At 73.2% G+C, this 56,033-nt stretch carries 51 protein-coding genes; 26 read left to right on the forward strand and 25 right to left on the reverse strand.

The window, feature by feature from the left end; all coding sequences use genetic code 11:
• The first annotated feature begins 261 nt into the window (after positions 1-261).
• Positions 262-1,431, forward strand: coding sequence for an alpha/beta hydrolase (locus tag ABT299_RS07590; protein ID WP_500250125.1), 1,170 nt, complete (start codon positions 262-264; stop codon positions 1,429-1,431).
• 28 nt (positions 1,432-1,459) lie between these two features.
• Here ABT299_RS07590 and ABT299_RS07595 read toward each other — a convergent pair whose 3' ends face one another.
• From ABT299_RS07595 to ABT299_RS07605, 3 genes are read right to left on the reverse strand one after another with little or no spacing between them, the layout of a single operon-like run.
• Entirely contained in the window at positions 1,460-2,014 is a 555-nt protein-coding gene (locus tag ABT299_RS07595) for a DUF2269 family protein (RefSeq protein WP_190861631.1), read from the reverse strand.
• Between the two features lie 26 nt (positions 2,015-2,040).
• A complete protein-coding gene (locus ABT299_RS07600) occupies positions 2,041-4,122 on the reverse strand; it encodes a vWA domain-containing protein (RefSeq protein ID WP_500250126.1) in 2,082 nt (693 codons plus the stop codon).
• Positions 4,123-4,159: 37 nt separating this feature from the next.
• Positions 4,160-5,581: a sigma 54-interacting transcriptional regulator gene (locus tag ABT299_RS07605; RefSeq protein ID WP_190861635.1), complete on the reverse strand. Its 1,422-nt coding sequence runs from the start codon at positions 5,579-5,581 to the stop codon at positions 4,160-4,162.
• 179 nt (positions 5,582-5,760) lie between these two features.
• Here ABT299_RS07605 and ABT299_RS07610 point away from each other — a divergent pair, with 179 nt between their 5' ends.
• Genes ABT299_RS07610 through ilvA form a run of 3 tightly spaced genes read left to right on the forward strand, consistent with a single transcriptional unit; the run spans position 5,761 to position 9,166 of the window.
• On the forward strand, positions 5,761-6,921 hold the full coding sequence (locus tag ABT299_RS07610; protein ID WP_190861637.1) for an FIST signal transduction protein: 1,161 nt from the start codon (positions 5,761-5,763) through the stop codon (positions 6,919-6,921).
• The gene (locus tag ABT299_RS07615; RefSeq protein ID WP_500250127.1) at positions 6,921-7,904 is read left to right on the forward strand and encodes an ROK family protein; all 984 of its coding nucleotides are present in this window, start codon (positions 6,921-6,923) and stop codon (positions 7,902-7,904) included. The genes ABT299_RS07610 and ABT299_RS07615 overlap by 1 nt, the downstream gene beginning before the upstream one ends.
• Before the next feature lie 35 nt (positions 7,905-7,939).
• A complete protein-coding gene (ilvA, locus tag ABT299_RS07620; protein ID WP_500191533.1) occupies positions 7,940-9,166 on the forward strand; it encodes a threonine ammonia-lyase in 1,227 nt (408 codons plus the stop codon).
• Between the two features lie 230 nt (positions 9,167-9,396).
• Here the strand turns inward: ilvA and ABT299_RS07625 are convergent, their stop codons facing one another.
• The 5 genes from ABT299_RS07625 to hppD all read right to left on the reverse strand — a co-directional run bounded on the left by ABT299_RS07625 (position 9,397) and on the right by hppD (position 15,907).
• A complete protein-coding gene (locus ABT299_RS07625; RefSeq protein ID WP_190861643.1) occupies positions 9,397-10,824 on the reverse strand; it encodes a M1 family metallopeptidase in 1,428 nt (475 codons plus the stop codon).
• A 305-nt stretch (positions 10,825-11,129) separates the two neighbouring features.
• Positions 11,130-12,815 (reverse strand): M1 family metallopeptidase, encoded by a 1,686-nt coding sequence (locus ABT299_RS07630; RefSeq protein ID WP_190861723.1) that lies wholly within the window; start codon positions 12,813-12,815, stop codon positions 11,130-11,132.
• Positions 12,816-12,870: 55 nt separating this feature from the next.
• Entirely contained in the window at positions 12,871-13,647 is a 777-nt protein-coding gene (locus ABT299_RS07635) for an RDD family protein (RefSeq protein WP_500250128.1), read from the reverse strand.
• A 103-nt stretch (positions 13,648-13,750) separates the two neighbouring features.
• Positions 13,751-14,677: an RDD family protein gene (locus ABT299_RS07640; RefSeq protein ID WP_500250129.1), complete on the reverse strand. Its 927-nt coding sequence runs from the start codon at positions 14,675-14,677 to the stop codon at positions 13,751-13,753.
• Between the two features lie 102 nt (positions 14,678-14,779).
• Positions 14,780-15,907, reverse strand: coding sequence for a 4-hydroxyphenylpyruvate dioxygenase (gene hppD / locus ABT299_RS07645; protein WP_500250130.1), 1,128 nt, complete (start codon positions 15,905-15,907; stop codon positions 14,780-14,782).
• A gap of 133 nt (positions 15,908-16,040) precedes the next feature.
• Here hppD and ABT299_RS07650 point away from each other — a divergent pair, with 133 nt between their 5' ends.
• Positions 16,041-16,550: an Lrp/AsnC family transcriptional regulator gene (locus tag ABT299_RS07650; RefSeq protein WP_347256897.1), complete on the forward strand. Its 510-nt coding sequence runs from the start codon at positions 16,041-16,043 to the stop codon at positions 16,548-16,550.
• Between the two features lie 71 nt (positions 16,551-16,621).
• Here the strand turns inward: ABT299_RS07650 and greA are convergent, their stop codons facing one another.
• Together greA and ABT299_RS07660 are read right to left on the reverse strand one after the other, a co-directional pair.
• The gene (gene greA / locus ABT299_RS07655; protein WP_151598654.1) at positions 16,622-17,119 is read right to left on the reverse strand and encodes a transcription elongation factor GreA; all 498 of its coding nucleotides are present in this window, start codon (positions 17,117-17,119) and stop codon (positions 16,622-16,624) included.
• A gap of 200 nt (positions 17,120-17,319) precedes the next feature.
• Positions 17,320-17,703, reverse strand: a complete 384-nt coding sequence (locus ABT299_RS07660; protein ID WP_190861653.1) for a DUF4307 domain-containing protein — start codon at positions 17,701-17,703, stop codon at positions 17,320-17,322.
• A gap of 189 nt (positions 17,704-17,892) precedes the next feature.
• Here ABT299_RS07660 and mca point away from each other — a divergent pair, with 189 nt between their 5' ends.
• From mca to ABT299_RS07680, 4 genes are all read left to right on the forward strand, one after another.
• Complete coding sequence (gene mca, locus ABT299_RS07665) at positions 17,893-18,756, forward strand: mycothiol conjugate amidase Mca (protein WP_190861725.1); 864 nt, start codon at positions 17,893-17,895, stop codon at positions 18,754-18,756.
• Positions 18,747-19,007: a hypothetical protein gene (locus tag ABT299_RS07670; RefSeq protein WP_194737249.1), complete on the forward strand. Its 261-nt coding sequence runs from the start codon at positions 18,747-18,749 to the stop codon at positions 19,005-19,007. The genes mca and ABT299_RS07670 overlap by 10 nt, the downstream gene beginning before the upstream one ends.
• A 25-nt stretch (positions 19,008-19,032) precedes the next feature.
• Complete coding sequence (locus ABT299_RS07675; RefSeq protein ID WP_500250131.1) at positions 19,033-20,361, forward strand: low temperature requirement protein A; 1,329 nt, start codon at positions 19,033-19,035, stop codon at positions 20,359-20,361.
• A 94-nt stretch (positions 20,362-20,455) separates the two neighbouring features.
• On the forward strand, positions 20,456-21,313 hold the full coding sequence (locus ABT299_RS07680) for a tetratricopeptide repeat protein (RefSeq protein ID WP_500250132.1): 858 nt from the start codon (positions 20,456-20,458) through the stop codon (positions 21,311-21,313).
• On the opposite strand, the gene ABT299_RS07685 is transcribed toward ABT299_RS07680, so the two are convergent.
• The gene (locus tag ABT299_RS07685) at positions 21,288-21,764 is read right to left on the reverse strand and encodes a pyridoxamine 5'-phosphate oxidase family protein (protein WP_190861656.1); all 477 of its coding nucleotides are present in this window, start codon (positions 21,762-21,764) and stop codon (positions 21,288-21,290) included. The two genes, ABT299_RS07680 and ABT299_RS07685, sit on opposite strands and share 26 nt — an antisense overlap.
• 85 nt (positions 21,765-21,849) lie before the next feature.
• On the opposite strand from ABT299_RS07685, the gene ABT299_RS07690 reads away from it, so the two are divergent.
• The gene (locus ABT299_RS07690) at positions 21,850-22,803 is read left to right on the forward strand and encodes a ribonuclease Z (protein WP_190861657.1); all 954 of its coding nucleotides are present in this window, start codon (positions 21,850-21,852) and stop codon (positions 22,801-22,803) included.
• Positions 22,804-22,834: 31 nt separating this feature from the next.
• Positions 22,835-24,193, forward strand: a complete 1,359-nt coding sequence (locus ABT299_RS07695) for a dihydrolipoyl dehydrogenase family protein (RefSeq protein WP_500250133.1) — start codon at positions 22,835-22,837, stop codon at positions 24,191-24,193.
• 12 nt (positions 24,194-24,205) lie between these two features.
• Here ABT299_RS07695 and ABT299_RS07700 read toward each other — a convergent pair whose 3' ends face one another.
• Complete coding sequence (locus ABT299_RS07700; RefSeq protein WP_500250134.1) at positions 24,206-25,108, reverse strand: class I SAM-dependent methyltransferase; 903 nt, start codon at positions 25,106-25,108, stop codon at positions 24,206-24,208.
• A gap of 207 nt (positions 25,109-25,315) precedes the next feature.
• Here ABT299_RS07700 and ABT299_RS07705 point away from each other — a divergent pair, with 207 nt between their 5' ends.
• Together ABT299_RS07705 and ABT299_RS07710 are read left to right on the forward strand one after the other, a co-directional pair.
• Positions 25,316-27,301: a thioredoxin domain-containing protein gene (locus ABT299_RS07705; RefSeq protein WP_500250135.1), complete on the forward strand. Its 1,986-nt coding sequence runs from the start codon at positions 25,316-25,318 to the stop codon at positions 27,299-27,301.
• Between the two features lie 193 nt (positions 27,302-27,494).
• The gene (locus tag ABT299_RS07710) at positions 27,495-28,676 is read left to right on the forward strand and encodes a C40 family peptidase (RefSeq protein ID WP_500250136.1); all 1,182 of its coding nucleotides are present in this window, start codon (positions 27,495-27,497) and stop codon (positions 28,674-28,676) included.
• A 374-nt stretch (positions 28,677-29,050) separates the two neighbouring features.
• Here the strand turns inward: ABT299_RS07710 and ABT299_RS07715 are convergent, their stop codons facing one another.
• Both ABT299_RS07715 and ABT299_RS07720 read right to left on the reverse strand, forming a co-directional pair.
• Positions 29,051-29,692 (reverse strand): acyl-CoA-like ligand-binding transcription factor, encoded by a 642-nt coding sequence (locus tag ABT299_RS07715; protein WP_500250137.1) that lies wholly within the window; start codon positions 29,690-29,692, stop codon positions 29,051-29,053.
• On the reverse strand, positions 29,673-31,205 hold the full coding sequence (locus ABT299_RS07720) for an MFS transporter (protein ID WP_500250138.1): 1,533 nt from the start codon (positions 31,203-31,205) through the stop codon (positions 29,673-29,675). The genes ABT299_RS07715 and ABT299_RS07720 overlap by 20 nt, the downstream gene beginning before the upstream one ends.
• A gap of 115 nt (positions 31,206-31,320) precedes the next feature.
• Between ABT299_RS07720 and abmR the strand changes: the two genes are divergently transcribed.
• The 5 genes from abmR to ABT299_RS07745 all read left to right on the forward strand — a co-directional run bounded on the left by abmR (position 31,321) and on the right by ABT299_RS07745 (position 36,634).
• Positions 31,321-31,842, forward strand: coding sequence for an ATP-binding transcription factor AbmR (abmR, locus tag ABT299_RS07725; RefSeq protein WP_190861664.1), 522 nt, complete (start codon positions 31,321-31,323; stop codon positions 31,840-31,842).
• A gap of 128 nt (positions 31,843-31,970) precedes the next feature.
• Positions 31,971-32,591 (forward strand): hypothetical protein, encoded by a 621-nt coding sequence (locus ABT299_RS07730; RefSeq protein ID WP_500250139.1) that lies wholly within the window; start codon positions 31,971-31,973, stop codon positions 32,589-32,591.
• Between the two features lie 94 nt (positions 32,592-32,685).
• Complete coding sequence (locus tag ABT299_RS07735) at positions 32,686-33,594, forward strand: isoprenyl transferase (protein WP_190861665.1); 909 nt, start codon at positions 32,686-32,688, stop codon at positions 33,592-33,594.
• Positions 33,595-33,756: 162 nt separating this feature from the next.
• Complete coding sequence (gene phoH2, locus ABT299_RS07740; protein WP_190861731.1) at positions 33,757-35,085, forward strand: RNA 5'-3' helicase PhoH2; 1,329 nt, start codon at positions 33,757-33,759, stop codon at positions 35,083-35,085.
• 460 nt (positions 35,086-35,545) lie between these two features.
• Entirely contained in the window at positions 35,546-36,634 is a 1,089-nt protein-coding gene (locus tag ABT299_RS07745; RefSeq protein ID WP_500250140.1) for an aggregation-promoting factor C-terminal-like domain-containing protein, read from the forward strand.
• Between the two features lie 157 nt (positions 36,635-36,791).
• Here ABT299_RS07745 and ABT299_RS07750 read toward each other — a convergent pair whose 3' ends face one another.
• From ABT299_RS07750 to ABT299_RS07765, 4 genes are all read right to left on the reverse strand, one after another.
• Positions 36,792-38,192, reverse strand: a complete 1,401-nt coding sequence (locus ABT299_RS07750; protein WP_387022987.1) for a class II fumarate hydratase — start codon at positions 38,190-38,192, stop codon at positions 36,792-36,794.
• 112 nt (positions 38,193-38,304) lie between these two features.
• Positions 38,305-39,579: a serine/threonine-protein kinase gene (locus tag ABT299_RS07755; RefSeq protein ID WP_387022985.1), complete on the reverse strand. Its 1,275-nt coding sequence runs from the start codon at positions 39,577-39,579 to the stop codon at positions 38,305-38,307.
• Between the two features lie 159 nt (positions 39,580-39,738).
• Complete coding sequence (locus ABT299_RS07760) at positions 39,739-41,379, reverse strand: fumarate hydratase (RefSeq protein ID WP_387022983.1); 1,641 nt, start codon at positions 41,377-41,379, stop codon at positions 39,739-39,741.
• A 1-nt stretch (position 41,380) separates the two neighbouring features.
• On the reverse strand, positions 41,381-42,298 hold the full coding sequence (locus ABT299_RS07765; protein WP_500250141.1) for a DMT family transporter: 918 nt from the start codon (positions 42,296-42,298) through the stop codon (positions 41,381-41,383).
• A gap of 113 nt (positions 42,299-42,411) precedes the next feature.
• On the opposite strand from ABT299_RS07765, the gene pdxR reads away from it, so the two are divergent.
• Both pdxR and ABT299_RS07775 read left to right on the forward strand, forming a co-directional pair.
• Positions 42,412-43,845, forward strand: a complete 1,434-nt coding sequence (gene pdxR / locus ABT299_RS07770; protein WP_433148317.1) for a MocR-like pyridoxine biosynthesis transcription factor PdxR — start codon at positions 42,412-42,414, stop codon at positions 43,843-43,845.
• A 29-nt stretch (positions 43,846-43,874) separates the two neighbouring features.
• Complete coding sequence (locus tag ABT299_RS07775; RefSeq protein WP_190861675.1) at positions 43,875-44,108, forward strand: hypothetical protein; 234 nt, start codon at positions 43,875-43,877, stop codon at positions 44,106-44,108.
• A 262-nt stretch (positions 44,109-44,370) separates the two neighbouring features.
• On the opposite strand, the gene ABT299_RS07780 is transcribed toward ABT299_RS07775, so the two are convergent.
• From ABT299_RS07780 to ABT299_RS07790, 3 genes are all read right to left on the reverse strand, one after another.
• Positions 44,371-45,600 carry an MFS transporter gene (locus ABT299_RS07780; RefSeq protein ID WP_500250142.1) on the reverse strand — a complete coding sequence of 410 codons (1,230 nt, stop codon included), beginning with the start codon at positions 45,598-45,600 and terminating at the stop codon, positions 44,371-44,373.
• 97 nt (positions 45,601-45,697) lie between these two features.
• On the reverse strand, positions 45,698-46,495 hold the full coding sequence (locus tag ABT299_RS07785; RefSeq protein WP_190861679.1) for an ABC transporter permease: 798 nt from the start codon (positions 46,493-46,495) through the stop codon (positions 45,698-45,700).
• The gene (locus ABT299_RS07790; protein WP_433245814.1) at positions 46,492-47,445 is read right to left on the reverse strand and encodes an ABC transporter ATP-binding protein; all 954 of its coding nucleotides are present in this window, start codon (positions 47,443-47,445) and stop codon (positions 46,492-46,494) included. The genes ABT299_RS07785 and ABT299_RS07790 overlap by 4 nt, the downstream gene beginning before the upstream one ends.
• Positions 47,446-47,527: 82 nt before the next feature.
• Between ABT299_RS07790 and ABT299_RS07795 the strand changes: the two genes are divergently transcribed.
• Positions 47,528-48,127 (forward strand): DUF1707 SHOCT-like domain-containing protein, encoded by a 600-nt coding sequence (locus ABT299_RS07795; protein WP_500250143.1) that lies wholly within the window; start codon positions 47,528-47,530, stop codon positions 48,125-48,127.
• A gap of 4 nt (positions 48,128-48,131) precedes the next feature.
• A complete protein-coding gene (locus tag ABT299_RS07800) occupies positions 48,132-48,539 on the forward strand; it encodes an ASCH domain-containing protein (RefSeq protein ID WP_190861685.1) in 408 nt (135 codons plus the stop codon).
• A 10-nt stretch (positions 48,540-48,549) separates the two neighbouring features.
• On the opposite strand, the gene glpX is transcribed toward ABT299_RS07800, so the two are convergent.
• Positions 48,550-49,584, reverse strand: coding sequence for a class II fructose-bisphosphatase (gene glpX, locus ABT299_RS07805; protein ID WP_190861687.1), 1,035 nt, complete (start codon positions 49,582-49,584; stop codon positions 48,550-48,552).
• Positions 49,585-49,764: 180 nt separating this feature from the next.
• Here glpX and ABT299_RS07810 point away from each other — a divergent pair, with 180 nt between their 5' ends.
• Both ABT299_RS07810 and ABT299_RS07815 read left to right on the forward strand, forming a co-directional pair.
• Positions 49,765-50,430: a TetR/AcrR family transcriptional regulator gene (locus tag ABT299_RS07810; protein WP_190861690.1), complete on the forward strand. Its 666-nt coding sequence runs from the start codon at positions 49,765-49,767 to the stop codon at positions 50,428-50,430.
• Positions 50,431-50,450: 20 nt separating this feature from the next.
• Positions 50,451-51,362, forward strand: coding sequence for a DUF4245 domain-containing protein (locus tag ABT299_RS07815; RefSeq protein WP_500250144.1), 912 nt, complete (start codon positions 50,451-50,453; stop codon positions 51,360-51,362).
• 42 nt (positions 51,363-51,404) lie between these two features.
• Here the strand turns inward: ABT299_RS07815 and ABT299_RS07820 are convergent, their stop codons facing one another.
• Positions 51,405-51,641, reverse strand: a complete 237-nt coding sequence (locus ABT299_RS07820; RefSeq protein WP_173096270.1) for an exodeoxyribonuclease VII small subunit — start codon at positions 51,639-51,641, stop codon at positions 51,405-51,407.
• A 10-nt stretch (positions 51,642-51,651) separates the two neighbouring features.
• The gene (xseA, locus tag ABT299_RS07825; RefSeq protein ID WP_500250145.1) at positions 51,652-52,866 is read right to left on the reverse strand and encodes an exodeoxyribonuclease VII large subunit; all 1,215 of its coding nucleotides are present in this window, start codon (positions 52,864-52,866) and stop codon (positions 51,652-51,654) included.
• A gap of 119 nt (positions 52,867-52,985) precedes the next feature.
• Here xseA and ABT299_RS07830 point away from each other — a divergent pair, with 119 nt between their 5' ends.
• Both ABT299_RS07830 and ABT299_RS07835 read left to right on the forward strand, forming a co-directional pair.
• Positions 52,986-53,411 (forward strand): MarR family winged helix-turn-helix transcriptional regulator, encoded by a 426-nt coding sequence (locus ABT299_RS07830; RefSeq protein ID WP_347256900.1) that lies wholly within the window; start codon positions 52,986-52,988, stop codon positions 53,409-53,411.
• A gap of 20 nt (positions 53,412-53,431) precedes the next feature.
• Positions 53,432-54,655, forward strand: coding sequence for an MFS transporter (locus tag ABT299_RS07835; RefSeq protein WP_387022964.1), 1,224 nt, complete (start codon positions 53,432-53,434; stop codon positions 54,653-54,655).
• 69 nt (positions 54,656-54,724) lie between these two features.
• Here ABT299_RS07835 and ABT299_RS07840 read toward each other — a convergent pair whose 3' ends face one another.
• Positions 54,725-55,999 (reverse strand): MFS transporter, encoded by a 1,275-nt coding sequence (locus ABT299_RS07840; RefSeq protein WP_500250146.1) that lies wholly within the window; start codon positions 55,997-55,999, stop codon positions 54,725-54,727.
• Positions 56,000-56,033: the final 34 nt, after the last annotated feature.

Genomic DNA, 56,033 nt, shown 5'->3' on the forward strand with positions numbered 1-56,033 from the left:
GCGCGCCCCTGTTCTAACCCCCCCGCCCGTCGCCGGGCATGCCCGCTGCGCTCGCTGGCGCTCGCTCCGCGTGCCTGCCCGTGGTCTGTGGCTGAGGCTCAGACCGCCGGGTCGCTGCGCTCGCTCCGCGTGCCTGCCCGTGACCTGCGCTGGGGTCGGCGGCAGTGGGGCGGAAAGTGGTGAACCCGGCATGCTTCCCGCAAGTAACGTGATCAAACATCTATACTCAGCCCGCCAGGTTCGTTCACGAAGGGGCCCGGGGTGCGCAAAGTACTGGTCAGTGGGGCGGCGTTCGCCGCGACGTGTGTCTCCGCCGTAGCCGTACCGATGGCCGCCCAGGCCACCACTCCCGGGCCGAGCCCGACGCCTTCGGTGTCGGCCCCGTCGGACGTCCCCACGGGCGCTCCGGGGTCCGACGCGCCCACCGGTGCTCCCGGAAGCGGCGCGCCGGGAAGCGAGTCGCCGTCCGGGACGCCGTCGACGCAGTCCCCGGACGGGGAGCCGGAGGCCGCCGGCGGCGGCACCGACGGCGTCGTCCGCGCCAAGGCCGTCATGGTCACCCCCAAGCTCCCGCGGTCCGCGACGTACAACTACGGGCCGTCCGCGAGCCAGCGCGTCGACGCCTACTGGCAGCCGACCCCGGCGCAGCGGGCCAAGACCCGCGGCGACGCCAGGCGCAACGCCGCGGGCGGCGCCCGGAGCGCTACCCGGCCCGGCGTGCTGATCATCCACGGCGGCTACTGGATGGGCGGCAGCAAGGACAGCTGGAAGTACTTCGCGCGGAGGCTGAGCGACGCCGGCTACGTCGTCCTGTCGGCGAACTACCGGCTCGCGCCGAAGGCGCAGTGGCCCGCGCAGCGCGACGACGCCCTCGGCGCCCTCCGGTTCATGAAGAAGCACGCCCGCACCTGGAACCTCGACCCCGACCGCATCGTGGTGCTCGGCTCGTCGTCCGGCGGGCAGCTCGCGACGCAGATCGGCACCCACGGGACCGGCACGGACCTCGTCCGCGGCGTCGTGGCGCTGTCGCCGCCGAACAACCCGTTCCTGGCCTACAAGGACGGCGCGGCGACCGAGGCCTCGTCCCGCCAGCGCAAGCTGCGCCAGGCCGTCGTGGACCTCGTCCACTGCGCGCCCGGCTCGCCGGAGGCCACCCTGGAGGCCGCGGACTGCTGGAAGCGCGTCGAGGACGCCGACAGCACCACGCACGCCTCCGCCGGCGACGCGCCGATGCTGCTGCTGCACGCCACCGGCGACTTCGTGCCGGTGACGCAGAGCCAGGGCCTGGCGAGCGCGCTGCGCGCCGCGGGCGTGCAGGTGAAGGTGCAGACGGTCGACGGCGTCATGCACGCCTCGGACATGCTGAACGTGGACGGCATCACGCCGGAGATCCTGCGCTGGATCAAGGCGCACACGCAGGCGCGCCCCTGACCCCGAAGGGGCGCGCCCCGGCGGGACGTCAGGCGTTCCAGACCATCAGGACGAGGATCACCAGCCAGATCAGCGCGATGACGCCGGAGATGGCGGCGATCCGGCCGCGCTCCACCTGGGCGACCTCGCCGGCCGCGGGCTTCGCCGCCACCGGCGTCTCCCCGGTGGTCTTCGCGGCGCCGTCCTCGGCCTCGGCGGCGGCCTCCGCCTCGGCCTGGGGCGCGGCCGCCGCGGCGGCCGGAGCCGAGGCGGCCGCCGGGCCCGCCTCGTCCAGCAGCTTCGCGGCCTTCCGCTGGTCCCGCTCCACGATCAGCAGCAGCACCAGCGCGACGATGAACAGCGTCATCGACACCGACAGCCACGCCTGCGCGAAGTGGCCCTCGGCCAGCCACAGCCCGAACAGGAAGATCAGCAGCGTGCCGACGCCGTAGATCTGGGTGGTGCGGTTCAGGTACCGCACCACGGTGGCGTTCCGGTTGCGGATGTAGCGCGGCGTGGACATCGTCGCGGCGGTCAGCGGGCCCAGCGTGAAGATCGCGAACCCGATGTGCAGGATGAGCAGGATGCGGTCGGAGGTCGACATGTGCCGACCCTAGCGCCGACCGCGCCCTAGCGGCGGCCCCTGCGGACCCTCAGGTAGTCGCTGACGACGTACTCGCCGAGCCGGTCGGCGTCCGGCGCGAACACCCGGCCGCCGTTGCGGCGCGCGACCTCCTCCACGAACGACACCAGCCGCCGGTCGTCGGCCAGCATGAAGAAGTTCATGGTGGCGCCGCGCCGGGTCATCTTGTCGACCTCGGCCAGGGTGAGCACCAGCGTGTCCGTGGACGGCGGGTAGTCGAACAGCGAGCGGCCGTCCGGGCGCAGGTGCGCGGTCGGCTCCCCGTCGGTGACGACGAGGACGATCGGCTCGAAGTCGGGATGCCGGTCCAGGTGCCGGCCCGCGATCATCAGCGCGTGGTGCAGGTTCGTGCCCTGCACCATGTCCCAGTCGAGCCCGGCCATCTCCTCGGGGTGCAGCGTCCGCGCGTAGTTGGAGAACCCGATGATCTGGATCGCGTCCTGCGGGAACTTGCTGGTGACGAGGGTGTGCAGGGCGAGCGTCGTCTGCTTGGCCGCCGCCCACGTCCCGCGCAGCACCATCGAGTACGACAGGTCCACCAGCAGGCAGACCGCCGCGCCCGTGCGCCGCTCGGTCTCGTGCACCTCGAAGTCGTCGACGCCGAGCCGCACCCGCGCCGGACGCGCCGGACCGCGCCGGTCCACCGCGTCGGCGCCCACCGGCTCCAGCACCTCGGCCGCGGCGAGGGACTCCAGGGACGCCGCCGGGGCCGCGACGAGTCCGGCCGCCACGTCGGGCACCGGGCCCTCCATCGCGCTGCGGCGGATCGCGTTGCTCACCGTCCGGACGACGTCGAGGGGCTGCTCGTCTCCGAACCGCCACTCCCGGCTGGACCCGGTCAGCTCGCCCGCCTGGCCGGCGTCGCGCTGGTCGTGGTCGCCCTGCCGGCCCGACGTCAGCTGCGAGAACACCCGGCGCAGCGCCGTCTCGCCGAGCCGCCGCACCGCCTTCGGCGTCAGCTCCAGCTTCCCGCGGTTGCGCCGCAGGTAGCCCTGCTTCTCCAGCTCCTTCTCCAGGCGGCGCAGCGCGTCGAGGTCGTCGACGGCCTGCCGGCCGAGCGCCCGCCGGACGGCGTCCTCGTCGATGTCGTCGAGCCGCGCGCCGGGGTAGTCCTGGCCGAGCGCCGCCTCCAGCTCCGACAGGTCCGCGAGCTCCGCCAGCGCGGTCGTCGCGTCGCCCATCCCGAGCGGGTTCTCGCCGTCCATCTGCTCCGGCTGGCCCCAGCCGAGGTCGGGCCTGCGCGCGCGCAGCGCGTCACCGAGCCGGGTCATCTCCATCGCGAGGCCCGCGTCCTGCATGGCCTGCTCCATCAGCCCCGCCAGCTCGGCGCGCTGCTCCGGGCTGAGCGAGGCGAGCAGCCGGTCCATCGCGGCGGCGCGGCGGGCGAGCTGGTCGACCAGCTCCTCCAGGTTCTCCGGACGCTCGGGGAACATGTCCCCGTACTCGTCCATGAACCGGTCGAAGTCGGCCTGGGTGTGCTCGCCCCGCGCGTCCTTCTCCAGCATCCCGTTCAGCGACGCCATCATGTCCTTGACGCGCTGCATCGCCGCCGGGTCCTGGTTCTCCAGGGCCTGCTTCATGCCCTGGAACTGCGCGTCCAGCACCTCCCGCCGCAGCAGGTCCTTCAGCTGCTCGAACGTTTGCCGCGCCGCGTCGGACCGCCACTGGTAGTCCGACAGCCGCCGGATCGCCTGCGACGTGTCGGACGGCAGCGTGTCCAGCTCCGCCTCCCGCAGCCGCGCGTCGTCGGACGGGTCGGGGAACAGCTCGGCCCGCTCCTGCCCGATCGCGGTGTCGAGCAGCGCCCGCGCCTCCTCCAGCGTGCCGTCGAGACGGCCCCGCTCGCGCAGCGCGCGCCGCCGCTCCCGCACCTCGCGGAGCAGGTCGTCGAGGCCGCGGCGGCCCTGCGCGTTCGGCAGCCCGCGGCGCAGCAGCTCCCGCAGCGCGTCGTCGGGACGGGTGCCGTCCAGCACCGAGTCGCCCATCGCGTCCAGCGCGTCGCGGACGTCGTAGGGCGGCGCCAGCGGGTCGGGCCCGTCCTCGTACGCGCCGTACCTGTACCGGCTCATCGAACCTCCTCGGACATGGCGCCTCCAGGACCCGCGATCAGGTCCGGTACGTCGCCGTCCCGTCGGCCCGGCCGCCCTGAACGTCCTTGGACAGCCGCCGGGTCAGGAACAGCCCTTCCAGGGCGAACTCCAGCGCGGCCGCGGCCTGCTCGGGGGAGTCCCCCGACATGCCGAGCCGTTCCATGATCTTGGCGAGGCCGGGCACCTGCCCGATCCTGCGCAGCAGCTCGGTGGAGGACACCAGCTCGCCCGACTCGACGGTGTCGCCGGAGTCGAACTTGTCCAGCAGCCCGGACAGGTCGGCGGGGCCGAGCGTCCGCCGGTAGGTCTCGGCGATCGCGCGGCGCAGCAGGTGCTCGAGCACCTCCTGCTCGCGGCCCTCCTCGCTGACCTCGAACTCCACCTTGCCCATCAGCGACGGCACCACCGCCGGCAGGTCGCACACGCGCGCGACGGCGCGCTCCTCGCCGGCCAGCGCCGCGCGCCGCACCGCGCCCGCCGCGACGGTCTCCGCGCCCGCCAGCGCGAACCGCGCCGACACGCCCGACCGCGCGTCCACCGCCGTCGACTCCCGGACGAGCCGGGTGAACCGGGCGATGACCTCGATCAGGTGGTCGGGCACCTCGGCGGGCAGCCCCGCCAGGTCCGCGAAGTCGGACTCCTGCCGGATCAGCGCCAGCTCGGCGTCCAGCTCGAGGGGGTAGTGGGTGCGGATCTCCGCGCCGAAGCGGTCCTTCAGCGGGGTGATGATCCGGCCGCGGTTGGTGTAGTCCTCCGGGTTGGCGGACGCGACGAGCAGCACGTCCAGCGGCAGCCGCAGCGCGTAGCCGCGGATCTGCACGTCCCGCTCCTCCAGCACGTTCAGCAGCGCCACCTGGATCCGCTCGGCCAGGTCGGGCAGCTCGTTGATGGAGAAGATCCCGCGGTTGGTGCGCGGGACGAGGCCGAAGTGCACGGTCTCCGGGTCGCCGAGGGTGCGGCCCTCGGCCACCTTGATGGGGTCGACGTCGCCGATGAGGTCGCCGACGCTGGTGTCGGGGGTGGCGAGCTTCTCGCCGTAGCGGTCGTCGCGGTGCCGCCACTCGACCGGCAGCTCGTCGCCGAGCTCGGCGGCGAGCCGGCGGCAGCGCACGCACACCGGGTCGTAGGGATGGTCGTTGATCTCGCAGCCGGCCACCACCGGGGTCCACTCGTCCAGCAGCCCGCCCAGGGTGCGGATCAGCCGCGTCTTGCCCTGCCCGCGCTCGCCGAGCAGCACGAGGTCGTGGCCGGCGAGCAGGGCGCGCTCGAGATGGGGGAGGACGGTGTCGTCGAAGCCGAGGATGCCGGGGAAGCGCGGCTCGCCGGATCTCAGCCGGGCGAGCAGGTTGTGGCGGATCTCGGCCTTCACCGTTCGCTGGACGTGGCCGCTGGTGCGCAGCTCGCCCAGTGTGGTCTCGCGTGGTGTGGATGAACGCACGCGATCGACACTACGTCGCCGACGCGCGCGATCGCACCTGTGCGCCGCGGATTCCTCGTCCCCCGCGTCCGGGCGCGCCGCGGCCTTGGCGGGACCGGGATGTTGGGTCAGATGCGTCCGGCGGGGGAGACTGGGAGATGTGATGCGACCCGGTGAACGGAGTGAGGGAGGCGGCGCCGATGGCGCGATTCGGTGACGGCCTGGCCCTCGGCCCCGATCTGTCCAGTGCCGCCGTGTCCGCGGTCGAGCAGGCGCTCGCGCCGCTGTCCGCGGCGCCCGACCTGGTCTGCGTCTTCATCTCCGGGGACGACCCGGAGGAGATCGCGGCCGCGGCGCGGCGCGCGGCGCTGTCCGCGTCGCCCGCGCTGGTGATCGGCTGCAGCGCGTCCGGAGTGATCGGCGGGGGCCGGGGCGTGGAGGACGCGGGCGCGGTCAGCGCGTGGGCGGCGGTGCTGCCCGGCGCGCGGCTGGAGGCGTTCCGGCTGGAGACGCTGAAGGCGGAGGACAAGCTGATCGTGGTCGGCATGCCGGAGGGGCAGGACGACGACGTGGTGGGGCTGCTGCTGGCCGACCCCTACAGCTTCCCGGTGGACGCGTTCGTCGAGCGGTCCGACGACGCGCTGCCCGGCCTCGCGCTCGTCGGCGGCCTCGCGGAGGCGGGCGAGCACGGCGAGGCGCGGCTGTTCGTGGACGGCGACGTGTACGAGGACGGCGCGGTCGGCGTGGTCATCGGCGGCGCCGTCACCGCCGCGACCGTCGTCAGCCAGGGCGCCCGGCCGATCGGCCCGGACATGGTGGTGACGAAGGCCGACGAGAACGTGCTGTACGAGCTGGCGGGCGTGCCGGCGCTGGAGAAGCTGGAGCAGATCGTCCTGGAGCTGCCCGAGGACGAGCAGGAGCTGGCCGGCCGCGGCCTGCTGATCGGCGTCGCGATGGACGAGTACGCCGACGAGCACGAGCGCGGCGACTTCCTCGTCCGCGGGGTGGTCGGCGCCGACACCGACAGCGGCGCGATCGCGATCGGCGACGTGGTGGACGTGGGGCGGACCGTCCGGTTCCAGGTCCGCGACGCGGGCGCGGCGGAGGAGGAGCTGACCGCGCTGCTGGAGCGGTTCGACCTCGCGCCGGTCGAGGGCGCGCTGCTGATCTCCTGCAACGGCCGGGGGCAGGCGATGTTCCCCGACTCCGACCACGACGCCAAGGTGCTCGACCGGGCGTTCGGGCCGGCCGGGGTCGGCGGGTTCTTCGCCGCCGGCGAGATCGGCCCGGTCGCCGGGCGCAACCACGTGCACGGGTTCACCGCGTCGATCCTGGCGTTCGGCCGGGCGGGGGACCGGTGATGGCGGCTGCGGATCCGGCCTCGGGTTCGGGTCCGGCCGCACCGGTCCTGGCGGTGGACATCGGCGGGACGAAGCTGGCCGCGGCGGTCGTCGAGCAGGGCGGGCGCGTCGTCGCCTACGACCGTGTCGCCACCCCCAACGGGGAGGGGCTGGACGCCGAGGGCCTGTGGCGGACGCTCCAGGGCCTGCTCGACAAGGTGCACGCCGACGCGGGCTCCCCGGTGCTCGCGGGCGTCGGCTGCGGCTGCGGCGGCCCGATGACGTGGCCGGCCGCCGAGGTGTCGCCGCTGAACATCCCCGCCTGGCGGGGGTTCCCGCTGCGCGCGCGGCTCCGCGGCCGGTATCCGGGGCTGCCCGTCCGCGTCCACAACGACGCCGTCTGCGTCGCGATCGGCGAGCACTGGCGCGGCGCGGGGCGCGGCCGCAGCAACCTGCTCGGGATGGTGGTGTCCACCGGCGTCGGCGGCGGCCTGATCCTCGGCGGGCGGCTCGTGGACGGCGCGAGCGGCAACGCCGGGCATATCGGGCACGTGGTCGTCGAGCCGTCCGGCCCGCCGTGCGAGTGCGGCGGCCACGGCTGCCTGGAGGCGATCGCCCGCGGCCCCGGGCTGGTCGCGTGGGCGCGCGGCGAGGGCTGGCGGCCCGGCGGGCAGGACGTCACGGGCGTCGAGCTGGCGTCCGACGCGCGCCGCGGCCATCCGGTCGCGGTCGCCGCGATGCGCCGCGCGGGCCACGCCATCGGCGTCGCGCTCGCGTCGGCGACCCACCTGTGCGACCTGGACGTCGTCGCGATCGGCGGCGGTGTGTCGCAGGCGGGCGCTCTGCTGTTCGACCCGGTGGAGGAGGCGTTCCGGGCGCACGCCCGGATGGAGTTCGCGCGCAAGACGCAGATCGTCCCGGCGGCGCTCGGGCAGACCGCCGGGCTGATCGGCGCCGCCGCGCTGATCTTCGCGCAGGACCGCTACTGGAACGCGGCCGACTGACCGGCGCCCCGTGCGGCCCGTGGGAGGATCGGGGGATGAGTGCCGTCTTCATCGACGAAGTACGCGCCGCGCGGGACCTCCTCCGCGACGTGGCGGTGCCCACCCCGCTGATCTCCTCCCGGGTGCTGTCGGAGCTCATCGGCGGTCCGGTGCTGCTGAAGTGCGAGAACCTGCAGCGCACCGGCTCCTTCAAGATCCGCGGCGCGTACGTGCGGATCGCCCGGCTGACCGAGGACGAGCGGGCCCGCGGGGTCGTCGCCGCCAGCGCCGGGAACCACGCGCAGGGCGTCGCGCTCGCCGCGTCCATGCTGGGCTGCCGGTCGACGGTGTTCATGCCGGTCGGCGCGCCGCTGCCGAAGATCGCGGCGACCAAGGGGTACGGCGCGCAGGTGCGGTTCCCCGGCCCGACCGTCGACGACTGCCTCGTCGCGGCGGAGAAGTACGCCGAGGAGACCGGCGCGGTCTTCATCCACCCGTTCGACCACCTGGACGTGGTCGCCGGGCAGGCGACGATCGGGCTGGAGATCCTCGAGCAGTGCCCGGACGTCGCGACCGTCGTCGGCGCGGTCGGCGGAGGCGGGCTGATGTCCGGCGTCGCGGCGGCGGTGAAGGGCGCAGCGAAGGAGCTCGGCCGCGACTCCGGCGTCAAGGTGATCGGGGCGCAGGCCAAGCGCGCCGCCGCGTTCCCGCCGTCGCTCGCGGCGGGCCTGCCCGTCCGCGTCGAGCTGCAGCCGACCATGGCGGACGGTATCGCCGTCGGGCGGCCGGGCGACATCACCTACGGGCTGGTCAGCGAGCTCGTCGACGCCGTCGTCACGGTGACCGAGGAGTCGATCTCGCAGGCGCTGCTGCTCTGCCTCGAACGCGCCAAGCAGGTCGTCGAGCCCGCGGGCGCGGCCGGGGTCGCGGCGCTGCTGGAGCACTCGTACGCGGTGAAGCCGCCGGTCGTCGTGCTGCTGTCGGGCGGCAACATCGACCCGCTGCTGCTGTCGAAGGTGCTGCGGCACGGCCTGGCGGGCGCGGGCCGGTACCTGGTCGTCCGGTGCCGCCTGAAGGACCGCCCGGGCGCGCTCGTCACGCTGCTGAGCGAGCTGGCCGAGATGGGCGTCAACGTGCTGGACGTGATGCACGAGCGGGTCGCGGCGCGGCTGCACGTCGAGGAGGCGGAGGTGCTGATGCACCTGGAGACCCGCGGCGCCGACCACTCCGAGGACGTCATCGGCCGCCTCCGCGCCAAGGGCTACACCCTCACGCTGAGTTGATTCGCATTGCCCTTGGCGGTCGGGCCCTGGGGGCCCCTCCCTTCGGCGGGCAATGCGTGCGATCGCTGCATCGCTCCGACTCGCCCTGGGGGCTCGCTGCGCGATCGGATTCTCGCTTCGCTCGAATCCGGCTTCGCTCGCGATCGCGACGGCCGGGGTCGTCGGCGGCTGGGGAGGAGAACCTGCTCGCTGCGGAGGGGGCGGGCGGGCCGCGCCCTCCGCAGCGTCGGTCAGAGGGCGGGCTTGCCCTCGGAGTAGAGCCACTTGGCGGCCCAGCCGCCGAGGTCCTTGTGCGCGACCTGCTGGGCGAACGCGACGAAGTCCTTCGTCGAGGCGTTGCCGTAGCGGTAGCGGGCCGGCCACGCCTTCAGCAGCTTGAAGAACGCCTTGTCGCCGATGGTCTGGCGCAGCACGTGGATCGCCATCGCGCCGCGGTCGTACACCAGGCCGTCGAAGATGTGGTCGCGGCCCGGGTCGGCGACCTTGCCCTTCCAGAGGTCGTCGGTCGCCGGGGTCGCGTAGTCGGCGTCGAAGGCCTGCTGGACGGTCTTGCCGCCGTGCGCCGCGTTGTACAGCCACTCCGAGTACGTGGCGAAGCCCTCGTTCAGCCAGATGTCGGCCCAGCGCCGCGGCGACACCGCGTCACCGAACCACTGGTGGCCGAGCTCGTGCGCGAGGAGGTCGCCGGACGGGATCGCGCCCGGGTGGCGGCCCAGGTCGTACACTGGGCGGCCCTGGGTCTCCAGCGCGTAGCCGACCCCGGCCTTCACCGTGATGCCGCCGGTGGAGCTGTAGGGGTAGCGGCCGTACAGCCCGGACTCGAAGTCCACGACCTCGGCCGTCTGCTGGTTGAACTTCTTCGCGTCCGCCGCCGAGATCGCCATCGCGCGGTCCGTCGCGGTCAGGTTCGGGACGCCGCCCTTCGTGCGCCCGTTGACCACGTCGTACTTGCCGAACGCGACCATGGCCAGCTCGCTGGCCATCGGGCTGCGCATCTCCCAGCGGGTGGTGGTGAGCCCCCCGGCGGTGCGCGTGCCGGTCAGGTCGCCGTTGGCCAGCGTGGTGAGGTCCTTCGGCGCGGTGAGCGCGAACGAGTACGTCGCCTTGTCGGTCGGGTGGTCGTTCACCGGGTAGACGGTGGCGGCGCCGATCGGCTGGTTCAGCATGATCCCGCCGTCGGCCGTCGGGACCCACCCGGACACGCCCAGCGCCGGGTCGTTGATCGTCTGCGGGACGCCGGAGTAGACGGCGCGGACCTGGAACCGGCGGTGCTCGCGCAGCCCCTTGCGCGGCGTGATCACCAGTTCCTGGGCGCCGGACCGGGTGTAGGACGCCGGGCGGCCGTCCACGGTCAGCGACGAGATCTTCAGCGGGCCCTGGAAGTCCAGGTCGAACCGGGACAGGTCCTGCGTGGCGCGCGCGGTGACGGTGGTGACGGCCTGGATCGCCTTGGTCTTCGGGTCGTAGCGCAGGGCGATGTCGTAGTGGGAGACGTCGAAGCCGCCGTTGCCCATGTCCGGGAAGTAGGGGTCGCCGGCCCCGGGCGCGCCCGGGGTGAACCGCACGGCGTCGGCGTCGGCGGGGGCCGCCGCCGACACCATGAGGCCCGCCGCGGCGCCGAGCGCCACGGCGGCAAGAGCTCTGGGGGTTCTGCTCATCGATCTCGTCCTCAGGTGAGACGACACAAGTGGATCAAGGATTTCCGTTGCCACCGCGGTGTTCAAGCGCGTTTCCATCTCGAATTCGTTGATCCGGGACGGATTTCGCTGCGGAACCGGAACGGGGCGGCGGTACGGGCTGTGGACAAGGCGCCGCCGCCCACCGCTCCGGCGAGCCGACCCGGGGGCCGTCCGCGCGGACGGCGGACGGTCCGGAAGGTCCGTTCACTGCTGGATGGTGCCGTACGGGCGGCCCGCCCGGTGCGGGAAACGGCCGCGCTTTCCGAGACCGTTGCCGTCCCTTGTCACTTCGCGGGGCGGCCCTTGCGGTACAGCCAGGCGTCGAAGAAGGCGTCCAGGCTCTTGCCGGACACCTTGTTCGCCAGCGCGATGAACTCCTTCGTCGTCCCGGTCGAGTACTTGTGCTCCTTGGTCCACGTCTGGAGCAGCCTGTAGAAGGCCGGCTCGCCGATCCGGCCGCGCAGCGCGACCAGCGTCATGCCGCCCCGGTCGTACACCGAGCGGCCGAACATCTGGCGGCGGCCCGGGTTGCCCGGCGGCACGTCCCACAGCTCGCCGGCCGAGCCCTCCCGGTACCGCTGGTCGAACTGGTCCTGGACGCTCGGCCCGCCGGACTTCTCGCCCCACAGCCACTCCGCGTACGTCGCGAAGCCCTCGTTCAGCCAGATGTCCTGCCAGCGGCCGACGCTGACGCTGTCGCCGAACCACTGGTGCGACAGCTCGTGCGCGACGACCGTCGGCTGGAGGCCGAACGCCCCGTACACGGGGCGCGTCTGGGTCTCCAGCGCGAAGTCGACCTGCGCGTTGTCGATCAGGCCGCCGGTGGAGTCGAACGGGTACGGGCCGAACAGCTTCGACCACTGGTCGATGACCTCGGCGTTCAGCTTGGCGAACGCGTCCACGTTCACGCCGGGGACGCTCGGGTCCACCGCGGTGATGACCGGGATGCCGCCGGAGGTCTTGCTCGTCCGGACCGAGAAGCGGCCGACGTCCACGGTCGCCAGGTACGTCGCCATCGGCTGCTTGACGTGCCAGGTCGTGGTGGTCGTGGCGCGGCGGTCGGCGGCCGGGACGACCGACGGGCCGCCGTTCGGCGACCCGCCGCCGGGCGACTCCCCGCCGCCCGAGCCGCCGCCGGGCGCACCGGGGAGGCCGGGCGTGCCGCCGCCGTCCGACCCGGTCACCGGCGTCGTGGGCTCGCCGTTGGCGATCGCCGTGAGCCCCTGCGGCACCGTGACCTCGAAGTCGAACGTGGCCTTGTCGCTCGGATGGTCGTTGGCGGGGAACCAGGTGTGCGCGCCGCTCGGCTCGCAGGCGATGAAGACCCCGTCGGACGTGCGGACCCACCCGTAGGTGCCGAGGATCGGGTCGGAGATGGTGCGCGGCGTCCCCGCGTACTTCACCACGGTGGTGAACTTCGCGCCCTTCGCCAGCTCCTTGGCCGGCGTCACCTCCAGCTCGCTGCCCGCCCGCTGCTGCCGCGCGGGCCTGCCGTCCACGGTGATGGAGGAGATGGTGAGGCCGGTCAGGTCCAGGTTGAAGCGGCCGAGCGTCTCCTTGGCCGTCGCGGTGATCGTCGCCGTCGCGTTCAGCTCGGTGGACGCGTCCGGCGTGATGTTCAGCTTCAGGCTGTAGTTCTGGACGTCGTAGCCGCCGTTCCCGTCGCCCGGGACGTACGGGTCGCCGGCGGTCGTCGGCCCGGCCGGGCCCGCGGCGGCGGCCGAGGACGGCCCGGACCCCGACCCGCGGTCGCCGATGGAGACCTCGCAGGCGGCGGTCAGCGAGCCCGCGACGGCGAGCGCGGCCAGCCCGGCGGTCCCGCGGAACGCGCCGCCGCGCAGCACGGTGCCCCGAAGCGCGGTGCCGCGAAGTACGGTGCCGCCGAGCACGGTGCCGCGGAGCAGGGCGCCGCGCGGGGCGGCGCCGCGGCCGCGGCGGCGAGGGCGGGGGCTGGGGGAGTATCCGGCCATATGCACGCCGCCCAGCCTGCCCGTGCCGGGGCGTGCCCGGCAACTCCGAAAGCCGTCAGCGGCGCACGTACGGGTCGGGGAGGTGCGCGCCGGCCTTGATGACGACGGTCCGCGCGACCTTGTCGTGCAGCGCCTGCTTGCGCGGGTCCCACAGGATCCACAGCACGTCGATGAGCCCGATGCAGCCGCAGATGCCGCCGAGGACGGTGTAGAAGGCGGACCGGCCCGCCGCCTGCCCGGTCGTGACCGCCAGCCCGTCGTCCTGCCGGACGACCCGGATCTTCAGCAGCATCTTGCCGAGCGTCTGGCCCCACCTGGCCGTCATCAGCCAGAAGTAGAGGAAGCCCAGCACGACGCTGACCGCGTTGGTGCCGACCCGGGCGCCGTCGTACATGGTGCCGTTGTTGTGGATCACGTGGTCCCAGTCCACGAACGGCAGCGAGATCAGCCCGACGACGATCCCGACGATGATGCCGTCGATGATGGCCGCGCCGAGGCGGGCCCACCGGCTCGCCAGCCCGGCGGACGGGTCGGCGTACTCGCCCGGGCCGCCCTGGTAGCGGGGGAGCCCGCCGTAGGGGTCGCCCTGACCCGGGTAGGGCTGCTCCTGCCCGTACCCCGGCTGCCCGTATCCGGGTTGCCCGCCGTAGGGCTGCTGCTCGCCGTAGCCGGGCTGGCCGTAGCCCGGCTGCTGCTGGCCGTAGCCGGGCTGGCCGCCGTACGGCGGACCGGTGTACGGGCCCGGCTGTTCCGGTTGCCCCTGCGGTTGCTGCCCGTGCGGCCGGTCCTCCGGCTGGTCCCCGGACCGAGGGTCATTGGGCGGTTGCGTCATGCCTGAGAGGTTCGCCGCGCCGCGTCCGTCCAAACCTCGCCGACGTCGGCGGACACCGGAACGTTACCGCCGTGATGATCAAGGGTTGCCGCCGGGCCGGGGATCATGTACGGGCGTACGGGTCCGGCGCCCACGCCGGCGCTCGCACCACCACCGTCCCCGCCACCTTGTCGTGGACGGCCCGCCGGTCGCGGTCCCACAGGATCCACGCGTTGTCGAGCAGCGCGACGAACCCGAACAGGCCCCCGAACGGGACCAGGAGGGTCAGCGCCGTGGTGATGGCGTCGGTCAGGAAGACGAACCCCTGCCGCGCGATGATCTGCCCCCAGCCCGCGGCCGTGCGGTCGTCCGCCCGCACGACGCGGATCCCGACCGCGCGCTTCCCGATCGTCTTTCCCCATACGGCGTGCTGGACCGTGTAGTAGGCGACGCCCAGGAGCATCGCGACGGCATAGCCGACCGCCAGGCGCGGGAGGTCGTAGGCGTCCAGCGGGTTGTCGAGGCTCTGCCCGGTGTCGGCGACCTCCCGCAACCGGTCCCAGCGGATGGCGAACAGCACGACCGGCACGTTGAAGAGGCCGACGATGAACCTGTCGATGAGCCCCGCGGCGAACCGCAGCCCGCGGCTCGCGGGCGCGTTCGGGTCGACGGGCGCGAGGGACGGCGGGCCGTAGCCGGGGCCCGGCCCGTACGGGGCTTGCGGGTGGGGAGCCTGGCCGTAGGGCGGCTGACCGGGCCCGTACGGCGCCTGCGGAGCGCCCGGCCCCTGGCCATATCCGGCCTGGCCGGATTCGGGCGCCGGGTACCCGGCCGGGGGCGTGAAGGCCGGCTGCGGGCGCCCGGGAGGCGCGCCGTACATGCCCTGGTACGGCGGCGGCCGGTCGTCGGCCGGTTCCGCCGGGGCGGGGACGTCCGGCCGCTCCTGCGCGGACGGCGCGCCCGGGGAGGCCCAGCCCGGCTCGGGCGCCTCCGGGCGCGGTGCCGCTCCGGAAGGCTCGGGCGGCTCGGCGTTCTGCGGCGGTTCGGTCATAGCGCCACAGTGTGCCGGTCCGCGCCCTCGTCCGCCCGCCGGGCTCCTGACCGGCCCCGGACACCCTCGTTCCGGGCCGGCCAGGGCCGCACGGCGGCGGTGTCACAGGTTGCCGCGGCGCTCCTGCTCGCGCTCGATCGCCTCGAACAGCGCCTTGAAGTTGCCCTTGCCGAAGCCGAGCGACCCGTGCCGCTCGATCAGCTCGAAGAACACCGTCGGACGGTCCTGCACCGGCTTGGTGAAGATCTGCAGCAGGTAGCCGTCCTCGTCCCGGTCGACCAGGATGCGGCGCTTCTGCAGCTCCTCGATCGGCACCCGCACCTGGCCGATGCGCTCGCGCAGCTCCGCGTCCTCGTAGTAGGAGTCGGGGCTGTCGAGGAACTCCACGCCGGCCGCGCGCATCCGGTCCACCGACGCCAGGATGTCGTTGGTGGCCAGCGCGATGTGCTGCACGCCCGGCCCGCCGTAGAACTCCAGGTACTCGTCGATCTGCGACTTGCGCCTGCTCTCCGCCGGCTCGTTCAGCGGGAACTTCACCTTCCGGGTGCCGTCCGCGACGACCTTCGACATCAGCGCCGAGTACTCGGTCGCGATGTCGTCGCCGACGAACTCGGCCATGTCGGTGAAGCCCATGACGCGGTGGTAGAACTCGGCCCACTCGTCCATGCGCTCGACGTTGCCGACGCAGTGGTCGATCGCCTGGAAGTATCGCCCGGGGGAGCGACCCCCCGCACCCCCCGAGGACCGCTTCTCCGGCGGCTCGACGATCGGGGCGGCGGCCTCGAAGCCCGGCAGGTACGGGCCGCTGTAGTTGGAGCGGTCGACCAGCGAGTGCCGCGTCTCGCCGTAGGTGGCGATCGCCGCGATCGTCACCTTGCCGTGCTCGTCCTCCAGGACGTGCGGCTCCTCCAGGCCCGTGGCGCCCTTGGCGAGCGCGTGCCGGTAGGCGTGCTCGACGTCCGGCACCTCGATCGCCAGGTCGACGACCCCGTCCCCGTGCTCGGCGATGTGCCGGCCGATCGCGGTGCCCGCCTTCACCGGGCCGCGGAACACGAACCGGGCGCCGCCCGACTCCAGCACGTGCACCGCCTCGTCCGGGCTGCCGTTCTCCGGGCCGCGGTAGGCGACCCGGCGCATCCCGAAGGCGGTCGAGTAGTAGTGGGCCGCCTGCTTGGCGTTGCCCACGGCGAACACGACGGCGTCCATGCCCTTGACCGGAAACTCATCCATGCCCACCAATCTCGGCGTACGCCTACAAGGTGCGCAAGAGTCGCCGAAATCACTGCACAATCTGTACAGTAATCAGCGGAAACGACCGGTCGCTCTGTACAGCGTGACCAGGACCACAGCAGGGGAGGGCGCCGTGCCCATCGACGAGCTGGACGGACGGCTGATCGAGATGTTCGCCGCCGAGCCCCGCGTCGGCGTGCTGGAGGCGTCCCGCCGCCTCGGTGTCGCCCGCGGGACCGTCCAGGCCCGGCTGGACCGGCTGTCGCGCGACGGCGTCATCGCCGGGTTCGGCCCCGAGATCGACCCGGCGGCGCTCGGCTACGGCGTCACCGCGTTCGTGACGCTGCAGCTGCGGCAGGCCGGCGGCCACGACCCCGTCGCGCGCCGCCTCGCCCAGGTCCCGGAGGTGATCGAGGCGCACACGATCACCGGCCCCGGCGACATGCTCTGCCGCATCGTCGCGCGCAGCAACACCGACCTGCAGCGCGTCATCGACGTGCTCGTGGACGTCGCGGGCGTCGAGCGCGCGTCCTCGGTGATCTCCCTCGCCACCCAGATCCCCTACCGCACGCTGCCCCTCGTCCGGGAGGCGTCGGGCCGGACGGGCGGGTCCGGGCAAAACGACGGTCCGCCGCCCCGCTGAGCGGGACGGCGGACCGTGAAGCGCACTCCCGGCCGGTGACGCCGCTCGGGGAGCGGCGATCGCGGCGGGGGTCAGCCGCCGTAGGGGGTCGCGTCGAGGATCTCGACGGTCATGCTGCGGCCGTTCGGCAGCGCGTAGGTGGCCTTGTCGCCGACCTTCTTGCCGTTGATCGCCGCGCCGAGCGGCGACTTCGGGGAGTAGACGTCGATGGGCGCGCCGACCTCCTCGCGGGAGGCCAGCAGGAACGTGACCTCCTCGTCGTCGCCCTCGAAGGTGACCGTGACGGTCATGCCGGGGCCGACGACGCCCTCGGTGCGCGGCGCCTCGCCCACGCGCGCGTTCTCCAGGATGCCCTGGAGCTGGAGGATCCGGCCCTCGATCTTGCCCTGCTCCTCCTTGGCCGCGTGGTAGCCGCCGTTCTCGCGCAGGTCGCCTTCCTCCCGCGCCGCCTCGATCTTCTGAGCGATCTCGATGCGGCCCGGGCCCGACAGGTGGTCCAGCTCAGCCTTGAGCCGGTCGTACGCCTCCTGGGTCAGCCAGGTGACGTTGTCAGCGCGGGTCTCGGTCACGGGTACTCCTCATCCACATGTTGCGATCCTCGCCGGCCCTTCCGGGCGGGCGCCACATCGACATGAAGTGCGGCCGGGTGAAACCTCTAGCCTATCCGGTGTGTGCGGGTAAAGGTTCCCTGAACTCGGCGTGTGCAACCGGCCAATCGGGTTTCACCCGCCGACCGGACGATCCGGGCGTTCGCCGCCCGGACCCGGCGTCACGCCTTGCGGCAGCCCTGCACCTGGGCGCTGGTCGCCTTGCCCGGCGTCGGCAGCGTCTCCGACATGCCCGCCTTCGACGTCCCGGCCGGGATCGTGACGTCCCTCTTGGCGATCACGGCCATGTTCTCGTCGAAGGCCTGCAGCGTGCAGTGCACCACGTCCCCCTTCGGCTTGGCGACGGAGAAGTTCACCTCGATGGAGGCCGGGCCCGCGTCGTAGGTGATCAGCTGCGCGTCGATGCCGGGAGTCTGCCCCACGTGCGCGGCGATGAACCCGAAGCCGCCCGCCGCGACCGCGCACACGATCCCGATGATCACCAGGCCGAGCCGGCCGCGCTTGGGCTCGGCGGGCGCCTCGGGCGCCGGCACGCTCGTCGTCATCGCGGGGAATCTCCGTGCGGGGTGCGGACGTTGTCAGGGACAATTCTCGTCTGTAGGCGCGGGTGCTCCGAACCGGGGTCCGCCTTCACGGTCAGAACCGCTCGCTGAGAGGGAGATCCCCAGGTGTCCGAGGTCATCGACGATACGACGTGCGCCGGGCCGGACGGGGGCGCCGAACCGCTGCGCCTGATGGCGGTGCACGCCCACCCCGACGACGAGTCCAGCAAGGGCGCGGCCACGATGGCCCGGTACGTCGCCGAGGGCGTGGAGGTCATGGTCGTCACCTGCACCGGCGGTGAGCGCGGCGACATCCTGAACCCGGCGATGGACCGTCCGGAGGTCAAGGCCGACATCGGCAAGGTGCGCGAGGCCGAGATGGCGCGGGCCCGCGAGATCCTCGGCGTCCGGCAGCGCTGGCTCGGCTTCGTCGACTCCGGCTTCCCCGAGGGGGACCCGCTGCCGCCGCTGCCCGAGGGCTGCTTCGCGCTGGAGCCGCTCGAGACCGCCAGCGAGCCGCTGGTGCGCGCCGTCCGGGAGTTCCGCCCGCACGTCATGCTGACGTACGACGAGAAGGGCGGCTACCCGCACCCCGACCACGTGAAGTGCCACGAGGTGTCGGTGGAGGCGTTCGAGGCGGCCGGCGACCCGGAGCGCTACCCCGGCGCGGGCGACCCGTGGCAGCCGCTGAAGCTCTACTACCACATGACCTTCAGCAAGGACCGCATCCTCGCGCTGCACACCGCGATGGAGAAGGCGGGCCTGGAGTCGCCGTACCACGAGTGGATCGAGCGCTTCGAGGAGGAGAAGGAGAAGCGCGCGATGTGGGACGTCACGACCCGGGTCCCGTGCGCCGACCACTTCGAGACCCGTGACCGCGCGCTGCTGGCGCACGCGACCCAGATCGACCCCAACGGGTTCTGGTTCCGCGTCCCGCTGGACGTCCAGCGCGAGGCATGGCCGACCGAGGACTACCATTTGGCCAGGTCCCTGGTCGACACCGAGTTGCCGGAGGGCGACCTGTTCGCCGGCATCCGGGAGAAGGTGTGTCTGTAGTGCTTCCGCTCGCCCACGCCATTCCGCTCAACAACGACACGGTCAGCCCCGGCTTCCTCGGCTTCGGGGTGTTCCTGGCGCTGCTGATCGCGCTGGTGTTCCTCGTCCGCTCGATGAACAAGCAGATGAGGAAGATCCAGGCGCCCCGGGAGGCCGATCTCAAGCAGCAGGAATGGGAGCGGGCGCAGGCCGCCAAGGCCGCCGCGGCCGCCGACCGCGCGGCGGGCGACGAGTCCGCCGGCACCGCCTAGCCGGCGCGCCGGCAGGGCATCCCCCATGAGCGACGCGCGCACCGGGCACGCCGCGCCGTCCGGCATGCCCGCAGGGCGTCCGTCCAGGGTGGACGCCCTGCTGCGGCCCCGCGGCGACGGCGCGGCGCGGGTCACCTTCTTCGAGCTCTTCTTCGACCTGGTCTTCGTCTTCGCGGTGACCCAGCTGTCGCACCGGCTGCTGGAGCACCTGACCGCCCGCGGCGCCGCCGAGACGCTTCTGCTCCTGCTCGCGGTCTGGTGGGCGTGGATGTACACCTGCTGGACCACCAACTGGTTCGACCCGGACCATCCGGCGGTCCGGCTGGTGCTGGTCGGCGTGATGGTCGCCGGGCTGTTCATGGCGGCGATGCTGCCCGGCGCGTTCGGCTCCGGCGGGGTGTGGTTCGCGGCCGCCTACGTGATCATCCAGGTCGGCAGGACCGTCTTCGTCGTCGCCGCCACCTGGGCCCACGAGCTCGGCCGCAACTTCCAGCGGGTGCTGTTCTGGCAGGCGGTGTCGGCCGTGCTGTGGATCGGCGGCGCCCTCGTGGACGCGGCGGACGTCCGCGCCGGGCTGTGGCTGCTCGCCGTCGCCCTGGAGTACCTGGCGCCATGGCACGGGTACACGACGCCGCTGCTCGGCCGGTCCAGCACGGCCGACTGGACGATCGACGGCGGCCACATGGCCGAGCGCTGCCAGCTGTTCGTCATCATCGCCCTCGGCGAGTCGGTGCTGGTCACCGGCACGACGCTGGGCGGGCACACGCCGGGCGCCGGGGTCGCGGCGGGGTTCGTGTCGGCGTTCGCCGGCGCCGTCGCGCTCTGGTGGATCTACTTCGACCACACGGCGGAGAAGGCGGCCGAGCGGATCGCCGAGTCCGCCGATCCGGGACGGCTGGGCCGGTCCGCCTACACGTTCATCCACATCGTGATGGTCGCGGGCATCATCGTCGGGGCGGTCTCGGACGAGATGGTCATGGCGCATCCCGGCGGGCACATGACCACCGGTTTCGCCGCCGTCGCGGCGGGCGGCCCGACCCTGTTCGTGTTCGGGCACGCCCTCTTCAAGCGGGCCGTCTTCGGAGACTTCACCCGGGCCCGCCTCACCGCGCTGGTCGCGCTCGCGGGGCTCGCGGCGATCTCGTTCGCGATGGACCGGCTGACGCTGCACATCTGCACGACGGTCGTGGTGGCCGTGCTGGCGCTGTGGGACGTGCGCGCCTACCGGCTGCACAGCCGCGGCCTGGGCGTGCCGGGGATGCCGGGCGTGCCGGGGATGCGGCCCGCCCCGCTCGAGGAGACGGCCGCCGAGTCAGCCGGTGCCGGGCCCGCCGAGCCGCCCGCAGGACGCTGAGTCGCCCGCAGGACGCTGAGTCGCCCGCCGGCCGGACGCCGTGCCGGCCCGGCCGCCCGGTTGGCCCCCGCCGCGCCGGGGGAAGGACCCCGACGTGCGCGCGAAATTCGAGGACTCCTACCGGGCGCTCCCTCCGGACGCCGCCCGGCTGCTCCGGCTGCTGGGCCTCCAGCCCGGCGACGACTTCGGCGTCGCCGCGGCCGCCGCGCTGGCCGGGGTCCCGGAGGCGGAGGCCCGCGACCTGCTCCGGACGCTCGCCGACCGCGGCCTCGTCGCCGACGCGGGCGGCGACCGCCACCGGCTGCCCGGGCCCGTCCGCGACTACGCGCGGGAATGGGCCGCCCGCGAGGACACCGAGGAGGAGCGCGACACGGCGCTCCGCCGCGTCCTGGACCACTACCTCGCCGGTACGGCATCAGGGGAGGCGGAGCTGGAGGCGGAGGGCCTGGCGCTGCTGCACCGGGAGCGCTGGGCGGAGGCCGCCGAGGCGCTGGAGGAGGGCCTGCGGCTGGCCGAGCGCGACGGCGACCGCCGCACGGTCCTGCTGGCCCGGCACAACCTCGGCCGCGCGCTGATGGAGACGGGCGACCTCGACCGCGCCATCCGGCTGCTCGGCTCCCTGCCGGACGAGTTCGCCGCGCTCTCCGACGACCACGACCGGGCCCGCGCCCTCACCACCCTCGGCGAGGCGTACCTGCGCGCGGGACGGCCCGTCGCGGCGACCAACTTCTTCGGCCAGGCGCTGGAGATCGTGCGCGCGGAGGAGGCCCCGGAGCGGGAGGGCGACGCGTTCGTGCACCTCGCGGACGCGGCCCGGCAGCGCGGCGACGCCGCGGCCGAGGGCGCCGCCCTCGACCGCGCGATCGCCCTCTACGGCTCGGTCCCGACCCCGAAGGCGGAGGACGCGGCGCGCCGCCGGGAGGGGCTCACGCCTTCCGATGGTCCCAGCTGACGATGGTGTCGGGGTCCATGACGACGAGGACGCGCTTGGACATGGCCTGCTCGATGCCGGCGGCCATGGCGGGGTCGATGGGCTCGCCGATCTCGGGGACGGGCAGGCCCGCCATCCGGGAGCCGACGACGTAGCCGACCTTGTGCAGCTCGTCGCGGTCCTCGATGACCAGGCCGCGGCCGTACAGCGCGACGCCGCGCAGCTCGTTGTACTCGACGCCGTCCTCGACGAGGCACGTCATCGTCGGGTTGCGGCGCAGGTTCACGACCTTCTGCGACGAGTGGTACGTGGTGAACGCGATCTTGCCGTCGAGCAGGGCGTAGAACATCGTGACGAGGTGCGGCTCGCCGTCCTTGCCGACCGTGGCGACCTGGACCTTGAAGTTGCCGGCGAGGTAGGCGGCGACCTCGTCGGGGGTCATCTTGATCTTGTCGCGCTTGCTTCCGGCCACGCGGCTCTCCCTTGCTCGCATCGGTCCAGGACGCGGTCAGGATAACCAAGCGCTTGCAACGCCCCTCGCGCGGCACCATGGGGGGATGTCCGTTCGCGATCTGATCGTCCTCGGCTCCGCCAGCGCGGTGCCGACCAAGGCCCGCAACCACAACGGCTACCTGCTGCGCTGGGACGGGCAGGGGCTGCTGTTCGACCCGGGCGAGGGGACGCAGCGGCAGATGGCGCACGCCGGGGTCGCCGCGAACGACGTGACGTGGATCTGCGTGACGCACTTCCACGGCGACCACTGCCTCGGCGTGCCCGGCATCGTCCAGCGGATCGCCCGCGACGGCGTCGAGCACCCGGTGAACGCGGTGTTCCCGGCGAGCGGCGCGGAGTACTGGCAGCGGCTGCGGTACGCGTCGGCGTTCCACGACACCGAGGTGGTCCGCGAGTGGCCGGTGTCGGGGGAGCGGACCGCACTCGACCTGGAGGACGCGCCGTTCTCGCTGGTCGCGCGGCGGCTGTCGCACCCGGTGGAGGCGTACGGGTACCGGGTCGAGGAGCCGGACGGCGTCACGATGCTGCCCGAGCGGCTCGCCGCGAAGGGCGTGCGGGGACCGCTCGTCCGCGAGCTCCAGGAGCGCGGCCGGGTGACCGCGCCGGACGGCACGACGGTCGCGCTGGAGGAGTGCAGCACGCGGCGTCCCGGGCAGAAGGTCGCGTTCGTCATGGACACCCGCCGCTGCGACGGCGTGCGGGACCTCGCGGCCGGCGTCGACATGCTGGTGATCGAGTCGACCTTCCTGGACGAGGACTCCCCGCTCGCGGCCAGGTTCGGGCACCTCACCGCGGGGCAGGCAGGCCGGGTCGCGGCGGACGCCGGCGTCCGGCACCTGGTCCTCACGCACTTCTCCGAGCGCTACCGCGCCGAGGACGAGCACCGCTTCGAGGACGAGGCCGCCGCCGGGTTCGGCGGCGCGATCTCGCTCGTCCACGACCTGGACCGGATCCCCCTGCCGCCCCGCCGGGCCGCAAAACCTCGCCCGCCACAGTGAGACCCCGCCCAACATGGGCAGGACCCGGTGCATGGCTGAAGAAGTCGATGTCGTCGTCATCGGTCTCGGGCCCGGCGGGGAGGACGCGGCGGGCCGGCTGGCCGAGGCGGGCCTGTCCGTCGCGGCCGTGGAGTCCCGGCTGGTCGGCGGGGAGTGCCCGTACTACGCGTGCGTCCCGACGAAGATGATGGTGCGCGCCGCGGGGCTGATCGCGGACGGCACCCGCATCCCGGGGATGGCGGGCGACTCGATCATCCGGCCGGACTGGGCGCCGGTGGCCGCCCGGATCTGCGACGAGGCGACCGGCTCGTGGACCGACACGGCCGCCGCGGACCGGCTCACCGGCAAGGGCGCGCGGCTGGTGCGCGGGGAGGGCCGCATCACCGGGCCCCGCGAGGTGACGGTCGGCGACCGGGTGTTCCGGGCCCGCCGCGGCATCCTGCTCAACACCGGCACGGCGCCGTCGGCGCCGCCGGTCGACGGCCTCGCCGACGTCCCGTTCTGGACGAACCGGGAGGCCGTGCAGGCCACCGAGGTGCCGGAGTCGCTGCTGGTGCTGGGCGGCGGGGTCGTCGGGGTGGAGATGGCGCAGGTCTTCTCGCGCTTCGACAGCCGCGTGACGGTCGTCGAGGCCGCCGACCGCCTGCTGCTGAACGAGGAACCGGAGTCGAGCGAGCTGCTCCGGCAGGTGTTCGAGCGCGAGGGCGTCGGCGTGCGGACGGGCGCGAAGGTCACCGGCGCCTCGTACGCGAACGGCGAGTTCCGCCTGCACCTCGGGGACGAGACCCTGACCGCCGACCGGCTGCTCGTCGCGACGGGGCGCCGCCCGAACCTGAAGGGCCTCGGCCTGGGCGCCGTGGGCCTCGACGAGGGCGCCCGGCAGATCGACGTGGACGGGCACATGCGCGCCGCCGACGGCGTCTGGGCGATCGGCGACATCACCGGCAAGGGCGCGTTCACGCACGTGTCCATGTACCAGGCGTCCGTCGCGGTCCGCGACATCCTCGGCGAGGAGGGGCCGCAGGCCGCCTACCGGGCCGTCCCCCGGGTGACGTTCACCGATCCCGAGATCGCGGCGGTCGGGCTCACCGAGGCGCAGGCCCGCGACCAGAACCTGCCGGTCCGCACCGGGCTCGCGCCGATCCCGGAGTCGACGCGCGGCTGGATCCAGAAGGTCGGCAACGACGGGTTCGTCAAGCTCGTCGAGAGCACCGAGTGGGGCGTGCTGGTCGGCGCGACCGCGGCCGGGCCGGCCGGCGGGGAGGTCCTCGGCGCGCTGGCCGTCGCCGTGCACACCGAGGCCCCCACCGCGGCCCTCCGCGAGATGATCTACGCCTATCCGACGTTCCACCGCACCATCGAGACCGCCCTCGCGGCCCTCGACGGCTAGCGCGGCCCGCCGCTAGCGCGGGCGCCCGTTGCGGCGGCGCATCGCCCGGGGCAGCGCGGTGGCGGCCCGGCCGACCTTGAAGCTGAGCGAGTTGCGGACGGAGTCCAACTCGTGCTGCGCGCGCGCCCGCTGCTCCTCCGCGCGGGCGAGGCGTTCCTTGAGCTCGCGCGTCCGGTCCTTCTTCGGGGTCTTCGGGGCCTGCTTCGTCTTGACGCGCAGGAGCGGCCGCCCGGCCACCTGCTGCACCTCGTGCCAGAGGTCGTCCTGCTCGCCCAGCCAGGCCAGCAGGTCGTCCTGGACGTCCTTCACGTCGCCCCACGTCCCGTAGAACTTCTGCGGGGTGACGCAGACCGGGTGCAGGCCCTCGGAGGCCACCGCCTCCCAGACGGCGGCGGAGACGCCCGGGGTGTGCTCGGAGCGGTAGTCGTCGCAGACGATCACGCCCTCCACCGGCAGCATCACGTGCGCGGCCTGGATGTCGCCCCGCACGTGCTCGTACAGGTGGGACGCGTCCACGTGCACGAACCGGCAGCTCTCGGGCCGGACGTGATCGAGGATCACCGAGGTCGGCGCCTGGACGATCCGCGGCAGGCCGTCGTGGAACGTGCGGTAGTTCGCCTCGAAGGCCGTGCGGGTCAGGCTGGCGTACGACCCGTCCATCTCGGCCTGGTTCGAGTCGTCGGGGGCCTCGGAGTCGAACAGGTCGCAGACGGTGAAGGTCTCGCCGTCGCGCAGGTGGCGGCCCATGAGGATGGCGCTCTTGCCGAGATAGGAGCCGAGTTCGACGAGGTCGCCGTGCTGGCCGAGGCGTTCCTGGCGGTCCAGGAACCAGGTGAACAGCCGCTGGTCGACCTTGGGGAACCAGCCGTCGACGTCGTCGAGGGAGGCGGGGACGGGGGGCCGGGTTTCGGTCATGGGTGAAGCTCCAACTTCAGCGGGTGCAGGAGCGGTGGGGGGAGGGGGGAGCTCGATGTAGTTTGCGCTTGCGCCGGTCACGGTCCGTCCGCGGACGGGCCAGGTCATCGGCGACGTCATCATAGGGGCGGCGAGCTCGGGGGCAACCCACCGAAACGGGACGGTCCCGGCCCGTGAACCGGGCGCCGGATCGGGCAGGATCGGGGCATGAACCGGCTCAAGGACGCCACCAGCCCGTACCTGCTGCAGCACGCCGGGAACCCGGTCGACTGGTGGGAGTGGAGCGCCGAGGCGTTCGCCGAGGCGCGCCGGCGAGATGTCCCGGTGCTCCTTTCTGTTGGATATGCAGCCTGCCACTGGTGCCACGTGATGGCCCACCAGTCCTTCGAGGACGGTGAGACCGCGCGGCTCATGAACGAGATGTTCGTGAACATCAAGGTGGACCGGGAGGAACGCCCCGACATCGACGCGGTCTACATGGAGGCCACGCAGGCGATGACCGGCCAGGGCGGTTGGCCGATGACCGTGTTCATGACGCCGGACGGGCATCCCTTCTACTGCGGAACGTACTTCCCGAGGCAGCAGTTCCAGGCGCTGCTGGAGGCCGTCCACAAGGCGTGGACGGAGCAGCGCGACGAGGTCGTCGGGCAGGGGCAGCAGGTCGTCGCGGCCCTGACCTCGCGCGGGACGGGGCTCGCGAGCGGCGAGGTGCCCGGCGCTGAGCGGCTCGCGCACGCCGTGAAGGTGCTGGCGCAGTCCTACGACGCGGCGCGGGGCGGGTTCGGCGGCGCGCCGAAGTTCCCGCCGTCGATGGCCCTGGAGTTCCTGCTGCGCCACCACGCCCGCACCGGCGACGCGGAGGCCCTCGCGATGGCCGGGCACACGCTGGAGGCGATGGCCCGCGGCGGGATGTACGACCAGCTCGGCGGCGGGTTCGCGCGGTACTCGGTGGACGCGCAGTGGGTCGTCCCGCACTTCGAGAAGATGCTCTACGACAACGCGCTGCTGGCCCGCGTGTACGCGCACTGGTGGCGGCTGACCGGTTCGCCGTTCGCGCGGCGTGTCGCCCTGGAGACCTGCGACTGGATGCTGCGCGACCTGTGGACGCCCGAAGGCGGGCTGGCGTCGGCGCTGGACGCCGACAGCGAGGGCGTCGAGGGCAAGTACTACGTCTGGACGCCGGAGCAGCTGAGGGAGGTCCTCGGCGAGGACGACGGCGCCTACGCCGAGCGCCTGTTCGAGGTGACGGGCACGTTCGAGCACGGCACCTCCGTGCTCCAACTCCTCCGCGACCCCGACGACGCCGAGCGCTACGAGCGCGTCCGGACGCTCCTGCTGGAGGCCCGCGCGCACCGGGTGCCGCCGGCGCGGGACGACAAGGTCGTCGCCGCCTGGAACGGCCTCGCCGTCGCGGCGCTCGCCGAGTGCGGGGCGCTGTTCGACCGGCCCGACCTCGTCAGCGCGGCCGAGGACGTGGCGCGGCTTCTCATCGGCGTGCACGAGAGCGGCGGACGGCTCGTCCGGACGTCGCGCGGCGGCGCCGCCGGAGAGAACGCGGGCGTCCTGGAGGACTACGCGGACGTGGCGGAGGGCCTGCTCGCGCTGCACGGCGTGACCGGCGACCCCGCGCACATGCGGCTGGCGGGGGAACTGCTGAACACCGTCCTCGAACGGTTCGGGGACGGGGCGGGCGGCTTCTACGACACCGCCGACGACGCCGAGCGGCTGTTCCGGCGCCCGCAGGACCCGACCGACAACGCCACCCCGTCCGGCCAGTTCGCGGCGGCGGGCGCGCTGCTGTCGTTCGCCGCGCTGACCGGGTCGGACTGGCACCGGCAGGCGGCGGAGGCGGCGCTCGGCCCGGTCGCGCCGCTGGCGGAGAAGCACGCGCGGTTCGCCGGCTGGGGGCTGGCGGTTGCGGAGGCGCACGCGGCCGGGCCGGTGGAGATCGCGATCATCGGAGGCCGGGACGACGAGCGGACCTGGGCGCTGCACCACACCGCGCTGATGTCGCCCGCGCCGGGCGCGGTGGTGAGCGTCGGCGAGCCCGGGGCCGAGGGCGTCCCGCTGCTGGAGGGCCGCGAGCCGGTGGACGGCGCGCCCGCCGCGTACGTCTGCCGGATGTTCACCTGCCGGCTGCCCGTGACGACCCCGGCCGAGCTGACCCGCGAACTACGTGGGCAATTGGATTAGCCGTCCATTTTGTGGCAACGTGACCTTGCTCTCGTTCCCGCATGGTGTTACCAATGGGTAGCGGGGACGGGGCTGACCCGATGGGGCACGACGGGCACGGGTGTCCGCTGGTGCGCCGGGTATCTGGACGGTTGCCGCTCCTCTGGGTCATAGTCGTGGGAGCCGGGAAGGCCGACCTAAAAGGAGCGTGGCAGTGCGGAAGCCGAACCGCCGGATCCTACCGACGATCATCGGCGTTTCGGTCCTGACCACGCTCGCCGCCAACACCGCGGTGCTCATCGCCCGCGGCCACGACGGCGACCCTCCGCCCTCCCCGCAGGAGAAGCGGGCCCGCTACGTCGCCGCGTCCGGCAGCACCAGCCTCTCACCCAGCGCGGTCGCGCCGCTCGGCAAGCGCCTCACCCCGCACGTCCTCGTCGCGGCGCCGTCCGCACTGCCCGCCGCGACCATCGCGAAGATCCGCGGCGCCAAGGGCGTGAAGGGCGTCGAGGTCGTCGACGCCGTGCAGGGCATGGTCGCGGGCAAGCGCGTCGGCCTGATGGGCGTCGACCCGTCGACGTTCCGCAACTACACGCCGAAGCCGACCGCGCAGTCCGACGCGCTCTGGCGCAACGTCGCGTCCGGCGACGTCGCGATCTCCTTCACGATGGGCAGCGACGGCGGCGTCAAGCTCGGCAGCCAGGTGCCCGTCGGCGGCAAGCAGCACCAGTCGAACCTGCGCGTCGGCGCCTACGCGACGATGGGCATCAGCGACGTCGACGCGGTCGTCTCGCACGCCACCGCGCAGGCCCTCGGCATGCCCACCGGCAACGCGATGCTGGTCAGCGTGCCGAAGACGAAGCCGGCCGCCTTCATCAAGAAGCTGAAGAAGGTGCTGCCGAAGCACGCCAAGGCCGTCGCGGTCAACCCGCAGATCGACTTCCCGAAGGCCGGCTCGGACCACGCGCCGACCTCGCACGGCCAGGTGATGACCGCCGGCCAGGTGCAGACCGTGATCAAGGCGGCCTACTCGCGGATCGGCTGGCCGTACGTGTGGGGCGGCGAGTCGGAGGCCGAGGGCGGCTACGACTGCTCCGGGCTGATGCAGTACGCGTTCGCGCGGGCCGGCATCCGCCTCCCGCGCGTCGCCGCCGACCAGGCCCGCGTCGGCTGGGTCATCCCCTACAGCAAGGCCGTCCCCGGCGACATGCTGATCTGGGCCAACGACCCCACCGCGCCCGGCTACATCTCCCACATCGCCCTGTACATCGGCAACGGCAAGATGGTCGTCGCGCCCCGCACCGGCCTCGACGTGATGATCCAGAACGTCTACACCCGCAACCTCAAGGGCGCCGTCCGGGTGAGCCCCAAACTGGCCGCCCAACTATCCAGCTGACCCCCGCCCCCGCCTCCGGCAGCTCGAACCCGGCCACGGCAGGTTGAATCTCAGCTACCGGCGGGCTAAGCCCCCGGCCCCGGCAGGCTGGACCTCAGCCACGGCGGGTTGAGCCCCAGGCCCCGGCATGTTGAACCTCGGCTCCGGCAGCTTGAAGCTCAGCTACCGGCGGGCTGAGCCCCAGGCCCCGGCAGCTCGAACCCCGGCCACGGCAGGTTGAAGCTCAGCCACCTCACGGGCAGGCACGCGGAGCGAGCGCCAGCGAGCGCAGCGGGCATGCCCGACGGTCGGCGGCCTGTTTCGCGCGGAGCTCTAGCGGAGCGGGAAACAGGTTGCCGACCGTGACGGGGGTTCCAGGGGGTCGCCCCCCTGGGTCAAAGAGGGCAGCCGCGGCTGAGGAACTCCAGGTTGTGGTCGATGACGTCGGGGATGTCCTCGATCGTGGTGCCGCCGTCCAGCCACTGGTACATGGCGGCCTGCATGACGCCGATCACGGCCCAGGTGAACGCCTGGACGTCGCCGTCCGTGGTGGGACGGCCCACCCGCGCGGAGATCACCTCGCTCAGCATGGCCGCGGTGCCCTCGCGCATCGACTCGAAGGTGCGGCTGCGCAGCGCGGGGACCTGGGCGGTGAGCTGGAGCCTGGTGCGGACGATCTCCAGGTCCTCGTCGATCATCTGCGGGAGGATCTCGCGGAGCGTCGCGCGGAGCGCCTCGATCGTGGACAGCTCGGGCGGCTGGTCGCGGAAGATCTCCGCCATGATCGGGTCGTACTCGTCGGTGACCACGACGTCTTCCTTGGTGGGGAAGTAGCGGAAGAACGTGCTCGGGGAGATCTCCGCGGCGGCGGCGATCTGCTCGACGGTGGTCTGGTCGTAGCCCTGCTCGGTGAAGAGCCGGAGGGCGTGGTCCTGGATCGCCCTCCGGGTCCTCAGCTTCTTGCGCTCCCTCAGCGGCAGCCTGGCGAGCCGGTCCTCCAGGCGGTCGAGGGCGTGCTCAGGGTGCGACGTGCTCATGCGTCGATTCTGGTTCATCGGCGGTGGCGTCCGCACCCCGGCGGCCCGGCTGGAAGGCCAGGAGGAGGACGGCGACGGCCAGCGCCCCGGCGGCGCAGGCGGCGAGCACCGCGTCCATCCCGTGGACGTAGGCGTCGCGGGCGGAGGCCAGCAGGGCGCCGTCGTGGAGCCTGCCGGCGACCGCGACGGCGCCGCCGACCGAGTCGTGGGCGGTGTCCGCGGCCGCGCGGGGCAGTCCGTCGGTCGCGATGCGGTCCCGGTAGACGGCGGACAGCAGGCTGCCGAGGCCCGCGACGCCGAGGGTGCCGCCGGTCTGGCGGAGCGTCTGGACGAGCCCGGACCCGCGTCCGGCCTGGTCGGCGGGGAGCGCCGCCATCAGCGCGTCCATCGCGGGGATGAGGGACAGGCCGCAGCCGAGGCCGATCAGCAGGAGCCACGGGACGATGGAGCCGTAGGAGTCGCCGGCGTCGGTGAACGCGCCCCAGCCGAGGCCCGCCGCGAGGACGGCCAGCCCCGTCACGATGATCGGCTTGTGGCCGGTGCGGGGGACGATCCGGTCGGTGGTGAGGCCGCCGGCGAGGAGGCCGAGCAGCATGGGGATGAGCCGCAGCCCGGTGCCGAAGGCGTCGTTGCCGAGGACGGCCTGCAGGTACTGCGGGAAGACGAACAGCAGCCCGCCCATCAGCAGGTTGGCGGCGATGGCGGCGACCATCGCCCAGCTGAACCGGCGGTCGTGGAACAGCCGGACGTCCATCATCGGCTGCGTCGCGCGCCGCTCCCACAGCACGAACGCGGCGAGCAGGACGGCGGATAGGGCGAGCACGCCGAGCACGACGGGGTCGCCCCAGCCGCGCACGGGGGCCTCGATGACCCCGTACACCAGGGCGACGAGGCCGCCCATCGACAGCAGCGAGCCGGGGCCGTCCGCCTTGGGGGCGGCCGGGTCCCGGGTCTCGGGCATGGTGAAGGCCAGCGCGATGCCGCCGACCGCCACGATCGGGACGTTGACCAGGAAGATCGAGCTCCACGAGAAGTGCTCCAGCAGCCAGCCGCCGAGCAGCGGGCCGATCGGCAGCCCGAGGGCGGACGCGGACGACCAGACCGCGATGGCGCGGGTCCGCTCGTGCGGCGGGAAGACGGCGGGGAGCATGGACATCGACAGCGGCATCATGATCGCCGCGCCCAGGCCCATGAAGGCGCGGGCGGCGATGACGCCGCCGGTGCCGCCCGCCAGCGCCCCGGCGAGCGAGGCGGCGCCGAAGACCGCCATGCCGGCCAGCAGCGTCCGCCGGCGGCCGAGGCGGTCGCCGAGGAGCCCGGCCGGGAGGAGCAGCGCGGCGAAGACCAGTAGGTAGGAGTCGACGATCCACTGGAGTTCGCTGGTGCTCGCGTGCAGCTTCTCGGAGATCGTGGTCAGCGCCACGTTGAGGATCGTCATGTCGAAGCCGAGCGCCAGCATGCTCAGTGCCAGCGCGCCGAGCCCCCACCAGCGCCTCTCGTTGCCCACCCTCATGACATTCGCCTCCAAGTAAGAGTCCATCGTTTTTGAGAGTAACTCTCAAAAGATGGCGAATGTCAATCACGGTGGAGGCTGGTGCCGCTGCTCCGCAGGCTGTAATTTTGATTACATGACTACAAGCGAAGCGGCGGACCGGCTGCGCGGCTGGTTCGCCGGGCGCCTGCCCGACGGCTGGTTCGAAGGCGCGCCCGAGGTCGTCGTCGACCGCGAGGAGGTCAGCGTGGTCGGCCGGCTCCCGGAGCCGGACGCCGCGAAGGACGTCTCGGAGACCGAGCGGTCCGCGCTGCTCGCCGGGCACGTCCAGCGCTTCCGCGCCGACACCCGCGACCAGCGCATCGCCATCGCGCGCGAGGCCGAGCACGCCTTCGGCCACAAGGTCTCCTGGGGCGCCGAATGCGGCGGCCACCGGGAGATGTTCACCACCCTGTCCGTGCCGGTCATGACCCGGCTCCGCCAGCCCGAGCGCCGCGTCCTGGACACCCTCGTCGAGGCCGGGGTCGCGCGCAGCCGCAGCGACGCGCTCGCCTGGTGCGTCCGGCTCGTCGGCAAGAACACCGACGAGTGGCTCGGCGAGTTGCGCAGCGCCCTGGAGCACGTCGAGCGCGCCCGCGCCGCCGGCCCGAAGCCCTGACCCCCGGCTCCGCGGATCATTACGCGATCACGACGTCCGCTGGGTGTGATCATGGTGCCGACCTGGCCTAATGTGCGTTGAAGCGCGGATGGGCCGCGCCGGGACGCCGCCGGGGAGGGGGACGGAGCGTGAGGGCGCTGCGCTGCCTGGACGGCTCGGTGCTGGACGTCGTGCCGGTCGCCTCGCTGGACCGCGGCGGCACCCCGTTCGAGGTCACCCTGGAGCTGCGCCGCGACGGCGACCGCTTCGGCGCGGTGGGGGAGCGGTGCGGCTACTTCCTGGCCGACCTCGCCCGCCGGGTCGACGCCGCCCGCGCCGACGGCTCCCCGCAGGCGGCCCGCTGGCCCGACCCCGACGACCGCTTCCCCGACCCGCCCGCGGCCGGCGCCGCCCGGGAGCCCGAGCTGTTCGCCTTCCGCTACCGCGACCGCGGCGACGTGATCAGCACCGGCGAGCTGCGCTGCGCGGTGCGGACCTCCTCGATGTGGGTGGGGCGCCAGCAGTCCGCCGCCGGGCGCTGGCGGGTGGCGCGCCGGGCGGTGATCGAGGCGTGGGGCGCGGGCGGGCGCGGCATCCGCGCCGTGCTCACCTCCGCCGAGCTCGCGCGCTTCCTGAACGCGCTGCTGGCCGAGGTCGATCACGCCGGAATGGTTGGAACATCCGGAACATCCAGGGTGTCCGATGCCTCCGCGCCGCACTGGCCGGCCGGGGCGGCTCGGCGCGGCAGAGCCCCCCGACCTGCGCGCTAGCCTGACATCACCGGAACGGCGGGAAAAGTATCGCCGTCGGGCCATAATTGAGCGTCCGATCCCATCAGGGAGGATCGCTCGAAGGGATGCCCACATGGGGGTTCGGCGTACGGGGATGTCAGGGCGCGACAAGGCCGCCAAGGGCGGCGCCGAGGCCGGCGCGGCCCGGGACGGCCGTGCGCGCCGCTTTCCGTCCGCCGGTGCCCGGCTGACCGCCGCGATCCGCCACAGCGGGCCGTACGCGGCCGTCCGGGACGCCGTCTACCGCATGTACGAGCACCGCGTCGAGGCGTCGCTGCCCACCGACATCACCCCCCGGCACGTCGGCGTCATCCTCGACGGGAACCGGCGTTGGGCCAGGTCGATGGGGTTGGCCGACGTCAACCACGGGCACCAGCGCGGCGCCGACAAGATCTCCGAGCTGCTGCAGTGGAGCACCGAGGCCGGGGTGGAGCACGTCACGCTCTGGCTGCTGTCCACCGACAACCTGAACCGTCCCGCGAACGAGCTCGACCCGCTGCTGGAGATCATCGAGAACACCGTCCGCAAGCTCGCCGACGAGGGGTGGCACGTCAAGCCCGTCGGCGCCCTCGACCTCCTGCCCGATAAGACCGCCCGCGTCCTGAAAGACGCGGGTGAGGCGACATCCGGCGCTCCCGGCCTGATTGTGAACGTCGCCGTTGGGTATGGAGGTAGGCGTGAGATCGCTGATGCGGTGCGCTCTCTGCTCATCGAGCAGGCGAGCCGTGGCACCAGCATCGAGGAACTCGCCGAGGGCCTCGAGGTGGAGCACATCGCCGAGCATCTCTACACGCGCGGCCAGCCGGATCCGGATCTGGTCATCCGCACCTCGGGGGAGCAGCGCCTGTCCGGCTTCATGCTCTGGCAGAGCGCCCACTCGGAGTTCTACTTCTGCGAGGTCCACTGGCCGGACTTCCGCAAGGTCGACTTCCTGCGGGCGATGCGTTCCTACGCCGCGCGGCACCGGCGCTACGGTACCTGACGGTCTTCCTGTCGCCTCCGTCGCAGAGACCACCGCCCCAGGCCGTCGTCCCCTGACCGGGGTCTCCGGCCGTACGGGGGCGGACTGTCGCGCCACCGGTACATCCCCCATAGTCAGGGAGATCGAGTGGCCACAACCTCGCCGCGCCGTCCCGAGTCCGGGATCCCCGCCGGAACGCCCGTTCCGGTCCGGCGCACGTACGTCCTCGACACCAGCGTCCTGCTCGCCGACCCGGGGGCGATGACCCGGTTCGCCGAGCACGAGGTCGTGCTGCCCATCGTCGTCATCTCCGAGCTCGAGGCCAAGCGCCATCACCCGGAGCTCGGCTACTTCGCACGGCAGGCCCTGCGCACGCTGGACGACCTGCGGTTGGAGCACGGCCGGCTGGACGAGGCCGTGTCGGTGCAGGGGCCGAACGGGGACCAGGGCGGGACGCTGCGCGTCGAGCTGAACCACTCCGACGCGAGCGTGCTGCCGGACGGCTTCCGGCTCGGCGACAACGACACCCGCATCCTGTCGGTGGCGGCGTGGCTCGCCCGCGAGGGACGCGACGTGGTGCTGGTCTCCAAGGACCTGCCGATGCGGGTGAAGGCGTCCGCGGTCGGGCTCGCCGCCGAGGAGTACCGGGCGGAGCTGGCCGTGGTGGAGTCCGGCTGGACGGGGATGCGGGAGCTGGAGGTGCCGGGCGGGCTCGTCGAGGAGCTGTACGAGACGGGCGGCGCGGACCTGGAGGAGGCGCGTGACCTGCCGTGCCACACCGGCCTGCGGCTGCTGTCGGAGCGCGGTTCGGCGCTCGGCCGGACGCTGCCCGACAAGTCGGTGAAGCTGGTGAAGGGCGACCGGGAGGTGTTCGGGCTGCGCGGCCGGTCCGCCGAGCAGCGCATCGCCCTCGACCTGCTGATGGACGAGGACGTCGGGATCGTCTCGCTCGGCGGGCGGGCCGGCACGGGCAAGTCGGCGCTCGCCCTGTGCGCGGGCCTGGAGGCCGTGATGGAGCGGCGGCGGCACCGCAAGGTCGTGGTGTTCCGCCCGCTGTACGCGGTCGGCGGCCAGGAGCTCGGCTACCTGCCGGGGTCGGAGAACGAGAAGATGTCGCCGTGGGCGCAGGCCGTCTACGACACGCTCTCGGCGGTGACGACCCCGGAGGTCATCGAGGAGGTGGTGGACCGTGACATGTTGGAGGTCCTGCCCCTCACCCACATCCGGGGCCGGTCGCTGCACGACTCGTTCGTGATCGTGGACGAGGCGCAGTCGCTGGAGCGCGGCGTGCTGCTGACCGTGCTGTCGCGGATCGGCGCGGGCTCGCGGGTGGTGCTGACGCACGACGTGGCGCAGCGCGACAACCTGCGGGTCGGCCGGCACGACGGCGTCGCCGCGGTGGTGGAGAAGCTGAAGGGGCACCCGCTGTTCGCGCACGTGACGCTGACGAGGTCGGAGCGGTCGCCGATCGCGGCGCTGGTGACCGACATGCTCGGCGAGGTCGTCGCCTGACGGACCCGCACCGGACGTGGCGGGCGCCCCGCCGGCCCTCCTCGGGAGGCGCCGGCGGGGCGCCCCGTCTCCTGGCTGTGGACGGCCCTGTGGATAACCGAACGGAATGTGATCGTTAAACGCCGTACCGTCGACTTGTGATGAAGGTCACACGAACCGCCGCGGAGTCAAGGAATCGCAGGTCCCTCCCTGTTTTCGGGGAGGCGAACGGCGAGTTGACAACCGCACCACTCGCAGCATTTGTCTCGTTTCGGTTGCGGAGCAGGGCTCGGGCTCGGGCATTGTGTCTCCTCGTAAGCACCCCCAGAACGGTGCCGCCCGCAGCGCACCCCCCTGTAAAAGCGCGCGGGCGCGAGCCGCTCAGGGCCCGGAGCCGTCCGCGGTGCGGACGCGCCGCCGGGCCGGGGTGGAAGCAGTTCGCCCGCGTGTCCATGCGCGTGCGACCGTCGGAAGGACCGCCTTGTTCGGAGACCGTCCCGGGTCCCCTAGGCGAGACGAACGACAGAGCTTTGCCCCCGAGGAGCCGTGGTCGCACGCGGCCCCGGCCTCCGCCGAGACCCCCCGGCTCGGCGGCGCCGAGGCGTTCCCGGCCGCACCCGGCGACGAGGACGTCAAGGTCGCCGGTGCGGCACCCGCGTTCGGCGCGCCCCCCGCGGGCGACACCCTCGGCTTCCAGCCCGTCTCGCAGGGCGAGTCCCCGGCCGGCGCGACCGGCGCGACCGGCGTCCTCGCCATGGGAGCCCCCGGGCCCGAGGGGCAGGACGCCGGCGAGCCCCGCGACGAGATCGCCTTCGGCGCCGGCTCCGCCGCCGGTCCCGCCCGCCGCTCCGGCCCCCGCCGGCTCGGCGCCTCCCGCTCCGCGTCCGGCCGGCCCGGCGGCGCGCGCCGCTCCGGCGGCGGCCGCAACGGCCTGAAGATCGCCGCGGTGGTCGCGGGCGCGCTGGTCGTGGTCGGCGGCGGTGGCGCCGCGTTCGCGATGTCCGGCGGGTCCGACGACGGCGGCACCAAGACCGTCCAGCCGAAGAAACTGGCGGACGCCGCCGCCGCGCCCAAGGTCGACCCCATGGTCATGGAGCAGATGCGCCGCAAGGAGGCCTACGAGCGGGCCTCCCGCGCGACCCGCCAGGACCCGGCCAAGGGGCCGAAGCTGCAGGCCAAGGGCAAGCCGATCCCGACCCCGACCCCCACGAAGACGAAGTCCCCGAGCGGCGGCAGCGGCGGCGGCCCGTCCGGCGACCCCGTCCCGGCGGGCGAGGCTCAGCAGATCGCCAAGAGGCTGCTGCCGAGCTACGGCATGAGCGGCTCCGGCCAGTTCGGCTGCCTGGTGAACCTGTGGAACAAGGAGAGCCACTGGAACACCCACGCGGCGAACCCGTCCGGCGCGTACGGGATCCCGCAGGCGCTGCCCGGCTCGAAGATGGCGAGCGCGGGGCCCGACTGGCAGAACAACGCCACGACCCAGATCAAGTGGGGCCTCGGCTACATCAAGGACCGGTACAGCACGCCCTGCGGCGCATGGGCGCACTCGCAGTCCAGCGGCTGGTACTAGACCGCGTCCGGAAGCACAGGAGAGAGGGGCGGGCCCGCCGGGCCGCCCCTCTTCTCGTCTCCGCGGCGCCATGACGGCCTCTCGCGGGCGAACCCGCCGCCGCCGTGCCCGCGCCGCCGCGCGCGCCCCCTGACGCCTCCAGCGACCGCTGAAGCCGTCAGCCGCGGGACGCGTTGGTCATGCCGAGCACGTCCAGCGCCGCGTCCAGCTGCTCCTCGGTGAGCTTCCCGTCGGCGACATGCCCGCGCTCGATGACGACCTCCCGGATCGTCCTGCGCTCCGCGAGGGCCTGCTTGGCGACCTTCGCCGCCTCCTCGTAGCCGATGTAGCGGTTCAGCGGCGTCACGATCGACGGCGACGACTCCGCGTACTCGCGCAGCCGGTCCACGTCGGCCTCGATGCCGTCCACGCAGCGGTCCGCGAGCAGCCGCGACACGTTCGCCAGCAGTGTGATCGACTCCAGCACGTTGCGGGCCAGCATCGGCAGCATCACGTTCAGCTCGAAGCTGCCCGCCGCGCCGCCGAACGCGATCGCCGCGTCGTTCCCGATCACCTGCGCGGCCACCTGCGTCACCGCCTCCGGGATCACCGGGTTCACCTTGCCCGGCATGATCGACGAGCCGGGCTGCAGGTCCGGCAGCCGGATCTCGGCGAGGCCGGCGCGCGGCCCCGACCCCATCCAGCGCAGATCGTTGGCGATCTTGTTGAGGCTCACCGCGACGGTGCGCAGCGCGCCGCTCGCCTCGACGAGGCCGTCCCGGGCGCCCTGCGCCTCGAAGTGGTCGCGGGCCTCGGTCAGCGGCAGCCCGGTGACCCGCGCGATCTCCGCGATGACGCGGGCGGCGAACCCCTCCGGCGTGTTGATCCCGGTGCCGACCGCGGTGCCGCCGAGCGGCAGCTCCGCCAGCCGCGGCAGCACCGCCTCCAGCCGCTCCACGCCGTGCCCGACCTGCGCCGCGAACCCGCCGAACTCCTGCCCGAGCGTCACCGGCGTCGCGTCCATCAGGTGCGTGCGGCCCGACTTCACCACCGTCGCGAACTCGTCCGCCTTGCGGGCCAGCGCGTCGCGCAGGTGCCGCAGCGCGGGGATCAGCTCGTGCACGACCGCGCCGGTCGCCGCGATGTGGATCGACGACGGGAACACGTCGTTGGACGACTGGGAGGCGTTCACGTGGTCGTTCGGGTGGACGGGCCGGCCGAGCCGCTCCTCCGCCAGCGTCGCCACGACCTCGTTGGCGTTCATGTTCGACGACGTCCCGGACCCGGTCTGGAACACGTCGATGGGGAACTGGTCGTTCCAGCGGCCGTCCGCCACCTCGCGGGCCGCCTCGCCGATCGCCTCGGCGACGTCCTTGTCCAGCACGCCGAGCTCCGCGTTCACCGCCGCGGCCGCCGCCTTGATCTGCCCCAGCGCGGCGATGTGCGCGGGCTCAAGCCCGCGTCCCGAGATCGGGAAGTTCTCGACGGCCCGCTGCGTCTGCGCCCGCCACTTCGCCGCCGCCGGTACCCGGACCTCGCCCATGGAGTCGTGCTCGACCCGGAATTCCTGCTCCGACATGAAGCCACCTCCGTGGGGGACGTCCCCTGGGAGCCCCCGCGCAATCGTCACCGCCGTCCTTCATGGCAGCGGCGCGGGGCGCCCGCGCATTCCCGCGCGGGCGCGGCCGTGATCAGCTCCCGGAGCCCTTCGCCACGGTGTAGCTGACGCGCTCACCGGGCTTGCCCAGCGGTTTCTCCTGGCCGTTCACCCACACGTCGCAGGCGGACGCGTCGTAGATCACCGCGTTGATGTGGGCCTCGCCGTACCGGCGCGCCTCGCCCGCGGCGAGCGTCTCGTCGCTCAGTATCCGCATCGCGGTGCCGGGCACCGACACGAAGATCTTGCAGGAGGCGTTGCGGGCCCGCACGACCAGCGTGCTGCTCGCGACGCCGGCGGGCGGGGCGGCCTCGCCGGGCCGGCCGGACGGGGTGGAGGCGCGGGACGTCGGGGACGGCCCCGGGCTCTCCCGCATCATCCCGACGATCAGCGCCGTGGCGCCGATCCCGCAGGACGCGACGGTCGCGCCGATCAGCGCGATCACCGCCATCAGCCGGTAGCGGGGCGTCGCCTGCCGGCGCCCGGCGCGCGGTCCCGCCATGGCCCGCTCCAGCCGGTCCACCGCGCGGGCGTGGCTGAGCCGGCGCGTCGGGTTCTTCTCCAGCAGCCCGGTGATCACCGGGCCGAGCGCGCCGGCGTTCTGCGGCGGCGGCGTCGACTCGTTCGCCAGCGCGCTCAGCGTCGCCATGACGTTGTCGCGCTCGAACGGCGGGCGGCCCTCCAGCGCGGCGTACAGCGTCGCGCCGAGCGACCACAGGTCGGAGCGGGGCGTGGCCTTCTCGCCCGCGGCGACCTCCGGGGCGACGTACGCGGGGGAGCCCATGAAGTGCCCGGTCTTGGTCAGGCTCGCCGAGCCCGACGAGAACGCCAGCCCGAAGTCGGTGAGCACGACCCGGTCGCCGTCCAGCAGCACGTTGCTCGGCTTGAGGTCGCGGTGCACGATCCCGGCCTTGTGCGCGGTGTTGAGGGCCTCCAGCAGCCGCCGCCCGATGTGCGCGACGCGCTCGGGCGGCAGCGGGCCGTCGCGCTCGATGAGCTGCTCGAGGTTCGGCGCCTCGATCAGCTCCATCACGATCCACGGCCGGCCCTGTTCGGTGACGACGTCGTAGACCTCGACGATGGAGTGGGTGCGCAGCTGCGCGGGCGCGCGCGCCTCGCGCAGGGTACGGCGGAAGAAGACCACCCGGTCGTCCTGGGAAAGGTCCTCGGGGAGCCGAAGCTCCTTGATCGCCACCGCGCGATCGAGGAGCTCGTCATGGCCCCGCCACACGGTGCCGTTGGCGCCCTGACCTATTTCCGAGACCAGCCGATAGCGCGTCGCCAGCACGAGGCGCTCTGACTGAGACATGGCGGAAAAGATACCGGAGTGGCCACGCGGTCACCGGGGAGACGTCTCCACCAAGTTGGATTTAGCCCCAATATGTGACCTGCCGCCCCGAAACGCCCCGGAATCGGGCCGTCAGGACCCGGATTCCGGGAGCGCCGAGGGTGGTATCGTGCGGCCGGGTCAGCGGCGGCCGATGGTGAGGACGGGGCCGGTGGTGTCGGCGAAGAAGTCGCCGCCCTTGTCGTCCACCACGATGAAGGCCGGGAAGTCCTCGACCTCGATCTTCCAGACGGCCTCCATGCCGAGCTCCGGGTACTCCAGGACCTCGACCTTCTTGATGCAGTCCTGCGCGAGCCGCGCCGCCGGGCCGCCGATCGAGCCGAGGTAGAACCCGCCGTGCTCCTTGCACGCGTCGGTGACCTGCTTGGACCGGTTGCCCTTCGCCAGCATCACCAGCGAGCCGCCCGCCGCCTGGAACTGCTCGACGTAGGAGTCCATCCGGCCGGCGGTCGTCGGCCCGAACGAGCCCGACGCGTATCCCTCCGGCGTCTTCGCCGGCCCCGCGTAGTAGACGGCGTGGTCCCGCAGGTACCGCGGCATCGGCTCGCCGGCATCCAGCCGCTCCTTGATCTTGGCGTGCGCGATGTCGCGCGCCACCACCAGCGGCCCGGTCAGCGACAGCCGCGTCTTCACCGGGTACTTGGTCAGCTCGGCCCGGATCTCCGCCATCGGACGGTTCAGGTCGATCTTCACGACCTCGTCGTTCAGGTGCTCGTCGGTGGTGTCGGGCAGGTACTGCGCGGGGTCGGTCTCCAGCCGCTCCAGGAACACGCCCTCCGCGGTGATCTTGGCGAGGGCCTGCCGGTCCGCGCTGCACGACACCGCGATCGCCACCGGGCAGGACGCGCCGTGCCGCGGCAGCCGGATCACCCGCACGTCATGGCAGAAGTACTTGCCGCCGAACTGCGCGCCGATGCCGAGCTTCTGCGTCAGCTCGAACACCTGCAGCTCCAGCTCCAGGTCGCGGAAGCCGTTGCCCAGCGGCGAGCCCTCCGTCGGCATCGTGTCCAGGTAGTGCGCCGACGCGTACTTGGCCGTCTTCAGCGCGTACTCGGCGGACGTCCCGCCCACCACGATCGCCAGGTGGTACGGCGGGCACGCCGCCGTGCCCAGCGAGCGGATCTTCTCCTCCAGGAAGGACATCATCCGCTTCGGGTTCAGGACGGCCTTGGTCTCCTGGTACAGGAACGACTTGTTCGCGCTGCCGCCGCCCTTGGCCATGAACAGGAACTTGTAGGCGTCGCCCGGCGCCGCGTACAGCTCGACCTGCGCGGGCAGGTTGCTGCCGGTGTTCTTCTCGTCCCACATCGTCAGCGGCGCCATCTGCGAGTAGCGCAGGTTCAGCTTCGTGTACGCGTCGTACACGCCGCGCGAGATGTGCTCCTCGTCGCGGCCGTCCGTCAGGACGTGCTGGCCGCGCTTGCCCATGACGATCGCGGTGCCGGTGTCCTGGCACATCGGCAGCACGCCGCCGGACGCGATGCCCGCGTTCTTCAGCAGGTCCAGCGCCACGAACCGGTCGTTGGGGGACGCCTCGGGGTCGTCGAGGATCCGGCGCAGCTGCGCCAGGTGCGCGGGCCGCAGCAGGTGCGCGATGTCGCGCATGGCGGTCTCGGTGAGGAGTCGGAGCGCCTCCGGCTCGACCTGCAGGAACGTCCGGCCGTTCGCCTCGAACGTGGAGACCCCGTCGGAGGTCAGGAGCCGGTAGTCGGTCTCGTCGGGGCCGAGCGGCAGCAGGTCGGTGTAGGAGAACTCAGGCATCTCAGGCAGATCCTCGCGCGATTCCGATGGGGGCCGCCTCACAGGGTACGACCCGGCGCCGCAGCCCGAGGACGACCCCCACGGCCACCAGCGCCGCCCCCGCCAGGTCCGCCGGCCCGGGCCGGCCGAGCCCGAGGACCACCGTGGTGACGACCGCACTGACCGGGATCATCCCGGCGAACAGCCCCGCCCGGTCCGCGCCGAGCCGGCCGAGCGCCCCGTACCAGAGCAGGAACGCGATCACGGTGACGATCACCGACAGGTACGCCAGCCCCGCGAACTCCGCGCCGGTCGGCGCCCGCAGCACGGCCGTCCCGTCGGTGACCAGCCCGACGGCCAGCAGCATCGGCGCGGCGATCGCCGCCGAGTACGCCGACACCCGCACCGGGCCGAGCGTCGGCAGCAGCGGGACGGCCAGCAGCGAGAAGCACACCTCCCCGGCGAGCGCGCCCAGCGACAGCAGCAGCCCCCGCAGGCTGCCCCCGCCGAGCCCGTTGGCGAGCGCCGCCCCCGCCGCGACCACGCACGCCGAGGCCACCACCGCCGGCGCGGGCCGGCGGCCCTCCAGCAGCGGCCCGACCAGCGCCAGCACGATCGGCACCGTCGCGATCACCGTGCCGATCGTCGCCGGGCTGGTGTCCCGGGTCGCCGCGACGATGCACACGTTGAACGCGACCAGGCCCGTCCCCGCCAGCGCCGCCAGCAGCGCCCACTCCCGCGCCGCCGGACGCCGGGCCGGGCCGCCGCGCAGCCGCGCCACCGCCAGCAGGATCGCCGCGGCGACCGTGTACCGGACGGCCTGCCCGCCGAAGACCGGGTAGTCCGCGATCGTCGCGGACACCGCGGTCAGCGTGCCGACGAGGAACATCGCGGTCCCGGCGGCGGCGCCGCCCCCGAGGGAGAGAGAGGAGATCTTCATGACTCGAACGCTAGAAGCCCGTTGGACCTGGACACAGAGCCAATGGCTACCATCGATCATGGACCAATCTCGGGCAAGTGACGCATGAACGCCCGATCGACGCTGAGTGTCATGTGACCGACCTCCATCTCCCACTCGACCGCGGGGCGGGACGGCTGGCCGCGCAGATCGCCGCGGGCTTCCGCGCGGCGGTGCGGGCCGGGCGGCTGACCGCGGGCACCCGGCTGCCGTCGAGCCGCGACCTCGCCCGCGACCTCGAGGTGTCCCGCGGCGTTGTCGTGGCCGCCTACGAGCAGCTGACCGCCGAGGGCTTCCTCATCGCCCGGCGCGGCGACGGCACCCGCATCGCCCCCCTCGCCCGCCCCGACGACCCCGTCCCCGCCCCTCCCGCCGAGGACCCGGCCCCCGCCGCGCTCCCGTCCTGCGACATCCCGCCCGACCCCGGCGCGCTCTACGACCTGTGGCCCAGCCAGCCCGACCTGTCCGCCTTCCCCCGGGAGCGCTGGATCGCGGCCACCCGCGCCGCGCTGCGCACGCTCCCCAGCGACGAGCTGACCTACCCCGACCCCGGCGGCGTCCGGCCGCTGCGCACCGAGCTGGCCGGCTACCTCGGCCGGGTCCGCGCCGCCGTCGCCGACCCCGGCCGCGTCGTGATCATGAACGGGGTGGCGCACGGGCTGTCCGCGCTGGTCCGCGTGCTGATCGCGGACGGCCATCGCGCCCTCGCCGTCGAGGACCCCACCAGCGTCCGGCAGCTGCCGATGCTGGAGGCGTCCGGCATCCGGCTCGTCCGCGTCCCCGTGGACGCCGACGGCGTGGACGTCGCCGCGCTCGCCCGCACCAACGCGCGCGCCGTCCTCGTCACGCCCGCCCACCAGTACCCCACCGGCGTCGTGCTGTCCCCGTCCCGCCGCGCCGAGCTGATCGCCTGGGCACGGGACGTCGACGGCGTGATCCTGGAGGACGACTACGACGCCGAGTTCCGCTACGACCGCGAGCCCGTCGGCTGCCTCCAGGGCGTCGACCCCGACCGCGTCGTGCTGCTCGGCTCCGTCAGCAAGGCCCTCGCGCCCGCGCTGCGCCTCGGCTGGACCGTCGCCCCCGCCCGCCTCGCGACGCGGCTCCGCGAACATCGCGGCCAGACCGACCTCGGCGCGCCCGTCATCGAGCAGTACGCCCTCGCCGAGTTCCTCCGCAGCGGCGGCTACGACCGGCATCTGCGCACCATGCGGCGCCGCTACCGGTCCCGCCGCGACGCCCTCGCCGACGCGCTCGCCACATACGTGCCCGGCGCGACGGTTCACGGCGTCTCAGCGGGCATCCACCTCTATGTGGAACTCCCGCCCGGATCAGACGAGGACGCGGTCCTGGCCCGCGCCGCGCGGTCCGGGGTGTCGGCGGCCGGCGCCCGCGAGATGTGGTCCGCCGAACGCGCCGCCGGCGCGCCCCCCGCTCTCGTGCTGGGATATGCCCGAATTGCCGAAAGTCGCCTGGTCAAGGCGGCACAGCTGCTCGGCAAAGCGGTTACCGGGGGGACGGAAGGGTAGGACCAACATCCCCGGTGTAGGAGGTATGGATGAGTCTGGATGAGGCCGCACGGCAGCTGAAGATGGCCGGTCACGACGCGCAGGTCGCCTTCGACTGCGTCGGCCTGGGCGACCTCGAACGCGCACAGGAGCACGCCGTCACCCTGCGCGCCGCCGCCGACGCCGCCGAAGTGGCGCTGAGCCGGGCGCTCCAGGACCTGACGCCGGAACAGGCCCAGGTGGAAGGCGAGAAGGCCGTGAGCGCACTGGAAGAGACCGTGTGATCCCAGGGGGGCGACCCCCTGGAACCCCCGTTACGACGGAGGACGCGTTTCCCGCTCCGCTGGCGCTCCGCGCGAAACGCGTCCTCCGTCGTCGGGCATGCCCGCTGCGCTCGCTGCACTCGCTCCGCGTGCCTGCCCGTGGCCGTGGTTGAGGTCCGGCCTTCCGCGCCTGTGTTCAGCCGGGTCCCCGGAGCGGTAATCGACCAACCACCATCGAACACGCGCGCCCCTGGCACCTCGATCGACTCCGAAGTGCCCTTGGTCAGGCGAAGGGGCGTTCCATGGCGGGGGTGGTGGGGTCGGCGCCCTCGACCGGCTTCGGGTCGAAGCCCTTGGCGGTGACGAAGACGACCAGGATCAGCGCGGCCGGGACGATGAACGCCAGCCGCAGGCCGTGGTCGTGGCTGACCGGCGCGATCGCGCCGACGACGGCGGCGCCGAGCACGAAGCCCACGTAGTTGAAGATGTTGACGCGGGCCACCGCGACGCCGAGGCCGGTCGGGTCGACGCGTCCGGCGGCGGAGAAGGAGACCGGCGCGATCACGCTGAGGCCGAGGCCGGCGACCGCGAAGGCGGTGATGGCGACGGCCGCGTTCGGCGCCGCCACCACGCCGACCATGCCGATGATGCCGACCAGCCCGCCGAGCCGCACCACCTGGACCGGGCCCGAGCGGCGGACGCCGAGGTCGGCGACCGCGCGGCTGATCACCATCGTGATCTGGTAGGCGACGTAGCCGAGCGGCGCGACCCAGTCGGCCGCCGACAGCTCGTCGTCCAGGTACTTGGCGCCGTAGCTCGAGATCGCCGAGTCGGCCAGGTAGGCGACGGCCATCGCCGCGCCGACGATCAGGATCGGGCGCCACGGGACGCTGCGCTCGGCGGCCTTGAGCTCCTCGGCGGACGGCCCGTCGCCCTCCTCCTCGCGCCGGTACAGGCGCGGCCCGGTGGCGAGGGACGCCACGATGCCGACGGCGGCGGCGATCCCGAAGCCGGTGAGGAGCGAGAGGTCCATCTTGTTGGACGCCGACGCCCACAGGCCGCCGAGGATCCCGGCGACGGACCACACCGCGTAGAAGCCGGTGATCAGGCTGACGCCGTACCGCCGCTCCACCGCGATGGCCTGGGCGTTCATGGAGGCGTCGACCGCGCCGACGAACAGGCCGAACAGCGCGACCGCCCCGTAGAGGGCGATGTCGTTGTCGCCGGTGGCGCCGATCAGCACGATGGTGACGGCCACGGCGGGCTGCGCGACCCGCAGCACGAGGCCGCTGCCGAACCGCTTGAACAGCGCGCCCGAGATGACGCTGCCGACGCCGGCGATCAGCGGCACCATGAGCAGCACGAGCGAGAGCGTCCCGTCGCTGAGGTGGTGCGTCTTCTGCATCTTCGGCACCTGCGTCACCAGAGAGGCGAAGCACAGTCCCTGGACGGCGAAAGCGGCGTAGGCGGAGACCCGCGCCCGGCGGTCCCGCTCGGTGATGCCCTCGCTCATGCGGTCCGACCTCTCTGCCTGACGAAATGTGAAGAAGATTCGCGTCAGCGTAGAGACAGGGTACGCGCCGGGTCAATCATCCGGGAAGACGTCCCGATCAGTCGATCAGCCGCCTCCGCATGCCCCGGACCGCCAGTATCCACATCAGGCCCGCGAACGCCACCAGCGCCCCCAGATGCCCGAGGTCGGTGAGCGGCCGCAGCCCGAACACCGCGTCCCGCACCAGCTCCACGCAGTGGTACAGCGGGTTCACCCGCGCCGCGTACCGCGCCCAGTCCGGCAGCGCGTCCACCGGGAAGAACGTCCCCGCCACCAGGAACAGCGGCGTCACCACCCCGGTGATCACGTAGTCGAACGAGTTGATCGACGGCACCACCGACGACGTCCACATCCCGAACAGCCCGAACCCGAGCGCCAGGAAGAACACCATGAACGGCACCAGCAGCATCCCGAACGACGGATCGAGCCCGAAGAACAGCGCCACCACGATCGGCGTGCAGGAGTACACCGACGACTTCGCCGCGATCCACAGCGCCTCCGCCGTCACCAGCTCGTGCACGTCCACCGGCGCCGCCAGGATCGCGTCGTAGGTGTGCTGGAACGACCGCCGGATATAGGAGTTGAACATCCCCGGGAACACCGACGTGAACAGCGCCGCCGTCCCCACCACGCCCGTCGCGACGAAGTCCAGGTACCGGTAGTGCCCGACCGCGGCGACCATCGACCCGAACCCGTAGCCGAACGCCAGCAGGTAGAACGTCGGCTCCACCATCGACGCGAACGACTGCGTCATCCAGTACCGCTTGTACAGGGCCAGCTCGTGCCGCCAGATCCCCTTCAGCGGCGCGACCTCGAAGCGCCGCAGCCGCGGCGCCCGCCCGGCCTCGACGGTCATTCCACTCGCTCCCCGGTCAGCACGACGAACACGTCCTCCAGATTGGCCGCGCGGCGCACGCCGTCCGGCCCCAGCTCCTCGTCGAGCGACGGCGCGATCGTCTCCGCCTTCAGCACCGACACCGACGGGCCGGTCCGCCGCGTCGGCAGCCCCGCCGCCCTCGCGACCCGCTCGACCTCCGCCAGCCGGTCGGGCGGCCCGTAGTGCTCCACCACCCGCTCGCCCGCGTACCGCGCGACCAGCGCCGACGGCGACCCCCGCGCGATCACCCTGCCGTGCGACATCAGCGCGCACTCGTCCGCCAGCCGCTCGGCCTCCTCGATGTAGTGCGTCGACATCAGCACGGTCGTCCCGCGCGAGCGCAGCCCGTCGATCAGGCCCCACAGCTCCGCCCGGACCTGCGGGTCCAGGCCCACCGTCGGCTCGTCCAGCAGCACCAGCGCCGGACGGTGCACCAGCCCCCGCGCGATCAGCAGCCGCCGCCGCATCCCGCCCGAGAGGTCGTCCACCTTCGTCCCCTGGCGCTCGGTCAGGTGCGCGATCGCCAGCGCGTCGTCCACGGCCGCGCGGCGCTCGCGCCGCGGCACCCGGTACAGGTGCGCGAAGATCTCCAGGTTCTCCCGGGCGGTCAGCTCCTCGTCCAGGTTGTCCTGCTGGGGGACGACCCCCATCGCCGCCCGCGCCTGCTTCGACTGCGCGGGGACCTCGAACCCCAGCACCCGGATGGCGCCCTCGTCCGCCACCGCCTGCGCGGTCAGCATCTTCATGGTCGTCGACTTCCCGGCGCCGTTCGGCCCGAGCAGCCCCAGGCAGCTGCCCGCGGGGACGTCCAGGTCCAGCCCGTCCACCGCGGTGAACGTCCCGAACCGCTTGACCACGCCGCGCAGGCTGATCGCCGCCGCCCCGGCCTCCCCCTCCTCGGCCGCGAGCTGCGCACGTTGCACCGTCATGCCGTCACCCTAGGTACCGGTCCCGGCGAAACCCATCCATTTTTCTCGGGGTCCCCCGCCGCGGGCCCAGTAACCTCTTCGTGTGGACATCCCCCGCCGCCCGGGACAGGCGACCCGCGTGAGCGACCTGCGCGCGTCCGACGCCGACCGGGAGCGCGTCGCCGCCGTGCTCGGCGAGGCGCTCGCGGACGGCCGCATCACCATGGACGAGCACGCCGACCGCACCGCCCGCGTCTACGCCGCCCGCACCCTCGGCGAGCTCACCGGCCTCACCCTCGACCTCAGCCCCGAGGAGGCCCAGCCCATCCTCGTGGACGACCGCCCGGTCACGGCCCTCTTCGGCCGCGTCCGCCGCGACGGCCGCTGGGTCGTCCCCGTCAAGCTGCCGCTGCTCGCCCTCTTCGGAACGGTCGAACTCGACCTGCGCGAGGCCGTCCTGCAGCGCCGCCACATCGTGCTCGACTCGATGGTCCTCGCCGGCCGCGTCCGCCTCCTCGTCCCCGAGGGCGTCCGCGTGGACGTCACCGGCCGCACCGTGCTCAGCACCCGCGAGGTCCGGACCCGTCCCGCCGCCGAGGGCCCCACCATCGAGGTCGCCGGCACCCTCCTCTTCGGCTCGGTGAAGGCCAGGGCCCCGAAGCGGACCCTCCGTCAGCGCGTCCGAGGCCGCCTGCGACGCTAGGCCCATGGACGATCTTCCTCCCCTCGAACTCGCCTTCCCCGGCCCCGAACGCGACCGCGGCGTGGCCGCTGTCCTGAACGGCGAGAAGACCGCCTTCACCGGCCTGCTCGAACTCCACGAGAAGGCCGGCGAGCCGGTCCCCGGGCCCGGCGACCGGTTCGCCGTGCTCGACTCCGACGGACGTCCCGCCGCCGCGATCGAGCTCACCGAGGTCCGCGTCGTCCCGATCAAGGAGATCGACGACGCCTACGCGCGCGCCGAAGGCCGCGGCTACGCCGGCGCCGCCGAATGGCGCGCCGACCACGAGCGCTTCTTCCGCAGCGACGGCGTCGCCGCCTTCCTCGGCCGCACGCCCGAGATCACCGACGAGACGCTCGTCGTGGCCCAGCGCTTCCGCCGCCTGGACCCCTGACCAGCGCCTCCTAGACCGCGCTGTCGAAGTTGATGGCGCTGTAGGCGCGGAGCTTGCTGAGCTTGTGCTCGCTGGAGATGGTGCGGATCGTGCCGCTGCGCGACCGCATCACGAGGGAGTGGGTGACGGCCGTGCCCTTGCTGTACCGGACGCCGTCGACCAGCTCCCCGTCGGTGATGCCCGTGGCGGCGAAGAACACGTCGTCGGACGTGACGAGGTCGTCGGTGGTGAGGACGCGGCCGAGGTCGTGGCCGGCGTCGATCGCCTTGCGCCGCTCGGCGTCGTCCTGCGGCCACAGGCGGCCCTGGATGACGCCGCCGAGCGCCTTGATCGCGCAGGCGGCGATGATGCCCTCGGGGGTGCCGCCGATGCCGAGCAGCAGGTCGACGCCGGTGCCGGGGCGGGACGCCATGATCGCCCCGGCGACGTCGCCGTCCAGGATGAACTTGATGCGGGCGCCGGTCTCGCGGACCTCCTTGACGATGCCCTCGTGCCGGGGGCGGTCGAGGATGCAGACGGTCACGTCGTGCGTGGAGGAGCCCTTGGCACGCGCGATGGCGCGGATGTTGTCGGCGATCGGTCGCTCGATGTCGACGACGTCGGCGGCCTCGGGACCGGTGACGAGCTTCTCCATGTAGAACACGGCGGACGGATCGAACATCGATCCGCGCGGGGCCACCGACAGCACGGCGATGGCGTTGCTCATGCCGAGGGCGGTGAGGCGGGTGCCGTCCACCGGGTCGACGGCGACGTCGCACTCCGCGCCGGAGCCGTCGCCGACCTCCTCGCCGTTGTAGAGCATGGGGGCGTTGTCCTTCTCGCCCTCGCCGATCACGACGACGCCGCGCATCGAGACGGTGTTGATGAGCTGGCGCATCGCGTTGACGGCGGCTCCGTCGGCGCCGTTCTTGTCCCCGCGGCCGACCCAGCGGGCCGCGGCCATGGCGGCGGCCTCGGTCACCCGGACCAGCTCCATCGCCAGGTTGCGGTCCGGCGCGGCCGGCTCGGTGGTCAGCGGGGAGGAAACGGTGGTCTCTTCGGACATGACGGGGCGGCCCCTTCGTTCGGTGGTGACTCGGATTCTCCGGGGACCGGACGGCGGGTCACAAATTGGACCAGACCAGCCGGTGCGCCGGGGAGAGCCGCCCGCGTGCGCGGGTCGTTTTGACCGTCACGCGGGCAAGGGATCGTTTCCCCGTGGGAAGAGGGCGTAATCTCAGGGCTCATGAGCAGCGACATCGACGTCTCGTCCGACGGGGCGGCACAGGACGGGGGCGCGGGGGCCGCGGAGGCGCCCGCGCGCACCTCCGACCGCGGGGCCGCCACGCGCAGCGCCCTGCTGTCCGCCGCCCGGGACGTCTTCTGCGAGGCGGGCTTCGCGCAGGCCGCGGTGACCGACATCGTCGCCAAGGCGGGCGCCAGCGTCGGCAGCCTGTACCACCACTTCAACGGCAAGGCCGACCTGTACCTGACGCTGTTCGAGGAGTTCCAGGTCCGCCAGCAGGAGCGCACCCGCAAGGCGATCAACGCGGTGCGGGACGCGGGCGAGAACGACCCGATGCGGCAGTTCGTCGCCGGCGCCGGCGCGTACCTCGACGGGTGCCTGCAGGAGCGGGACGTCGCGCGGCTGTTCATCTCCGGCGACGGCCCGCCCGGGTTCGACCGGGTGATGCGCCAGCGGCTGAACAAGTGGGCGCGCCGGAACGCGGCGCTGTTCCACACCGCGGACGGCGGCGTCGACGAGGCGCTGGTCGTGGTGCTGACGGGCGCGATGGCGGGCGCGGTGTCGGAGATCTCGCTGATGGACGACGAGGACGCGGCGCGCACCCTGGCGGACGAGATCATGGGCATCGTCGGCACGATCAGGAACCCCCGTACAGAGCAGCCGTGACCGTGCGGGATCCTGGAGGGGTGACCGACAAGAGTCCCGCATCCGCTCCGGAGGCCGCCGAGACCGTCTCCGGGTCCGAGCAGCCCGCCGCCGGCGAGCGGCCGCCCGCCGGGGAGCCGGCCGCCGCGGAGGCGCCGCGGGCGCACGGCGAGGCGACCGCCGGTGCCGCTCCGCAGGACGCCGTTTCGGAAGGCGCCGTTTCTGAGGGCGCCGGGGACGCCGCGTCCGGCGAGGGCGACGGCGAGCGGGCCCCGGGCGAGAGCGAGGGCGCGCGGGCCGAGGGCGAGGCCGCGGCGGCACCGCAGGGCGCGGGCCGCCCCGTGGTCCAGGTCAGCCCGGCCGTGTACAAGCGGCTGACGACCGGGCTCGGCGGTTTCACGATGGCGATGGGCGCGTGCCTGCTGCTCGTGCTGGCGATCTTCGTGATCACGCCGCGCGACAACAAGGAGGTGCTGCGCACCGTCGACTACTCCTCGCAGCTGTGGGCCCTGCGCAGCGACGCGCCGTACACGCCGTACGCGCCGGAGGGCCTGCCGCCGACCTGGCGGCCGACGAGCTCGCGCCTGAACGGCCTGGACTCCGGCGGCAAGCAGCCGGTGGCGTGGCATCTCGGGTTCGTGACGCCGAAGGGCGAGTACGCGGCGCTGGAGCAGAGCAACGAGAAGCCGGAAGCGTACGTCCCGCGGATGACCAACAGCAGCAAGCCGATCGGCACGATGCAGGTCGCCGGTGAATCGTGGGCGAAGTACCACCGCAACGACAAGAAGGCGAACTCGCTGGCGCGGCCGGGCCCCGGCGGGATGAGCATCGTGGTGACGGGCACCGCGTCCTACGAGGAGCTGGCGGTGCTCGCCGCCTCGCTGAAGCCGCAGGCCAAGCAGGGTGCGGGCCCGGCGCCGACGGCGTCGGCGCCGGCCACCCAGGGGTCCTGACCCGGGCCCGCGGGCCCGTCCCGGACGCGTGTCCCCCTACGGTCAGAACGGGGCCGGGGCTTCGCCGTCCTCCGGTCCCTGCATGGCGGCGGCGAGCCTGGCGCGCGCGCCCTCGAGCCATTCCTCGCAGACGGCGGCGAGCTTCTCGCCGCGCTCCCACAGGGCGAGCGACTCCTCGAGCGTCAGCCCGCCGGCCTCCAGCCGCTTGACGACGTCGGTCAGCTCGTCGCGGGCCTGCTCGTACGAGGGCTTGCGCTCGGTCGCGTTCTCTTCTGCCACTCGCACCACTCTAGGGCTCTTCGCGGCCGGAGACGGTGGCGGTGAGCCGGCCGCCCGCCAGGCGGACGTGGAGGCGCTCGCCGTCCTCGACGTCGGCGGGCTCCCGCACGACCGCCTCGTCCTCGCGCTGGACGATCGCGTAGCCGCGGTCGAGCGTCGCGGCGGGGGAGAGGGCGAGCAGGCGGGCGCGGGTGTGCGACAGCTCGTCCCCGGCCCGGTCCAGGGCGGACGCCACGCACCGGCGGGTCCGGTCGCGCAGCGCCAGGACTCGTTCGGACTGCCGCTCGATCTCGCGGACCGGGTCGGCGAGGGCGGGCCGCGACCGGACGTTCTTGAGCCAGTGCAGCTCCCGCTCCAGGCCGCCCGCCAGGCAGCGGCGGCCGCGGTCGCGGAGCTGCCGGACGAGCTGGAGCTGCTCGCGCACGTCGGGGACGGTCTTCTTCGCCGCGTCGGTCGGGGTGGAGGCGCGGACGTCGGCGACGAGGTCGAGGATCGGGCTGTCCTGCTCGTGCCCGATCGCGCTGACGACCGGGGTGCGGGCGGCGGCGACCGCGCGGACGAGCGCCTCGTCGGAGAACGGCAGCAGGTCCTCCATGGCGCCGCCGCCGCGCGCGATGACGATGACCTCGATCTCGGGGTCGGCGTCGAGCTTCCGGAGCGCCTCCATGACCTCGCCGACGGCGTAGGAGCCCTGGACGGCGGTGTTCTCGACGCGGAACGCCACGGCGGGCCAGCGGCGGCGGGCGTTCTCCAGGACGTCGTGCTCGGCGTCGGAGTCGCGGCCGCAGATCAGCCCGATCTTGCCGGGCAGGAACGGCAGCGGGCGCTTGCGCTCGGGCCGGAACAGGCCCTCGGAGGCGAGCACCTGCTTGAGCCGCTCCAGCCGGGCCAGCAGCTCGCCGACGCCGACCGGGCGGACCTCGATGGCGCTGAGCGAGAACGTCCCGCGGTTGATCCAGAAGTCGGGCTTGGCGTGCACGACGACGCGGGCGCCGTCGGTGACGGCGGGCCCGGCGGCCTCGAACACCCCGCGCGGGCCGACGACCCGGACGGACATGTTCGCGACGGGGTCGCGCAGCGTCATGTAGACGGTGCCGCCGCGCGCGTTGAGGTCGGTGATCTGGCCCTCGACCCAGATCCGGCCGAGGCGGCCGATCCAGCCGCCGACCGCCTGCAGGACGGTCCGCACCGGCACGGGGGACTCGGCCGTGGTCTCCATCGCCATGCCCCGAAGCCTACGGGCGCCGGGAGGCCGGCGGCGTGTGACGGACGAGACATGCCGGACCGCGCCAATGCTTAGCCACACTAACTTAGACTGACTAAGTAATCTCGAGGAGAGCAACCGTGACCGTTACCGAGAGCGCGCTGGCCGAGCAGCTCAACCGCAGCCTCCGGCACATCGTGCTGATGCTGCGCCGGGCCGGCGCCGACCAGGCGATCACCAGCCAGCAGCTGTCGGTGCTCGGCTCGCTGGAGCACGGGCCGCGCCGCATGACCGAGCTGGCCGCCGAGCACGGCGTCCGGCTCCCCACCATGACCGCGCAGATCAACCGGCTGGAGCGGGACGGCCTGGTCGAGCGCGGCCGCGACGGCTCGGACGCCCGCGTCGTCACGGCCGCGCTCACCGCGACCGGCCGCGAGCGGCTGGCCGCCGGGCGCGAGCAGCGGATCGGCTTCCTCGCCGAACGGTTCGCGGTGCTGACGGACGAGGAGCGCGCGGCGGTCGCCGCGGCGCTGCCCGCCCTCGACAAGCTCTTCACCGCTCCTTGATCTCTTAAAGGGGGGTCTCCATGCACGCTGTTCCCTCATCGAAGGGCGGCGGCATCCTCAGGCAGCCGATGTCGGTGTGGGCCACCGCCTTCGCCGCCGTCGTCGCCTTCATGGGCATCGGGCTCGTCGATCCGATCCTGCCCGCGATCGCCGCGAACCTGCGGGCCACACCGAGCCAGGTCTCGCTGCTGTTCACCAGCTACTTCCTGATCACCGCGGTGGCCATGCTGATCACCGGCTGGGTGTCCAGCCGGATCGGCGGCAAGAGGACGCTGATGATCGGGCTCACCCTCGTCGTGGTGTTCGCCGCGCTCGCCGGGACGTCCGACACCGTCGGCCAGCTCGTCGGCTTCCGCGCCGGCTGGGGCCTCGGCAACGCGCTGTTCGTCGCCACCGCGCTCGCCGTGATCGTCGGCGCGGCGTCCGGCGGCGCCGAGAAGGCCATCGTCCTGTACGAGGCCGCGCTCGGCCTCGGCATCTCGCTCGGCCCGCTCGTCGGCGCGCTGCTCGGCGACATGAACTGGCGCTTCCCGTTCTTCGGCACCGCGATCCTGATGGCCGTCGGCTTCCTGCTGATCGTCACGCTGCTCAAGGCGCCGCCGAAGCCCGCGGAGAAGACCCGGCTGACCGCGCCGATCCGGGCGCTCGGGCACGGCGGGCTGTCCACCACCGCGTTCACCGCGCTGTTCTACAACTACGCGTTCTTCACCGTCCTCGCCTTCACCCCGTTCGTGCTCGGGATGAGCGCGCACGGCATCGGACTGGTGTTCTTCGGCTGGGGCGTCATGGTCGCGCTGGCCTCGGTGTTCGGCGCGCCCGCGCTGCAGCGCCGGATCGGGACGGTCCGCGTCATGTACCTCGGGCTGGCGCTGCTGGTGCTGTTCCAGCTCGGCCTCGCCTTCCTCGGGCACGACGGGATCATCGCCTGCACGATCCTGTCCGGCATCCCGATCGGGCTGAACAACACCGCGTTCACCGAGGCCGCGATGGAGGTCTCCGACAACCCGCGGCCCGTCGCGTCCGCCGGGTACAACTTCGTCCGCTGGATGGGCGGCGCCCTCGCCCCCTACTTCGCGACGAAGCTCGCCGAGGAGGTCAACCCGCACCTCCCGTACGTCGTCGGCGCCGCGTGCTGCGTCGTCGCGATGGGCGTCCTGGTGGTGCGCCGCCGCCACATGGCGCCCCTGGAGCGCGTCGACATCGACCACGCCTTCCAGGACGAACCGCTGCCCGCCCAGGCGTGACCGCAGGCGGCACCGCTTCAACGATCACCCGCGCGGCGGCTCGCCTCCGCTGCCGCCGCCGCGCGGGTGTCAGCGCGCCCGCCCCGGTTCCGGCGCCGGAGCCGGGGCCGGCACCGGGAACGGACGGTGCGCGGCGGCCCAGCGCGCCGCCGGGACGAACGCGACCGCCGCCACCAGGAAGACCGCGCCGAAGACGGCCCAGCCGCCCATGCCGTGGCGCAGCGCCGTCTGCGTGACGACGAGCGGCCCGAGCAGCACCCCGGCCGCGAAACCGCTGTTGAAGACCCCCTGGTAGACGCCGTGCGCGCGCTCGTCCGCCAGCTCGTAGCTGAGCGCCCAGGTGCCCGCCGCGCACAGCACCTCGCCGACCGTCTGGACCACCAGCGCCGCCAGGATCAGCAGGGACGCCGTCCACGGCTCCGGGCCCTTGGCCAGCCCGAACAGCAGGCAGCCGACCGCCATGAGCGTCCCGGCGCGCAGGCACGCCCGCGCCGCGACCCGCGGGTCCTCCACGCCGCGGCTCATCCGCACCTGCAACGCGATGACCAGGGCCGTGTTCAGCACCAGGCAGGCCGAGACGAGCAGGCGCGGCGCGTGCGTCTCGCGCGTCACCCACAGCGGCACGCCGACCTCGAGGATCCCCTGCTGCAGCACCAGCACCCCGCCCAGCACGGTGATGACCAGGTACGGGACATCGGCCAGCGCGCCGAAACCGGCGCCGCCGGACGCCGCGTCCCGCGCCGGACGCACCGCCGGGACACGCGTCAGCAGGAGCGCCGCCCCGACGAACGTCACCGCGTCGAGCACCACGATCGTCCGGTAGGCGGCGGGGGTGTCCGCGATCAGCGCCAGGGACGCCAGCGCCGCCCCGACGCCGACCCCGGTGTTGGTCATCATCCGCAGGAACGCCCGGCCCGGCATCCGCAGCTCCGCGGGCAGCGCGTGCGCCACCAGCGCGTTGCGGACGGCGCTCGCGCCCCGGTCCAGGAACGTGACGCCGCAGATCAGCGGCACCGCCGCCCAGAACGAGTGCACCTGCGTGTAGCCGAGGATCAGCACCCCCTCCGCACCCAGCAGCGCGACCACCGTCGGGCGCGCCCCGAACCGGTCGGCGACGCGGCCCATCGGCACCCCCGCCGCGATCCCGAACACCCCGCCCACCGCCAGCGCGACCCCGACCTGGGCCGGCGACATCCCGACCGCGCGGGTGAACAGCAGCGCGCTGGTGGTCATGAACAGGCCGTTGCCGAGCGTGTTGACCAGCATCGCCGCGGCCAGCACCCGGATCACCGGATGCCGCGCCAGGGCGGCCACGCCCGGGGGCGGGGAGGAGATCGTCGTCATGCGGCCATCCCAGCCGCGCGGCCCGCCGACGGGA

The sequence above is a fragment of the Spirillospora sp. NPDC000708 genome, assembly GCF_040299565.1.
Classification (GTDB): Bacteria; Actinomycetota; Actinomycetes; order Streptosporangiales; family Streptosporangiaceae; genus Spirillospora.

What these genes read in the sequence shown, in the direction of transcription:
- ABT299_RS07595 (WP_190861631.1), bottom strand. Translation starts at nt 2,014, where the DNA reads ATGTCGACCTCCGACCGCATCCTGCTCATCCTGCACATCGGGTTCGCG.
- ABT299_RS07600 (WP_500250126.1), bottom strand. Translation starts at nt 4,122, where the DNA reads ATGAGCCGGTACAGGTACGGCGCGTACGAGGACGGGCCCGACCCGCTG.
- ABT299_RS07610 (WP_190861637.1), top strand. Translation starts at nt 5,761, where the DNA reads ATGGCGCGATTCGGTGACGGCCTGGCCCTCGGCCCCGATCTGTCCAGT.
- ABT299_RS07615 (WP_500250127.1), top strand. Translation starts at nt 6,921, where the DNA reads ATGGCGGCTGCGGATCCGGCCTCGGGTTCGGGTCCGGCCGCACCGGTC.
- ilvA (WP_500191533.1), top strand. Translation starts at nt 7,940, where the DNA reads ATGAGTGCCGTCTTCATCGACGAAGTACGCGCCGCGCGGGACCTCCTC.
- ABT299_RS07625 (WP_190861643.1), bottom strand. Translation starts at nt 10,824, where the DNA reads ATGAGCAGAACCCCCAGAGCTCTTGCCGCCGTGGCGCTCGGCGCCGCG.
- ABT299_RS07630 (WP_190861723.1), bottom strand. Translation starts at nt 12,815, where the DNA reads ATGGCCGGATACTCCCCCAGCCCCCGCCCTCGCCGCCGCGGCCGCGGC.
- ABT299_RS07635 (WP_500250128.1), bottom strand. Translation starts at nt 13,647, where the DNA reads ATGACGCAACCGCCCAATGACCCTCGGTCCGGGGACCAGCCGGAGGAC.
- ABT299_RS07640 (WP_500250129.1), bottom strand. Translation starts at nt 14,677, where the DNA reads ATGACCGAACCGCCGCAGAACGCCGAGCCGCCCGAGCCTTCCGGAGCG.
- hppD (WP_500250130.1), bottom strand. Translation starts at nt 15,907, where the DNA reads ATGGATGAGTTTCCGGTCAAGGGCATGGACGCCGTCGTGTTCGCCGTG.
- ABT299_RS07660 (WP_190861653.1), bottom strand. Translation starts at nt 17,703, where the DNA reads ATGACGACGAGCGTGCCGGCGCCCGAGGCGCCCGCCGAGCCCAAGCGC.
- mca (WP_190861725.1), top strand. Translation starts at nt 17,893, where the DNA reads ATGGCGGTGCACGCCCACCCCGACGACGAGTCCAGCAAGGGCGCGGCC.
- ABT299_RS07675 (WP_500250131.1), top strand. Translation starts at nt 19,033, where the DNA reads ATGAGCGACGCGCGCACCGGGCACGCCGCGCCGTCCGGCATGCCCGCA.
- ABT299_RS07690 (WP_190861657.1), top strand. Translation starts at nt 21,850, where the DNA reads ATGTCCGTTCGCGATCTGATCGTCCTCGGCTCCGCCAGCGCGGTGCCG.
- ABT299_RS07695 (WP_500250133.1), top strand. Translation starts at nt 22,835, where the DNA reads ATGGCTGAAGAAGTCGATGTCGTCGTCATCGGTCTCGGGCCCGGCGGG.
- ABT299_RS07700 (WP_500250134.1), bottom strand. Translation starts at nt 25,108, where the DNA reads ATGACCGAAACCCGGCCCCCCGTCCCCGCCTCCCTCGACGACGTCGAC.
- ABT299_RS07705 (WP_500250135.1), top strand. Translation starts at nt 25,316, where the DNA reads ATGAACCGGCTCAAGGACGCCACCAGCCCGTACCTGCTGCAGCACGCC.
- ABT299_RS07715 (WP_500250137.1), bottom strand. Translation starts at nt 29,692, where the DNA reads ATGAGCACGTCGCACCCTGAGCACGCCCTCGACCGCCTGGAGGACCGG.
- ABT299_RS07720 (WP_500250138.1), bottom strand. Translation starts at nt 31,205, where the DNA reads ATGAGGGTGGGCAACGAGAGGCGCTGGTGGGGGCTCGGCGCGCTGGCA.
- abmR (WP_190861664.1), top strand. Translation starts at nt 31,321, where the DNA reads ATGACTACAAGCGAAGCGGCGGACCGGCTGCGCGGCTGGTTCGCCGGG.
- ABT299_RS07735 (WP_190861665.1), top strand. Translation starts at nt 32,686, where the DNA reads ATGGGGGTTCGGCGTACGGGGATGTCAGGGCGCGACAAGGCCGCCAAG.
- ABT299_RS07750 (WP_387022987.1), bottom strand. Translation starts at nt 38,192, where the DNA reads ATGTCGGAGCAGGAATTCCGGGTCGAGCACGACTCCATGGGCGAGGTC.
- ABT299_RS07755 (WP_387022985.1), bottom strand. Translation starts at nt 39,579, where the DNA reads ATGTCTCAGTCAGAGCGCCTCGTGCTGGCGACGCGCTATCGGCTGGTC.
- ABT299_RS07760 (WP_387022983.1), bottom strand. Translation starts at nt 41,379, where the DNA reads ATGCCTGAGTTCTCCTACACCGACCTGCTGCCGCTCGGCCCCGACGAG.
- ABT299_RS07765 (WP_500250141.1), bottom strand. Translation starts at nt 42,298, where the DNA reads ATGAAGATCTCCTCTCTCTCCCTCGGGGGCGGCGCCGCCGCCGGGACC.
- ABT299_RS07775 (WP_190861675.1), top strand. Translation starts at nt 43,875, where the DNA reads ATGAGTCTGGATGAGGCCGCACGGCAGCTGAAGATGGCCGGTCACGAC.
- ABT299_RS07780 (WP_500250142.1), bottom strand. Translation starts at nt 45,600, where the DNA reads ATGAGCGAGGGCATCACCGAGCGGGACCGCCGGGCGCGGGTCTCCGCC.
- ABT299_RS07785 (WP_190861679.1), bottom strand. Translation starts at nt 46,495, where the DNA reads ATGACCGTCGAGGCCGGGCGGGCGCCGCGGCTGCGGCGCTTCGAGGTC.
- ABT299_RS07790 (WP_433245814.1), bottom strand. Translation starts at nt 47,445, where the DNA reads ATGACGGTGCAACGTGCGCAGCTCGCGGCCGAGGAGGGGGAGGCCGGG.
- ABT299_RS07800 (WP_190861685.1), top strand. Translation starts at nt 48,132, where the DNA reads ATGGACGATCTTCCTCCCCTCGAACTCGCCTTCCCCGGCCCCGAACGC.
- glpX (WP_190861687.1), bottom strand. Translation starts at nt 49,584, where the DNA reads ATGTCCGAAGAGACCACCGTTTCCTCCCCGCTGACCACCGAGCCGGCC.
- ABT299_RS07810 (WP_190861690.1), top strand. Translation starts at nt 49,765, where the DNA reads ATGAGCAGCGACATCGACGTCTCGTCCGACGGGGCGGCACAGGACGGG.
- xseA (WP_500250145.1), bottom strand. Translation starts at nt 52,866, where the DNA reads ATGGCGATGGAGACCACGGCCGAGTCCCCCGTGCCGGTGCGGACCGTC.
- ABT299_RS07835 (WP_387022964.1), top strand. Translation starts at nt 53,432, where the DNA reads ATGCACGCTGTTCCCTCATCGAAGGGCGGCGGCATCCTCAGGCAGCCG.
- ABT299_RS07840 (WP_500250146.1), bottom strand. Translation starts at nt 55,999, where the DNA reads ATGACGACGATCTCCTCCCCGCCCCCGGGCGTGGCCGCCCTGGCGCGG.